Raw genomic sequence first — 56809 nt, forward strand, 5'->3', positions numbered from 1 at the left:
ATGCTTCAGGGCATGGATCATCACGGGGATGCCTCCTAGGCGACAAGGGAAGCACGCGGATCATGAGCGGAATGAGCGACGCAGGACATCCGCGCGTAGGCGCTACGCGCAGGCTTGCCCGGGGCACTCTGCTTGCCCTGTTATGCGGATTGGCAGCCTGCGCGAGCCCGCGCGGCACGCTGCTTCCGGTGGCGGAGACGGTTCCCGGCGCCACGAAGGTCGACATGCTCGTCGCCACCACCCGCATGCGGGCGGAGGATCCGCAGGAATATTTTTCCGGGAATCGCGGGCCTCGGCTCTCCTTCGCCGAATTCATCGTATCCATCCCGCCGGAAGCGAGCCGCAAGCCGGGCGAGGTGCAGTGGCCGCAGAGCACCCCCGGCAACCCGGCGACCGATTTCGTCACCTTGAAGGCGGATGTGATCGACCGCGATCAGGCGACCGCCTGGTTCCGCCGCACCGTGCGCAACGTGCCCAAGCGCCGGGTGCTGGTGTTCATCCACGGCTTCAACAACCGCTTCGACGATGCGGTCTTCCGCTTCGCGCAGATCGTGCACGATGCAGGCACGCCGGTGGTGCCGGTGCTGTTCACCTGGCCGTCGCGCGGCAGCATCCTGGCCTATGGCTACGACCGCGAGAGCAACACCTATTCGCGCAACGCGCTGGAAACGACCCTGCGCACCATCGCCCGCGATCCTGACGTCGGCGAGATCTCGATCCTGGCGCATTCCATGGGCAATCTGGTCACCTTGGAGGCCCTGCGCCAGATGGGGATCCGCGACGGCGGAGTCACACCCAAGATCAAGAACGTGCTGCTCGCCGCACCGGATGTGGACGTCGATCTCTTCCGCGAGGCGGTGCTCGACATGGGCAAGCAGCGTCCGAGCTTCACACTCTTCGTGTCGCAGGACGACCGGGCACTCGCCGTCTCCCGCCGCCTCTGGGGCGACGCGGTGCGTCTGGGTGCCATCGATCCCGAGCAGGAGCCCTACCGCACCGGTCTCGAGAAATCGGGCATCACGGTGCTGAACCTGTCCAAGCTCCGCACCGGCGATCCGCTCAACCACAGCAAGTTCGCGGAAAGCCCCGAGGTCGTGCGCATGATCGGCAAGGAACTGGCCGAAGGGCAGACCCTCACGGATTCACGCGTCGGCGTGGGCGACCGGATCATCCAGGTTACGGCCGGAGCCGCCGCCGCCGTCGGCACGGCGGCGGGGCTTGCCGTCTCCGCGCCGGTCGCCGTCATCGATCCCAAGACCCGGGAAAATCTCCAGGGTCACGTCGAGAACCTGGGCCAGGCCGTCGCCGGAACAGTCGATCAGTAAGGGGTCGCGCGCCTCATTCGGCGGGGGCGGCCGGGGCGACCCCCGTCACCTTGGCCGAGGGCTCCTCGCTAAGCCAATGATAGAGCATGCCACCCAGCATGCCGCCGATCATGGGCGCGGCCCAGAACAGCCAGAGCTGCGCCAGAGCCCAGCCGCCCACGAACAAGGCCGGTCCCGTGCTGCGGGCCGGGTTCACGGAGGTGTTGGTGACGGGGATTCCGACGAGGTGGATCAGCGTCAGCGCGAGGCCGATGGCGATGGGTGCGAAGCCGACCGGAGCCTTGCCGTGGGTTGCGCCCATGATGATGAACAGGAACATCATTGTCAGCACGACCTCGGTGACGAGTCCGGCAAACAGCGAGTATTTGCCCGGCGAGTGATCGCCGTAGCCGTTCGCGGCGAAGCCCTTGGCGAGATCGAAGCCGGGGGCGCCGCTGGCGATGGCGTAAAGCACGGCGGCAGCCACGATCGCGCCGATCACCTGCGCGATGATGTAGGGGCCGATATCCTTGCCCGGGAAGCGCCCGCCCGCCCAGAGGCCCACGGTGACGGCGGGATTGAGATGGCAGCCGGAGATATGCCCGATGGCGTAGGCCATCGTCAGAACCGTCAGCCCGAAGGCGAGCGACACGCCCAAAAGACCGATGCCGACCTCGGGGAAGGCTGCGGCGATAACGGCGCTGCCGCAGCCCGCGAAGGTCAGCCAGAACGTGCCGATCGCTTCGGCGGTACATTTGCGGATATCCATGACCTGGTCCTCCTGCGCATGGCAGCGGCCGAGCCGGAAAGGGATGCCTCTCTGGGACCGATCTCGTATCGGCTCCGGCCGACCCTGCGCTGAAGCCGCAGGTTGCGCTGAATCGCCGTACCGCACCATTGGGGGAACACCTGAACGCAAATGGTGGAAATCCTGAGCCGCGTCAGGTGTCCGTTTCGCGTTACGGTTCGACGAGCTTGTTGCGGATGGCGTAGCGGACGAGCGTCGCGGTGGAGTTGGCGTTGACCTTGCGCATCGCCGAGGAGCGGTGGCTCTCCACCGTCTTGAGATTGAGCCCCAAGATCTGCGCCGTCTCCTTGTTCGAATGCCCCTCGGCGATCAGCTGCACCACCCGCCGCTCGCGCGCGGTCAGCACCCCGTCGCCGGTATGGCCCTGGGCCAGATAGGCATTGAGCAGCGTCTCCGACACGCGGCCGGTGAAGAACGGCTTGTGCCGGGCAAGCGATTCCACCGCCGCGATCAGGAAGCGGCGCGCATCCGATTTCAGCAGATAGCCCCGCGCCCCCGCCTCGAGCAGCTCGCGCACCAGAGGCTCGCTCTCGTGCATGGTGAAGATCAGCACTTCCGTCTGCGGCTGCACGGCGCGGATCTCGCGCGTCGCGTCGACCCCGTTCATCGACGGCAGCTGGTAGTCGAGGATGGCCACGTCCGGCTTGGTCTCGGCGGCAAGCTGCACCGCCTGGCGCCCGTCCTCGGCCTCCGCCACCACCTCCCAGCCCGGCTGACCGCCCAGGATCGTGCTCAAGCCAGAGCGCACAACATCATGGTCGTCGGCAATCAGGATACGCATGAATGAAGCCCTCCTCCTGTATCACCGAAACACCCGAACTCATCACTTGGGACAGACCCGGAAGCCGACCTCAAGAAGCCTGCGCTGCAGGGTAGTCCTTCCCAACGATGCCATCCGCATCGCGCGGCGCGGCGGCTCGGACGACCGTGCCCCGCCGATTGCTACGGATCTTGAGATTGCCGCCGAACTGGCTCAGCCGAATGCGCATCCCCGGGATGCCGACGCCGAGCGTCGTCCTCACGCCGGAGCCGGCGCGCCTGCTCTTCATTCCCAGCCCGTCGTCACCGATGCTCAGGATGACCTCGCTCGGCGTGAGACGTAAGGATACGGTCACGTTCTTTGCTCCGGCATGGCGATGCACGTTGGCAAGCCCTTCCTGGACGATGCGGAACAATGCGCGCTGCAGCTCGGGCGCAAGAAGCTCGGTTCCCTCGGCGAGGCGGGTGGCGACGTCGAGCCCGGACCTGTCGGCGAAGCCTTCGGCGAAGGCGCAGATCGTGGCGGCCAAACCCTCCGTCTCCAGTCCCGGCGGGTGAAGCAGATAGGTGAAGATCCGCAGTTCCTTCAGCGCCTCCTCGAGCGAGCGATCGATCTCGTCGAGGATCCGCTGCCCGGCCGGCGGCAGCCCGAGGGCTCCGACCTGCATCAGGCTGAGGCCGACGGCGACCAGATGCTGCGCTGTCGAATCGTGCAGCTCCGCCGCAATGCGCCGCCGCTCCTCCTCCTGGAGCGTCAGCATGCGCTCGGACATCTCGCTCACCTCCGCCCTGGCGGTCATGATCTCGGTCACGTCCTCGCGCGCGACGACGATGCGCGCCTCGTCGGCGGCGGAGAAGCGGGAGGCGCGAAGCAGGAACCAGCGTCCCTCGTCCGAGGAGCGCGAGCGATAAAGCGCCTGGAACGACGACTGCCGGCCGCCGACAAGGGATTCCATGCCTCGGAAGATACGTTCCTCCGCAACGCCCCCTTGGCGCGCAGCCTCACAGGCGGCGAGATAGCTCATGCCGGGGCCGGGCGATTCACGCAATCCGTTGCTTTGTGCGAAGCGACGCCAGGCGCCGTTGATGGACAGGACGCTGCCGCTTTCGTCCAGGATCGCCACATGCGCCGACAGCGCATCCAGCGAGGCCTGCAGGAACTCCCGCTCCCTGACCACGGCGCGATGAGCTTCATAGCGATCCGTGACATCGCTGAAAAACACGCTCGCCCCCTCGGGCGAGGGGTAGACGCGGTAGTCGATGAAGCGGCCGGGATGATAGATCGACGCCAGCACGCCATGGAACTGACGCCTGTAATGCATGGCCTGCGCCAGCGCAGCATCGAAGGCGGGATCGTGGCCGACGATGTCGAAATAGGAATGGCCCACGACCTTGCGGCGCTCGTGCCCCCACCACCGCATGGCGGCCGCATTGACGTCGACGATGGTATAGGCGCGGTCGAGGGTGAAGTAGCAGTCGCTGACACTCTCAAGGATGGCGCTCATGCGGGTGTTGGCGGCGGCGAGTTCGCCCCTTGTGGCAACCGCATCGCGCCGCATCGTATCGAGCGGCCCTCCGTTGCGCACCAGCAGGGAGGCGGACGCGCCGCCGACCGCGAACAGCAAAGCCCCGGCCAGGGCGATCCGATAGACCGCCCGCTCGATCGGCTCGTTCAGCATGGCCGCCGGTGCAGCGGAAACCGCCGTGTAGCCCGAAGCCCGCGAGCGGGAATAGGCGACGAGAAGGCGGTTGGGACCTTGGCCGATTTCGAAATGTCCGCTGCGCTCCGGCCCGGCCAGGGCATCGCGCACTTCCCGCGTGTCGTGGAGGAGCAGCTCCCCCGGCTCGCCCGGTCCCGTCATCTCCTGCAGATTGCGGTCGAGGATGACCGTCCTCCAGCCGGACGATTTCTCGCCGTTCTCGGCCGCCTTGCTGAGGTGTTCGTCAGGCAGAACCAGCGAGAGGATGCGCGACATCTCCCCGAACTCGTCGTCGAGCCGCAGGCTGATCGAGACCGTCTGCCTTTGGACGAGGGGATTGTCGACCCGGTCCGACAGGCTCAGGCGTTCGCGGCGCACCACTTCGATCCGGTCCTTCACGGTGGCAGGCAGATCCACGACGCGCGGCAGCCGGGAGCCGAAGGGGCGCCTCGTGTTGAGCAGTTGGCCGTCGGCATCCCACAGGATGAACGAGGATCCGTCCGGATGGGGCGTCGCCTTCAGCTGGGCATCGAATGCCGCGAGATCGTTGGTCTGGAGATGAGGCGACCGGGACAGCCCTTTCAGAAGATTGCCGAGGCCCTGCATCTCACGGTCGAGAAGGTCGGCGGTGGTCACCGACACGGACAGGCCGCGATGGGCCAGCACATGCTGCTCGTGCAGGGCGTCCTTGACTAGAAGACCTGCGGCGACCAGGAAGGACAGGCCGACCGTGAGGGAGGCCGTCAGGGCCACGACACGGCTGACGTTCGACGGGAACGAGAAGCTGCCCGCGAGCTTGATCGAGTTCAGGTCATCCATGACACCCGCTTCGGCATGAGCGCCCCAACCCGATCCGCAGGATCGCTGCGACCCATACGGGACGATAATCCGCGTACGGGAGTGGATTCCCTTACGACACTAACACAGGTTAACCAGGAGACGAAGGGGGCTAAACCCCGTGTTGTGATCCTCGCCGGACCGGTCCGAGAACTCCGGCCGGCAATTCCTGCGGGCATAATGTTGTTACAGCTCGGAGGCGCGCAGAATACGCCTTTTGGGCAGCGGCGGTATCGTGACATGATCGGCGCGACACCCCGTCGGAAACACGCATCATGCCCGCCTCAGCGATTATCCCGGCTCATGCCAAGGCCGTCATCTTCGATGCCTACGGGACCCTGTTCGACGTTCATTCCGCCGTCGGTCGGCACCTCGCCGCCATCGGGCCGGACGCGACGCAGTTCTCAGAAACCTGGCGCGGAAAGCAGCTCGAATATTCGTGGGTCCTGTCGCTCGCCGGCCGCTACGAGCCGTTCTGGACCCTGACGGAGCGGGCGCTCGACTACGCCTTCGCACGGTTTCCGCAGATCGACCGCTCGTTCAGGCCGCTCCTGCTCGATGCCTATCGCAGCCTCGATGCCTATCCCGACGTTGCCTCGACATTGCACGTGCTCCAGGCCCGCGGCCTTCGCACCGGCATCCTGTCGAACGGAGATCCCGACATGCTCAACGCCGCGGTCAATTCGGCGGCGCTCGCCGACAAACTCGACGCGATCCTCTCCGTCGATGCCGTGCGGGTGTTCAAGACGAGCCCACGCACCTACGACCTCGTGCTGCGCTCGCTGGCCATCGCCCCGAACGAAGTCGCGTTCGTCTCCTCCAACCGCTGGGACATCGCCGGCGCGGCGGCATTCGGATTTACGGCGGTGTGGGTGAACCGGTCAGGGTTGCCCGATGAATACGCTGAGCTCGCGCCGAGTGCGGTGATCGCGTCGCTCAACGGATTGGTTTGAGATGCCGTCATGGCCGGGCTTGTCCCGGCCACCCACGCCTTCGAACGTTTGAACCTTCAAAAACGTGGATGCCCGGCACAAGGCCGGGCATGACGGGATGGAGCGCGATGAAGCGAGGCGTGATTTACCGCGCCAGAGCCGCCAGAATCCTCGCCCAGGAGCGCGTCCCCTTGTGGAAGCTCTTTAGGTCGTATTTCTCGTTCGGCGAGTGGATGCGGTCGTCGTCGAGGCCGAAGCCGACGAAGAGGGTGTCGAGGCCGAGCGTGCGCTTGAAGTCGCCGCCGACCGGGATCGAGCCGCCCATGCCGATGACGATCGGATCCTTCTTCCACTCGTCGTGCAGCGCGGATTTCGCCGCCGTGATCGCCGGGAAGTCGTGCGGCAGGGCAAGCGCGCGCGAGCCCTTGTGCCGGATGAACTCCACCGAGCAGTCCTCGGGGATGCGCGCGCGCACGAAGGCCTCGAAATTCTCGGAGATCTTCGCGGGATCCTGATCGCCGACGAGGCGGAAGGAGATCTTGCAGCGCGCTTCTGCCGCGATGACCGTCTTGGTGCCCTCGCCCGTATAGCCGCCGATGATGCCGTTCACGTCGCAGGTGGGGCGCGACTGGATCTGCTCGATCAGCATGCGGCCCTTCTCGCCGGCGGAATGTTTTAAGCCGACCTGGCCGAGGAATTCCTCCTCCGTGAGGTTGAGACCCTTCCACTGCTCCAGGACCTGCGTCGGCGTCTCGGGCACGCCCTCGTAGAAATCCTGGATCGTGATGCGACCGTTATCGTCGTGGATCGCCGCGATGATCTTCGACAGCACGTGGATCGGGTTGCGCGCCGCGCCGCCGAAGGAGCCGGAATGCAGGTCGCGGTCGGCGCAGCGCACGATCACTTCCTCATAGACCATGCCGCGTAAGGAAGAGGTGATGCCGGGCGTGTCCTGGTCCCACATGCCGGTATCGCAGACGAGGGCCACATCGGCCTTCAGCTCGTCCTTGTTGGCGGCGATGAACTCGGGAAGGAACTTCGACCCGTCCTCCTCCGCTCCCTCGACGAGGAAGGTGATGGTGATCGGCAGCGAGCCCGTCTCGGCCTTCCAGGCGCGGCAGGCCTCGACAAAGGTCATCACCTGGCCCTTGTCGTCGGCAGCGCCGCGGGCGCTGATGGCCTTGCGGCCGTCGGGCAGGGTGATGAGGCGCGGCTCGAAGGGAGGGCGCTCCCACAGGCTCAGCGGATCGACCGGCTGCACGTCGTAATGGCCGTAGAAGAGAATGTGGAGCTTGTCGTCGCCATTGGCGTGGCCGAGCACGACCGGATGCCCGCCCGTCTCGCGCAAGGAAGCCTCGATGCCGATGCTCTTCAGCTCGTCGACCAGCCATTGCCCGGCGTTGCGGCAATGGTCCTTATAAGCGGGATCGGTGGAGATGGAGGGGATTTTCAGCCACTGGAACAGCCGGTCGAGGGACGAATCGAGATCGGCATCGATCCGCTGCAGCACTTGGTCGAGATGGGACATGGGGGATTATCTGCCTTGTGGAAGGGTCGCCCCAAGACCTACCCTCATCTCCCGGGGGATCGCAAGTATGCGGTTTCGACGCGGGTTTACGGGGCCAGCGCCTTCGTCATGTAGACGCGCCGAAACCCCTTCTCCTCGCCGCGATGGGTTTCGACGAAGCCCAGCCGCTCGTAGAGGCCGATATTCTCGGTCATGGCCTCGTTCGTGTAGAGCCGGATGGCCTTGAACCCCCGTTCGCGGGCGATCTTCTCCGCATGGGCGATCAGCGCCCGACCGTACCCATGTCCCTGCCGATCCGGGTGGATGGCGACATTGTCGAGAAGCATGGCCCCGTCGTCGGGCAGAAGAACGAGGATTCCGGCGATCTCGTTCCCGGCGACGAGCACATGGACGCAGCGCTCAGCGATCAGAGCGGAATAGTCCTCGAGCATCGGTCCGGGCTTTTGCCCGATGCGCGGGATGTACCCTGAATAGGCAGCCTCCACGATGGCCTCGACCGCGCCGAGATCCTGAGGGCATGCGAGGCGGATGTCCTGCTTCATCGACATCGCTCATGATCCCGGCTGACGGTTACCGTCTCAGCAGACCGCCCAGCGTCCCGCGCACGATGGCGCGGCCGATGGAGCTGCCCTGCCGGCCGCCGATGGACTTGCCGATCTCGGCCGCGAGATTGCCCACCGTCTGGTTGACGATGGTACGGGTTACTTCGCGCGTCACGCGCTGAGTGGTCGTCATCGAGCCCTTGCGCGCTCCCGAGGTTCCGAAGAGCCCCCCGAGCATGTCGAGAATGCCGCCTCCCCCCTCCGCCGCCTTCGCCTCGGCCGCCGCCTGCTCGGCGCGCTTGGCGAGCATCTCATAGGCGGATTCCGGATCGATCGCCTGGTCGTATTTCCCCTTCAGCGGGCTTGCCGCGATGATCTGCTGGCGCTGTGACAATTCAATGGGGCCGACCTGCGCCATGGGCGGGGCGATGAGGGTGCGCTCCACCATGGACGGCGCGCCCTTGCCTTCCAGGGTCGACACGAGGGCTTCGCCGACGCCGAGTTCGGTGATCGCCTTCTCGGTGCTGAATGCGGGGTTCTGCCTAAAAGTCTGCGCCGCCACGCGCACGGCCTTCTGCTCGCGCGGGGTATAGGCGCGCAAGGCATGCTGCACCCGGTTGCCGAGCTGCGCCAATACGCTCTCCGGAATGTCGACCGGGTTCTGCGTGATGAAATAGACGCCGACGCCCTTCGAGCGGATGAGACGCACGACGCGCTCGACCGTCTCGATCAGAGCCTTCGGCGCATCGTTGAAGAGGAGATGCGCCTCGTCGAAGAAGAACACCATCTTGGGCTGATCGAGATCGCCGACCTCGGGGAGTTCCTCGAACAGCTCCGACATGAGCCAGAGGAGGAATGTCGCGTAAAGGCGCGGATTGCTCATCAGCCTGTCCGCCGCCAGGATGTTCACCACGCCGCGCCCGTCGCGGTCCGTGCGCATCAGGTCCTTGATGGCGAGCGCCGGCTCGCCGAGAAACTCGTCGCCCTGCTGGTTCTCCAGCACGAGAAGCTGGCGCTGGATCGTGCCGACGGTGGCCTTCGACACGTTGCCGTAAGTCGTCGTAAGCTGTCCCGCATTGTCGGAGATGAGCTGCAGCAGAGCGCGCAGATCCTTCAGATCGAGCAGCAGGAGGCCCTGCTCGTCGGCGATGCGGAAGGCGATGTTGAGCACGCCCTCCTGCGTGTCGTTGAGGTCGAGCAGGCGTGAGAGCAGCAGCGGCCCCATCTCGGAGATGGTGGCCCGCACCCGATGCCCCTGCTCGCCGAAGAGATCCCAGAACACGACGGGGAATTCGTCCGGCACGTATTCGATGCCGATCTCCTTCGCGCGCTTGATCAGGGGCTCCTTGCCGTTGCCGGGCGCCGCCATGCCGGAGAGATCGCCCTTGATGTCGGCGGCGAAAACGGGGACGCCCGCGCTGGAGAAACCTTCCGCCAGCACCTGCAGCGACACGGTCTTGCCGGTGCCGGTCGCGCCTGTCACGAGGCCGTGGCGGTTGGCGAGCCGCAGCTCCAGATATTCCGGCTTGGTGCTCTTGCCGATGAAGATCTTCCCGTCCTCAAGCATCGTGTCTCTCCAGAATCCTCTCAAGGATCTTAGATGCCTCGTGGCGAGTTTCCACTCTCGAGCTTCTTGATTTAACAGTTTAGCTATGAACTATCGCCTTTTCACCCGCCCCAGGAGAATCATATGGAAGAGCTCATCGCTCGCGTGACGCAGAAGACCGGCCTCGATCAGGCGACGGCGCGGAAGGCCATCGGCATCATTCTCGGCTATCTCCAGAAGGAGGGACCCCAGACCGAGGTCGACCAGCTCGTCGCGGCCCTGCCAGGCGCCCAGGAGGCGATCGACGAATCGAAGAACGGCGGCAGTGGCGGCGGCCTCATGGGCATGATGGGCTCCATGGGCGGCGGCGTGATGGCGCTCGGCGGCCAGCTCATGGGCATCGGCGTGTCGATGGGCCAGATGCAGCCCCTCGGAAAGGAACTCTTCGCCTATGGCCGCGAGAAGGCCGGCGAGGATACGATGGGCGCCATCATGGGCTCCATCCCAGGGCTTTCGCAGTTCGTCTAATCTCTCCGTCATGGCCGCGCTTGTCCCGGCCACCCACGCCTTTCAGGAGCCACAACGCTCGAAAGACGTGGGTCCCCGGACCAAGTCCGGGGATGACGCTAGAGGATGGAGATGACGACCGAGAGAGCTGTATCCGGACCTTCGGCCACCTATCCTTTTGTGCATTCCCACCGCCGCCCGGACCCGGTATCGTCCCGCAAAATTTCCGCTGCTGCCGGACGAGAGCTGTCATGGACGACCTCAACCTAGCCTCCGATTTCCCGCAAGCGACGCGCGAGCAATGGCTCGAGCGCGTCGAGGGCGTATTGAAGGGCGCGGATTTCGGGAAGAAGCTCGTCGCCCGCACCCATGACGGCATCGCGATCCAGCCGCTCTATCCGAAGGCGGAAGGATCGGCGCCGGTCGCGCGCAGGCAGGCGGGCCGCTGGCGCCTGTCGCAGCGGGTCGACCATCCCGATCCGGGGAAGGCGAACGAGCTCGCGCTGCTCGATCTCGAAGGCGGTGCCGATTCCCTGAATCTCGTCTTTGCGGGAGCGCCATCCGCGCGCGGTTTCGGTGTCGGCATCGACAGTGTCGACGATCTCGACCGGGCGCTCTCCGGCGTAATGCTCGACCTCATCGCCCTCAAGATCGAAACCGCGCCCTTCATGGGCCGGCTCGTCGCCGAAAAAGTCTCCGAGCTCGTCAAGCGCCGCGGGCTCGACCCGGCCGCGCTCACGATCGATTTCGGTCTCGATCCGCTCGGCGACATCGCGAGAACGGGGCAGATCGTTCTCCCGTGGACCGACCTGTCTCAGCGTGTCGCGACGACTGCCTCGACACTGAAAGACCAGGGCTTCAAGGCGCCGATGCTGCGCGTCGACGCGCGGGCCTGCCACGAGGCCGGAGCCAGCGAGGCGCAGGAACTCGCAGCCGCACTCGCGATCGGCGTCGCCTATCTGCGGGCTCTGGAGGCTCATGGCCATACGCTCGATGGCGCCCGCGACCTGCTCTCGTTTCTGCTGGTCGCCGATGCGGACGAGTTCCTCACAATCGCCAAGCTGCGCGCCATGCGCCGGCTCTGGGCGCGCATCGAGCAGGCCTGCGGCTTGGACTCAAAGCCGATCCGCCTGCATGCGGAAACCGCCTGGCGCATGACGACGCGGCGCGATCCGTGGGTGAACATGCTGCGCACCACCATCGCCGCCTTCTCCGCCGGCATCGGCGGCACGGACGGGATCACGGTGCTGCCGTTCACGGCGGCGCTCGGCCTGCCCGATGCCTTCGCCCGCCGCATCGCCCGGAACGCGCAACTGATCCTGCTCGATGAATCGAACCTCGCCCGCGTGGCCGATCCGGCCGCCGGCGCCGGCGGCTTCGAGGCGCTGACCGAGGCGTTGTGCGAGAAGGCCTGGGCGCTGTTCCAGGAGATCGAGCGTGAGGGCGGCATGCTGGAGAGCCTGCAGGCCGGCAAGCTCCAGGCCCGCATCGCCACTGTCCGGGCGCAGCGGGAGAAGGCGATCGCGACACGGCGGGAACCGATCACCGGCACGAGCGAGTTCCCGAATATCGGCGAGGCAGAGGTCACGGTCCTTTTCCCCTCCCCCTTGTGCGGAGGGGTCAGGGGTGGGGGTGTGAGCGCTGAACCTAAAAGGGATGGCGCCAGCACCCCCCTCTCCAACTCTCCCCCACAAGGGGGGAGAGAGCAGGACGGGAAGGCCACCATCGCCCCCCTGCCCTCCATCCGCACCGCCGAGCCGTTCGAGCGCCTGCGGGACCGCGCCGATGCGCATCTCGCGAAGACCGGGGAGCGGCCGAGGGTTTTCCTCGCCAATCTCGGCCCCATCGCTGCCTTCACGGCGCGCGCGACCTTCGCCAAGAATTTCTTCGAGGCGGCAGGAATAGACGCGATCACGAATGACGGGTTTTCGGACCAGGACAAGCTCCGTCAGGCCTATCTCGACAGCAAAGCGAAGCTGTCCTGCATCTGCTCGACAGATGAGATTTACGAGAAACACGCTGTGGAGACCGCAGAAACCTTGCGATCGGCCGGATCTCCCCTCATCCATCTCGCAGGGCGCCCAGGAAGGCATGAAGAGGCATGGAAAGGCGCCGGCGTCACCACTTTCATCTTCACCGGATGCGACACCCTCAAGCTTCTGAGTCAAGCTCTCGACGAGGCTTGCGCCTGAATTCTCCAGGCCTCACGCAAAGCTGAAAGGCGCGGCAGGAACCTGCCCGTGGGGCTCACGTTGGTGTTGCCCGACATGCAGGTTCCGGAGTGCTCGATGCGTATGATCCCCTCGTTTGGTGTGGCCCTGGCCGCGGCCTGCATTCTTGCCCCTCAGGTTCAGGCCCAGACCAACCGGTTCGACGGCAACTGGAGCGTGGAGGTGGTCACCGAGCAGGGCGCCTGCGACCGGGCCTATCGCTACGCCGTGATCGTCCAGAACGGCCGTGCCCGCTACGGCGGGCCGGAGAATTTCAACGTGAACGGCCAGGTCAGCCCGAACGGCTCCGTCTCGGCCAGCATCTCCCGCGGCCAGGACCGCGCCAACGTCTCGGGCCGTCTTTCGGGCCCGGCAGGGCGCGGCACCTGGTCGACCGCCGGAGGACGGGTCTGCTCGGGCTATTGGAATGCGGAGAGGCGGGGGTGATGATCCGCTGCCGTCACGGCCGCACTTGTTGCGGCGACCCACGCCTTCAGGAAGCACAACGCTCCCAAGACGTGGGTCCCCGGGCCAGGCCCGGGGATGATGTTATAGGGCGTTAGAGGGGATGACGTCGAGGGTTGTCACACGCCCCCTCCGACCATGCGCCGATAGCCTCCGCCTGCCCGATGCCCTAGAATGACGCCGTTGACATCGTTTCATCCGTCCAAGGCACCCGTTCCAAGGCCATGACCAGCATCCCGGACCTCTCAAAGATCGCCTTCGCCGACGCGCCCCTGGCAGCCTCGCCGGCGCCGAAGGCAGAGCCCTGGCTGACGCCGGAGGGGATTGCGGTGAAGGGAGCCTACGGGCCTGAGGACCGCACCGGACTCGATTTCCTCGACACGTTCCCGGGCGTCGCGCCGTATCTTCGCGGCCCCTACCCCACCATGTACGTCAACCAGCCCTGGACCGTGCGTCAGTATGCGGGCTTCTCCACGGCCGAGGATTCGAACGCCTTCTACCGCCGCAACCTCGCCGCCGGCCAGAAAGGCCTCTCGGTCGCCTTCGATCTCGCCACCCATCGCGGCTACGATTCCGACCATCCGCGCGTCTCGGGCGATGTGGGCATGGCGGGCGTCGCGATCGATTCCATCTACGACATGCGCACCCTGTTCGCCGGTATCCCGCTCGATAAGATGAGCGTGTCGATGACCATGAACGGCGCGGTGCTGCCCGTGCTCGCGCTCTACATCGTCGCGGCGGAGGAACAGGGCGTTCCCGCGAGCAAGCTTTCCGGCACGATCCAGAACGACATCCTCAAAGAATTCATGGTGCGCAACACCTATATCTATCCGCCGAAAGGGTCGATGCGCATCATCTCCGACATCTTCGCCTACACCTCCGCGAACATGCCGAAGTTCAACTCGATCTCGATCTCCGGCTACCACATGCAGGAGGCCGGCGCGACGCAGGACCTCGAGCTCGCCTACACGCTCGCCGACGGCGTCGAATACATCCGCGCCGGCATCGCTGCAGGGCTGACCATCGATCAATTCGCGCCGCGCCTGTCGTTCTTCTGGGCGGTGGGCATGAACTTCTTCATGGAAGTGGCCAAGATGCGCGCCGCGCGCCTGATCTGGGCCAAGCTCGTGAAGGGTTTTGACCCGCAGAGCGAAAAGTCGCTCCCCTTGCGCACGCATTCGCAGACCTCCGGCTGGTCGCTGACGGCACAGGACGTGTTCAACAACGTCACCCGCACCTGCGTCGAGGCGATGGCGGCAACACAAGGGCATACGCAATCGCTGCACACCAACGCCCTCGACGAGGCGCTGGCGCTGCCGACCGACTTCTCCGCCCGCATCGCGCGCAACACGCAGCTCTTCCTGCAGCAGGAAAGCGGCACCACGCGCATCATCGATCCGTGGGGTGGTTCGTATTATGTCGAGCGCCTCACCTACGAGCTGGCGCAGAAGGCGTGGGCGCATATCCGGGAGGTCGAGGAGCTCGGCGGCATGGCGAAGGCCATCGAGGCCGGCATCCCGAAGCTGAAGATCGAGGAAGCGGCCGCACGTACGCAGGCGCGCATCGATTCAGGCCACCAGAAGATCGTTGGCGTGAACTGCTTCAAGACGACGGACGAGGCATCGATCGACATCCTGAAAGTCGACAACGCCGCCGTGCGCGCGAGCCAGATCGACAAGCTGAAGCGCCTGAAAGCCGAGCGCAACCAGGCCGATGTGGATGCGGCTCTCGCGGCTTTGTCGCAGGCGGCGTCCACTGAGGGCAACCTGCTCGACCTCGCCGTGAAGGCGGCGCGCGCCAAGGCGACGGTGGGCGAGATTTCCGATGCGCTGGAAAAGGTCTGGGGCCGTCACCGGGCCGAGATCAAGGCGATCTCAGGGGTCTACAAGCGGGAGGTCGGCATGGCATCGCCAGCCGTGGAGAAAATCCGCCAGCTGGTGGAAGAGTTCGAGCACGACGACGGAAGGCGCCCGCGCATTCTGGTGGCCAAGATGGGCCAGGACGGGCACGACCGCGGCCAGAAGGTGATCGCCTCGGCCTTTGCTGATCTCGGCTTCGACGTGGATATCGGGCCCCTCTTCGCAACGCCCGGAGAAGCCGCGCGTCAGGCGATCGAGAACGACGTGCACATCATCGGCGTGTCCTCACTCGCCGCAGGCCATCTCACGCTGGTGCCGGAGCTGAGAGGCGAACTCGCAAAGTACGGCCGCGACGACATCATGATCGTGGTCGGCGGCGTGATCCCGCCGCAGGATTTCGACGCTCTTACCGAGGCTGGCGCCTCCGCGATCTTCCCGCCGGGAACGGTGATTGCGGATGCGGCGGTCGGACTCATCGAGGATCTCAACCGCAGGCTCGGATACGGGCCGAAGCAGGCGGCGGAGTAGCGTTCTACAGCGTATTATTTTCGATCATACAGATTATGTTTAAGTGTCATTCGCTGGAATAGATTTGGCTATGCTTTCGAACCACTCCCGCAGATCGGGCCGGCAAGTCCAAAACGACTTTGGCACATGAAGAACGGCTTGAAAGAGATCGCCTTCATATGAGTCACCGCTGATACCCGGATCACGTTTAAGCCACTCAAGCGCTATGGGTACAAGATACGGCAGCCCAATTTCCTGCCCTATGCCAAGTCTGACCTCCTCAACAGTCAGAGCCTTGAGAGGCTTTCGCCTCAGTGCATGCGTTGTTCTAACAACATAAGAATCAAAATCAGGCCTGAGCCAATATACGCCTTCCAGCTCTTCTAATGACTTGGAACGATCGAAGATGTCTGTTCGCGTCATTGCTGCTGCGCTCAGCTCACATAACAGTACTGCGGTGAGCAAACCTTTCTAATAAGAGAATAAAGGCACAGACAGAGTTCAATGTCACGCTCGTTGAGCCTCTTGAGCGAAAAATTGGAGTTGCTAAGACCGCTCGATCGCCCGCTTCACCACCTGCTGCACTTCCTTGTTCGACAGGAAGAGATCGTGGTTGATGATGCCGCCGCCGAATTCGGAGGCGTCGGCGACGCGCACGCCCAGCGATTCGAGCCGCTCGCGGTCCGCGGCGCCGGCGCGGATGATGCCGCCGGCGAGGCGGCTCGAGACGGCGAGCGCGCGGTCGTTGGTGGAGCTGATCACGGTGATCTTCTTCGCATCCGGCCCCAGACGCTCGAGTCCGCGGGCGAAAAGGTCGATGTCGATGTCGGGGGCTGCCAGCACCACCGCGCCGATGCGATCCATGGCGCTCTCGCCGCCTGAGGCGCGCAGCATCCGCAGCGTCTCGAGGGTCAGCATCGTGCCCATGCTGTGCGCCACGATGTGGATGCGCCCGCCGCTCGGCGTCTTGGCGATGGCGGTGAGCAGGTCCTCGAGGGAATCGCGCGACCACATGGCGCTTTCGCGGTCGGCCACGTAGCTGAAGGTCGAGGCGGCGGAGGGCCAGGTGAAGAGCCCCGTGACGCCCGCGAACTTGATGCCCTCGGAGAGATCGACGGTGGAGGTGGCCGCGGTCTCGAAGCTTTCCTTGTAGCCGTGGATGTAGAGCAGCAGGTTGTGGCCGAAGGCCGCCTGGGCAAACGCCTGCGCCGCGTTGCTGCGATCCACGTGGTCGACCTTGGCGATGCTCCAGTCGCTGCGCCCGATGAGGGAATCGGAGGGCGGCGTCAGGCGCGCCTCGGCGAAGATCATGTCGGGCGAGCGCTCGCTGCTGAACCAGGGCTTGCGCAAAGGATCGCCCACGGGCAGGCGCGTGGTCGCGACGAGGAGCTTCGGGTCCCGCGCGAGGCCGACCTGGGACGAGACCGGGCTGACGAGCGCCGATTCCTCCCCGAGGCAGCCGGAAAGGGCGAGACTGGCAAGGCAGACGAAGGCGAGACGCGGAATGGAGAAGAACATGGAGCCGGAGGGTGCGAGGAGACGGAAGGGCGGTAGCGCTGTGTTGCTCCCGATCATGGCGGGCGCAAGGCAGAGCCCTGTCGATCCCTACATGGCCTCCTGCCACGGTAAAGCAATGGTGAACACCCGCGCCCGCCTGTCGCCTTGATGGCCGGAGGCCGCGCACGTTACCTTGCCGTGATGCTCGCTTTTCTGTCCCGCATCTTTCTCGTCATCATCGGCCTGTTTCTCTTTCCGCTCGGCGCCCATGCGCTCTGGTGGGCGATGCGCGACGATATCGCGCCGAACCGGATCGCCGCCGACTGGTCGAGCGCCAAGCTCCTGCCAGCGGCCACGGAGGCGCCCCAGGCCATCGTCGCGGTCTATGCCGCGCGGGTCGGCCGCTGGCGCGGCATCTTCGCCCATCACACCTGGGTGGTGGTGAAGGAGGCCGGCGCCCCTCAATACACCCGCTACGACAAGGTCGGCTGGGGCAGCCCGGTGCGCACCAACGGCTGGGCGCCGGACGGGCGCTGGTTCGGCAATGCGCCGCATCCCGTCATCGTCATCGAGGGGCCTGAGGCCGAGCGGCTGATCCCTCAGGTCCGGAAGGCGGTCACGAGCTACCCCTACCAGACCTTCGGCGCCTACAACGCCTGGCCGGGCCCGAACTCGAACACCTTCGTCGCCCATGTGATGCGCTCCGTGCCCGAGCTCAGCGCGGCGCTGCCGCCGACGGCGCTCGGCAAGGACTGGCAGCCCTGGCGCGACATCGTCGGCCTGACCCCGAGCCGGACCGGCGTGCAGATTTCGCTCGGCGGCTATGCCGGCGTGGCGCTGGGCTGGGTCGAAGGGCTCGAGATCGACTTCATGGGTCTCGTCGCCGGAATCGACGTGCGCCGCCCGGCGATCAAGATCCCCGCCTGGGGACGAATCGGCATGGATCCGATCATGTGGTGATTTGCTGAATGATAGCGAAGTCTGCGCTGTTCGCGTTCGAAGAAAAGGCGCGGGTTCACCTCTCCTTGCGGGAGAGGTCGACGCGCGTCAGCGCGGCGGGTGAGTCACAGGTCTATCCGGAAAGCGCTCTCCCCCTCACCATCGCTGCGCTCGACCTCTCCCCACCGGGGAGAGGTAGGGCTGCGGCAGCAAGAACGGATCTCGGGAACACCCCAGATAGAAGGTGAAGCTGGATTCCTTCTTCCATAACGTGACTTGTCGGAAAGTTCATGTTGCCGAAAGGCTCGTATCGACGAATGAATCGCCCTCGTCGAAACATCACGGCGGGGACCGAGCGGTCATGAGCGAGGTTGAACGGGGACGGGATCTGAAGGGTAGCTGCGCCTGCGGGGCGGTTCGCTACCGGCTGACCCGAGCGCCGATGTTCGTGCATTGCTGCCACTGCCGTGATTGCCAGCGCCAGACGGGCAGCGCCTTCGTCGTGAATGCATTGATCGAGACAGCCTGCATCGAGCTCATCGAAGGCGAGCCTGTCGCCACGAACATGCCCACCGACAGTGGCCGTCCTCACGACGTCTACCGCTGTTCGTCCTGCCAGACGGCCCTGTGGAGCGATTATGGGCGACGTCCGGCGCTGCGGTTCGTGCGCGTGGGAACCTTGGACGAGCCGGAAGCGGTTCCGCCCGACGTTCATATCTTCACGCGATCCAAGCTACCCTGGTTTTCGCTGCCCGAGCGGACGCCAGCTTACGACGTCTATTACGACATGCAGAGCCTCTGGCCCTCGGCCAGCCTGGAGCGCCGCCGGGCCATCCTCGGTTCCGGGTGAGGCCAGATGGTCGAGAAACCAGATCCACTTTTCCCCGCGATGCGCTAAAGCTCTCCCATGACCGGGGGCTCAGCGAAGAAGGCAGTGACGGCGGAGATGGTCGCCCAAGGCGACCGCGCGGCGCTGGCGCGCGCCATCACGCTCATGGAATCGCGAAGGCCCGATCACCGCGAGGCGGCCCGTGCGCTGCTGCAGGAGCTGATGCCGCGCACCGGCCATGCGGTGCGCATCGGCATCACCGGCGTTCCGGGGGTGGGCAAGTCCACCGCCATCGACACGCTGGGCTCGATGCTGACCGGGAAGGGCCACAAGGTGGCGGTGCTGGCGGTCGACCCCTCCTCGACCCGCACCGGCGGCGCGATTCTCGGCGACAAGACCCGCATGGCGCGGCTGTCGACGGACCCGAACGCCTTCATCCGCCCCTCCCCCTCCTCCGGCACGCTCGGCGGTGTCGCCGCCAAGACCCGCGAGACAATGCTGCTCTGCGAGGCCGCCGGCTTCGACGTGATCTTGGTCGAGACCGTCGGCGTCGGGCAGTCGGAGACGGCGGTCGCGGATCTGACCGATTTCTTCCTCGTCCTCATGCTGCCGGGCGCCGGTGACGAGTTGCAGGGCATCAAGAAGGGGATTCTGGAGCTCGCCGACCTGATCGCCGTCAACAAGGCGGACGATGCGGGCGTGAAGGCCAAGGCGGCGGCGGCCGAATACAAGGCCGCCCTCCATATCCTGACGCCGGCCACCGCCGCCTGGACGCCGCCGGTGCTCACCGTGTCGGGCCTGACCGGCCAGGGCCTCGACGAGCTCTGGACCAAGGTTCTCGACCACCGAAAGCGCCTGGAGGCGACGGGCGAACTCGCCGCCAAGCGGCGCGCGCAGGATGCGAAATGGATGTGGGCCCTGGTGCACGAGCGCCTGCACGAGCGCCTCACCCACGATCCGGCCCTGCGCCAGCGCGTGCCCGCCATCGAAAAGGCGATCGCCGAGGGTGCCCTGTCGCCGAATGCCGGGGCAAGCGAGATCGTCAGGCTTTTGGGGATTTGAGGCGGGGCCGAGGAGGTTGAATCGTCAATCTCATAACGCGCTACTTACTCTCCTCCCCCCTTGGGGGGAGGGAGAAGGCGCCGCGCCTTTCAATGAATTCTGAGACAACCTCTCAGGATGAGGCTATGGAGTGCGAGCCCCTCCCGGACCGATCGGCGGAGTGCTCAGGCCCCCAAAATCTCCGATGTCACCCTCAGCTGTCCGACGTCGAAACCGTTCCGGTTCCTGAGCACCGGATTCGCCAGGGCTTCGACAGCCTTGCGCTCGTCATAGGCCAGAGTGAGGAAGCGCAGGACCAGCCCCGCCATCATCGCCTCGGCGGCGCGGGAATTGCCGTCTTCGGCTTTGAGGGCGACGCCGTAGCCGAGTTCGGGGAAAGAGGCGCAATAGACCCCCTCCGCCCCGACCTTCACGAAGGCGCGCTCGCCCAAAAGCTCCATGAGCCTGGTGTCGAAGAGGCCGGTGCCGGCCACCATGAAGGGGTGGCGCGCCACGGCTTTGCGGATCCGGGCTGCCGCCGCCTTGCCGTCGCCCGGCAGGCCGGCGCCGGTTCCGAAACGGGCGAATCCGAAGGCGAGCGAGGGCAGCGGGATCGCATAGGTCGGGATCGAGCAGCCGTCGATGCCGCTCTTCTCGATCGTGTGGCAGGCGCCGGTGATCTCCTCCATCGCCTCGCGCACGCTGCGCTGCACCGGGTGGTCGGCGCCGACATAGCCCTTGGGGTTCTGGCCCCGGCCACAGGCGAGGCAGATGAAGCCCGCATGCTTGCCGGAGCAGTTGTTGTGCAGGGCGTTGGGGCTAGCACCCTTCGCCGCGAGCGCCCGGCTGGCCGCCTCGCCCAGGGGCCAATGGGTGCCGCATTCGAGACAGCCGACGTCCTGGCCTGCCTTGGCGAGCATGGCCTTGGCCACCGCCGCATGCTCCGGCTCTCCGGCATGGGAGGCGCAGGCGAGCGCGATCTCCTCGTCGGTCAGGCCGTACTTGTCCGCGATGCCGCTCTCGACCAGGGGCATGGCCTGCAGCGCCTTGACGGCGGAGCGCGGAAAAACGCGCCTGTCCACGTCGCCGATCGACAGAACCGTGGCACCCTCGGCATCCACCACCGAGACGCTGCCCCGATGGCGCGACTCGACCAGGTTCCCGCGGGTGACCTCGACAAGAAAAGGATTGTTCATCAATGCCCCGTTTGAAAGCGGCGGTGTTTTGGCGGCACTTAACCCAGAAGTCAAAGGGGGTATTGTTTCAAAACCAAGAAAATCCTTGCTCTTTATCGCAGCTATGCGCGGCTTGCAGCCAAACCGAGACCACCCTAAACCGGAAACTTGAGCTAACTGGGAGTTCCCGATGCGTGTCGCGATGATCGGAGCAGGCTATGTCGGCCTCGTGTCCGGCGCCTGCTTTGCGGATTTCGGCCATGATGTCTGCTGCGTCGACAAGGATCCGGCCAAGATCGAAGCGCTCGACCGGGGCGAGATCCCGATCTTCGAGCCGGGCCTCTCCGAGCTCGTCGCCAAGAATACCCGCGAAGGGCGCCTGACCTTCTCCATCGATCTCCAGCAGGCGGTCCGGAACGCCGAGGCCGTCTTCATCGCCGTCGGCACCCCCTCCCGCCGCGGCGACGGACATGCCGACCTCTCCTATGTCTATCAGGCCGCCCGCGACATCGCCGCCGCCATGGACGGCTACACCGTGGTCGTGACCAAATCGACCGTGCCGGTCGGCACCGGCGACGAGGTCGAGCGCGTCATCCGCGAGGTCAGGCCGGATGCTGATTTCTGCGTGGTCTCGAACCCAGAGTTCCTCCGGGAAGGTGCCGCCATCGCCGATTTCAAGCGCCCCGACCGCATCGTCATCGGCAGCGAGGACCAGCGCGGCCTGAGCGTGATGACCGAGCTCTACCGCCCGCTCTATCTCAACCAATCCCCAGTGCTGGCCATGTCCCGGCGCACGGCGGAGCTGACGAAATACGCCGCCAACGCCTTTCTCGCCACCAAGATCACCTTCATCAACGAGATCGCGGATCTCTGCGAGCAGGTGGGCGCCAACGTGCAGGACGTGGCCCGCGGCATCGGCCTCGACAACCGCATCGGCTCGAAGTTCCTGCATGCCGGTCCGGGCTATGGCGGCTCGTGCTTCCCCAAGGACACGCTCGCTCTGATCAAGACCGCCCAGGATTACGAGGCGCCGATCCGCATCGTCGAGACCGTGGCGGCGGTGAACAGTCAGCGCAAGCGCGCCATGGGCCGCAAGGTGATCGCCGCCTGCGGCGGCTCCGTACGGGGCAAGACCGTCGCCGTGCTCGGCCTCACTTTCAAGCCGAACACCGACGACATGCGCGACGCTCCCTCCATTGACGTGATTACGGCGCTGCAGGATGCCGGGGCGCGGATCAAGGCCTACGATCCCGAAGGCATGGGGGCGGCAAAAGCCGTCCTGACGGATGTCGAGTACACCAAGGATCCGTACGACTGCGCCCGCGGCGCCGATGCCCTGGTGCTGGTGACCGAGTGGGATGCCTTCCGCGCCCTCGATCTCGCCCGCCTGAAGACCGCCCTCGCCGCCCCGGTGCTGGTCGACCTGCGCAACGTCTACCGGCCCGAGGAAATGCGCCGCCACGGCTTCACCTATGTGAGCATCGGGAGGGTGTAAGGGGCTCCCCATGTCATCCCCGGCGGCCCTAGGCCGGGAAGAGGATCCACTCACATGCGTTGAGCTGATGGATTCCCTTCCCCTCCGCTGCGCTCCGGCCGGGAATGACACTGCCCCTCATCCTACCCTCGACGTCATCCCCGGACTTGTTCCGGGGACCCACGTCTTCTGCAGCGCGGCGGCTCCCAAGGCGTGGGTGGCCGCAACAAGTGCGGCCATGACGTGAAGGGTGTCATCCCCGGCGGCCGCAGGCCGGGAATGACGTCACGGCGGAAACAGGAAGGTTCTCACTAGCGCAATCCCGTGCCATATCTCCCTGACAGTCGAATCCTCGGAGCGCCCCATGCAGACCTTCTTCGTCGAGATCAAGTGCAAGCTCGGCAAGACCTACGCCGTCGCGAATGCTCTCGCCGACCGGGAAATCGCCTCGGAGATCTACTCGACAGCCGGCAACTACGACATCCTCGCCAAATTCCACGTGGATGACGGAGTCGATATCGGCCACTTCATCGCAGAGAACGTCCAGATCATCCCCGAGATCGCCGACACGCACACGATCATCACGTTCAAGGCGTTCTGACGCCCGCCTCAGGTGACACAAAGCACAGCGCACCGGATGCTTCCGGAATAATCTCGAGACTCCTTCCTCGGAGTGAATCCCATGTCATCTCGGGCGGACTGGCGCAGGGTCTACGACTTCTGGTTCCCCATCGACCTCTCGCAGGCGGAAATCGGCGAACACTGGCGCATGCTGCTGTGGTGGATGCGCGGCGGCGCCAATGCGGAACTCGGGCAGTTTGCGCCGCTGGTCGACGAGGCCATGGCCGGACGGCTGGATCACTGGCTCGAGACGCCGCGCGGCCGGCTCTCCCTGATCCTCGTGCTCGACCAGTTCCCCCGCGGCCTGTTCGCTGGCAGCCCCGAAGCTTACGCCTCCGACGAGCAGACACTGAAGATCGCCGAGGAAGGCTTTCGGAACGGGCATTATGAAGCCCTGACAAGCCTTTATGAGAGATTCTTCTACTTCCTTCCCCTCGCCCATGCGGAGGGGCCGGATCATCTCGAGCGCCTGAAGAGAATCGTCGCGGTCTCCGAACAGGCGGTCGAGGAGGCCCCGGAGCATCTCAAGCCCGTCTGGCAGTTCTCGCTCAGCCAGGCGCAGGCCAATCTCGAGGTGATCTGCCGCTTCGGCCGCTTCCCGCACCGGAACGAGGTTCTCGGGCGCCGCTCCACCGCGGACGAGCTGGTTTATCTGGCGAAGGGCGATTTCGTGCACATGCGCTCGCTGCCGGCCTCCGCATCCTCGGCCATCAGCGCAGTCGGCTGAACGAGTACGCTCACTGCACGAGAGGCGTCGCCTCGGCGGTCGTCCGCTCCGGCTGACGGGCGATTTCGGCCAGATAGGGGCCGATGCCCTCGTAACGGTCGAGGCGGCGGACGATCTTCGAATCGATCCTGTCGTAGAGTTCGGCCACGCTGACGGCGCGGCGCTTACGGCCCTTGCCCTCCATGAAGAGCCCGGAATTGGCCTTGGCCGCCTTGGGGAAGAGCTTGGAGGCCTTCATGTTCGGGTCCTGATCGAGGACCTCGAGGAAGCGAACCGCACTGGATGCGCCAAGGAAATGGGCGAGATAGAGTTCCGCCTCGGCCAGTTCCCGCTCGCCCTCGGCCTGCAATGCACGCTCCACGTCCTTGATCAGCTCGCCGGCCATGAGAGCAGAGAAGAACGGATCCGTCCGCAGGCTCATGATCCATTCCCGCTTCTTCGAATCGACCTCGAGGTCGCCATTCACGTAGCCGATCGCTTCGGCGGCCGCACCGAATCCATAATCGGCGGCATGGCGGTAAACGGTCTCGATCCAGGTGCTGTCGATGAACTGGAAGAGGCCCTGGGCGGAGGATGTCGGCGCCTTGGCCTCCGGCGAGAGGCTCGATTCCACATCCGCCAGGGTCATCATGTAGACCGGGTCGACGCCAGTCACATGGGCCGCCTTGAGGATGGAGTGGACCAGCCATCGGGGCACCGTGCGCCCATTGAACGGAATGAGTTCGTCGGGGTCGCCTGCCACTTCGTCGGGGATGGCCTGGGGTGCGGGCTTTGCGGGGCGTGGCTTCACGAGGGAAAAGGCGCCGTCGAGGATATCCTTGAACAGGCCCGGCGTGGTCAGAAGCTTCGGCGTGAAATCGGCGGAGGCCATCACGACGGACCCGGTGACGTCCTCGCGCACCGGGGGCGCAGCGATGGGTCTTGCGAGCAGTGCACTCGGGAGAGTGGCCACGGCGGCGGGACCGGCGGTCAGTCCCTGAAGGCCCAGAAGGAGGCCTGCGGCCAAGGTGCATTGGAGAAAACCGCGGAGGCTTCCGAACCTGCGCGCATCCGCAACAGGCTGCGGAACCGCGCATAGCAGCGTTCTCGCGTTACTCATTGTCACTCATCCCGCATGGTCCGGTTAGACGCTCGGACCGTCCCTTGTGTCGTTCTGAGACAAGAGTTGACGGGTAGTTGTGACGACAATCGGTCAGCTTGGCCGTAAGAAGCAGGTTTTTGTTAACCTTAGCCGCAGTTTTCCCCGCAAAAGCTGCGAATTGTCTCAGCCGTCACGATGAGGATTGAGCGACGAGTTGCGCATTCGTCCGTTCGAGACGCTTGGCGAGCTCGCGCATGATCGCCAGGGACATCTGCGGGAACTGGGCCAGAAGCTCGAGAAAGACCCGTTTGTCGATTCGCAGCGCCGTGGTCGGTTCCGCGGCCATGATGGTGGCCGAGCGCGGCGTGTCGGACAGGATGCCCATCTCGCCCACGAGGGCGTTGCCGCCCAGCTCCGCCACCTGGATGTCCCCGCCCGGCGTGTTGAGGAGGACGCTGGCCCGCCCATCGAGGATCACGTAGGCCGCATCGGACGGATCTCCCTGCGAGAAGAAGCGCTGGCCGCCGGCGAACTGCACCCGCTCGCTCGTGAAGGCGAGCAGCTTCAGACGGGCCGGATCCACATCCCGAAACATCGGCACCTGCCGCAAGGACTGAACCTCTGCCTCAAGGGTCATACCACCTCTCCTGTTATTCGTTGCGGTGCGTCCGGCTCCGGTCGGGAGGACCGGGGGGCCGGAGCGACCGTCTTTTCTGTAACGATCTTTCCGTCGCGGAAGCGCAACTGAACATCGAACGCGCCCGCCTGTCGATCATTCGGCAAGACCATGAACAGGCTTTGTTGGTCGAAAAGCCCCAGCAGCAGCTCGACCAGTTGCTGGCTGCGGGCCTCGTCGAAGGGTGCGAGTGCCCCATCGATCACGAAGATGTCGGGACGCTTGACTAGGCACCGGACCAGGCTGACGCTCGCCCGCTCCTGCGGCGACAGCAACCTGCCGGCGGTGCCGACCTGATAATCCAGGCCGATCCGCTCGATATCCTCTTCCAGGTTGAGCTCGCGGACGACCGCGGCGACGGCCTCTGCAACCCGGAGGCGCGCATTGGCGACCTGATAGCTGATGCGCCCGAACAGGAGATTGTCCCGCAGCGGAGCCGCCGCGCAGTAATGCTCCGGATCGTAGAATTCGACCCCTTCGGAGGCAGAATTTTCGAGGACTTCGCGGACAAGGCCTCTCGCCTCCACGATCCGGCCCATCATTCGCTCGTCGAGCAGACCGAGACGGTGCCTGGCTTCGATATAGGCGAGCGGCAGGGCCAGGAGCCGTGTCCTGTCATCGCCCTTCAGATTGCCCTCCCCCCGGCCGCGACGGCGCAGGATGGCCTCGAAATCCTTCAGCTCCTCGGCTCCGATGAAGGAGAACTGCTCGAACAGCGAATGCCCCGGGGGCAGGCCTTCGAAGATTTCGGTCATGGTTTCTGCGATCTGCACGCCCATATGCACCAGATCGTCGGTCAGCCCAGCCCGGTCGATGGCGCTGCGGAACTTGCCGTTTTCCGCGAGATTACGCCCCTTGAACTCGTCGGAGATCGGCACGCCGAAAAGAAGATTCTCCGCAACCGAGGCCTGCCGGTTGTAGCGTCCGGGGTCGAACGGCTCGACCAGATCGGCCATGCCGTTTGCCTGGAAGGTCTCGCGCAGGCGATGTCTGGCATCCACCACACGCTCGGCGAGAGTGTTGTCCCGGTCTGGATCGATCCTGCCGGCAAGGCCGAACAGATAGATGGTATCGCCCATGCCGATCCGGTCCAGGAGTTCGATCAGGATGCGATCGAGATCGCCCTCGTCCTTCGCGCCCACGCTCTCGTAGTCGACCCACCGGTCGGCGATGCTCTCGACGGGATTGCCGGTTCTGAGCGCCTCCGCGATGCGCTTGTCCATATCCCGCTTGTCCTCCTCGGTCCTGCTCAACGGCCTGGAGCGGAGGCCATAGATCAGGTTATCGCGGATGCTGCCGGGGAAGAGGGTCGGATCGACGCCCGCATAGGCCATCCTGCGCCCGACGACGGACCGGGGCAATTGCGCCAGATCGCGCTCGCCGATCCGGACCCGGCCGCTGAATTCCTGACTGCGCCGCGCGACGATGCGCGCGAGGAGGCTTGCCGCGGCACCGCCATTCGACACCAGCGCGACGCTCGCAGGCAGGTCGACCGCGAAGGAGCCGTCCTCGATGATCATGTCCCCATGGGGACCGGCGACGCGGATATCCTCGCCGACCAGCGGTCCGACGAGCGGCTCGTCCTGGGCCGCCACCTCGCCGGATTCGAGCATGAGCGGACCGAGCCGCTCGTCTGCGAAATGCTGGGTGACCTGATCGTATTTCACCTGAACGTCGAGACGCTGCTGATCCCAGTCGATCAGCTCCTTCAAAGGCGGCGGCAATTCGCGATAGGCGGCGATGACCGCGACGAGCTGGCCGATGTCGAGCGTACCGCGCAGGGCGAAGTAGCCGCCGATGGAATAGAAGAAGAACGGGGTCAGCTGCGCCAGGAAATTGTTGAGGGATTTGACGAAGAACTTCCGGTTATAAATCTTGAGCCGGACTGTGAAGAGATCGAACAGGCGTTGGCCGATCTCGGCGCGTTCCCAGTTATAGGAATTGTGAACGTGCACGACCTCGATGCCGTCGAGGACTTCGGCGATGCGGCCTGCGAGCTCGCGGGATGCCAGCTGGCGCTGCTTTCCAAGCTTCAGAAGCTCGCGCCGCAGCCGGGGAATGATCGTGAACTGGATGGCGATCACGCCAAGTGCGATCAGGCCGAGCAACACGTTCTGGATCATGATGAAGACCAGCGCCGTGATGGCCTGCATGCCCAGGAAAATCGGCGTGATGAATGCATCCCCGATGAAGCCGCCGATGGGTTCGACTTCGTCCTTGATGATCGTTGCCGTCTCGGACGATTTGACCGTCCGCAGGGCCTCCGGCGTGAAGCGCAGCACCATTGTGAACAGGTCGAAGCGCATGCGCCGCAGCATGCGCTCGCCCAGAATTCCCTTGGCGACGTTGATCCAGTACTTGAACCCCCCGTTGATGATGACGAAGAACAGGAACAGGGTCGAGAGGCCGAAAAGCAGGCCGAGGCGGCCGACCTGGAAGCCCTCGAAGATCTCCAGATGGCTGCCTCCGAGCCATGCCGGAAGGTCATAGCTGAGATGGAGGAAGGGCGCCGTGGGGTTGCCGTCACGGTAGGCGTCGCCCTGGATGGCCTGGTTCACGATCTGGCGAGGCAGATCGAGGGACATGAAGTAAAACGGCAGAGAACCCAGCACTACCGCGAGAACAATCAGCTGGTCGCGCTTCGAATGGTTCCAAATATATCGGAAGAGGCTCTTTTCCATTGCCCAACGGTTACCACTTCTATACCCCTGGATGAACCTCTTTCCGATCTTGGGCACCGCCTTTTTGATCGGTGGGGACCGTAGAAGGTAGAGAAGGGCGACGCGCCGTCAATCGACCGCCCGTCCGATCAATGGGGCAGCCGCATGGCAGACCTGGTGTTGGACTTCGATGGGGATGCAGGTCCCTCCCCGGTGCAGCCCGGGTCTTCAGGTGGCACGAGGGTCCTCATCTACAGTCATGACACCTTCGGCCTCGGACATCTGCGCCGGTCGCGAGCCCTTGCCAATGCCATCGTCCAGGGCCGCCCCGATACCTCCGTCGTCATCATTTCCGGCTCTCCGGTCATCGGCAATTTCGAGTTCGACAGCGGCGTCGACTACATCCGCATTCCCGGCGTCACCAAGCTGCCGGACGGGGACTACCGCAGCCTCAACCTCAATGTGAGCCTCGACGAGGCGGTGGGCCTGCGCCAGGCCCTCATTCTCCAGGCGGCCCAGGCTTTCAAGCCGGATGTGTTCATCGTCGACAAGGAGCCGACGGGCTTCCGCGGCGAGGTCGTGCCGGCCCTGGATTATCTGCAGGCCGCCGGATGTCGCCTGGTGCTCGGCATCCGCGACGTGATGGACGAGCCGGCCCTTCTGGTGCCGGAATGGGAGCGCAAGGGCGCGAAGGAAGCCCTTATCCGCTATTACGACGAGATCTGGGTCTACGGGCTCAAGGATGTCTATCAGCCGCTCAAAGCGCTGAACCTTCCAGCCCATGTGAGAAAGCGGATCACCTATACCGGCTACCTGCGCCGGGACGTGCCGCCGACCCCGTCTCTCACCAAATATCCCAAGATCACCAAGCAGCCCTTCATCCTGGTGACCACCGGCGGCGGCGGCGACGGGGACGATCTGATCGACTGGGTGATCTCGGCCTACGAGGCCGATGCGGAACTCGAACGGCCGGCCCTCATCCTGTTCGGGCCGTTCATCGACCGGGACAAGCGCCGTTCCTTCGTGGAACGGATCGCCAAACAGCCCAAACTCGACGTGATGTCCTTCGACAACAAGATCGAATGGCTCATGAAGAAGGCGGACGCCATCGTCGCCATGGGCGGATACAATACCTTCTGCGAGGCCCTTTCCTTCGACAAGCGCACGCTCATCGTGCCGCGCACCCGGCCGCGGCTCGAGCAATATATCCGCGCCGTCGAGGGCGAGCGTCTGGGACTCGTGAGCATGCTGAGCGACTACAAGGAGCAGCGCTCGCCCGAGCGAATGGCTGCCGCCCTAAGTTCGCTGTCGTCGCAGCCGCGCCCATCGGAAGTGACGATCCCCGGCCTCCTCGACGGACTCGACCGGGTGCAGGAGCGCCTGAAAATCCTGGCGGAAACGAAGACCATGTCCTCGCCTTCGTATCATCAGGCGGCCGAGTAGCGTCACACATGCCCGCTCCGATGACAAACAGGCGCATCGCCGTCGTCGTGAAAGGCTATCCGCGCCTTTCCGAAACCTTCATAGCCCAGGAAATCCTGGCTCTCGAGCAGCGCGACATCGACATCGAGATCTGGTCCCTGCGGCATCCGACGGAACGCGCCCTGCACCCGATGCACAAGGCGATCAAGGCGCGCGTCACGTACCTGCCGGAGCACCTCTACGAGGAGCCGCTGCGCGTGCTTCGCGGCGCTCTCTGGAGCTTGCGGCAGAAGGGTTTCGGACAGACGATCAAGGCTTTCTGGCGCGACCTGAAACGCGACTTCACCGCCAACCGCGTGCGTCGTCTCGGCCAGGCCTTCGCCATGGCCCGCGAGTTGCCGCCGGACGTGCAGCATCTGCACGTGCATTATCTGCATACGCCCGCCTCCGTCGTGCGCTATGCAGCCCTCCTCACGGGCCGGACCTGGACCTTCTCGGCCCACGCGAAGGACATCTGGACGACGCCCGATTGGGAGAAGCGCGAGAAGATGGCCGAAGCGCTCTGGGGCGTCACCTGCACCGCGCAGGGCGCCGAGCATCTCCAGTCGCTTTCCCCGCCTGAGCACGTGTCGCTCGTCTATCACGGGCTCGATCTCTCCCGCTTTCCGGCGCCGCCCGAAAACCGCCCGGCACGGGACGGCTCCGACCCGCTCGACCCCCTGCGCATCGTTTCCATCGGACGCGCTGTGGCGAAGAAGGGTTTCGGCGATCTGATTCAGGCTCTCGCGGCACTGCCTCAGGATCTTCACTGGCGCTTCGTCCATGTGGGCGGCGGCGAGTTGCTCAACAGCCTCAAGAAGCAGGTGCAGGATGCCGGCATTGCAAACCGGGTCGTGTTCCTCGGCTCCAAGCCGCAGCCGGAGATCATAGCGCTTCTGCGGGAGGCGGATCTCTTCGTGCTGCCTTCGAAGGAAGCGAAATCGGGCGATCGGGACGGTCTGCCGAATGTGATCATGGAAGCGGCGAGCCAGGGTCTCGCCATCGCGGCGACGGATTTCGCAGGCATTCCCGAGTTCATCCGCAGCGGCTTGGAGGGCGAACTCGTGCCGCCGGGCGATTGGGAAGCCTTGTCGAACGTCATCAATCTTCTCGCCCGCGACCCTGGTCGCCGACAGGCACTCGGTGCCGCCGCCTATGCGCGCCTTCGCCAGGACTTTTCCATGGAAGGCAGCATCGACGGGCTCGAAGCGCGCTTCCGGTCCCTAACGGGTGTCCCCAAGCGAGAACCGGAGCCGGTGTGACGATCGCGAGGCCGGTTGCGTTCTATGCTCCGCTGAAGAGCCCGAACCATCCCCTCCCTTCGGGCGACCGCACGATGGCGCGGCTTTTGATGAAGGCGCTCGAACGGGCCGGCTACGCACCGACCCTTGCCAGCGAGATCCGGACGCTCGACAAAGCCGGCGACCGTCAGTGCCAGGACGACATCAGGCAGCAATCGCTCGAGGAGGCCGCGCGTCTGATCGAGCATTACAGATCCCTTCCTCAAGAGCGGAAGCCCTGCCTCTGGTTCACCTATCACGTCTATTACAAGGCGCCGGACTGGATCGGCCCGCGCGTCGCGGAAGCGCTCGGCATTCCCTATGTCGTCGCGGAGGGATCGCGTGCCGCCAAGCGTGCGCAGGGCCGTTGGGCGCTTGGCCACGAGGGTTCCGAGGCGGCCCTCGACTGCGCCGATGCGATCTTCGTAATGACCGCGCATGACCGGCAGGCCTTGGAAACCGCGAGACCTTCGCGCCAGGTGCTCGTCGAACTGCTGCCCTTTCTCGATCTGAAAGACTGGCCTGCCACGGGCACCCGGCGCCCGAGCGATGCCGAACCGCGACTTCTCACCGTGGCGATGATGCGGGAGGGCGACAAGCTGGCTTCCTATCGCATTCTTGCGGCGGCCCTCGAGAGGCTACTGCACCTGCCCTGGCAGCTGGATGTGGTGGGCGATGGCGAGGCTCGGAAGGAGATCGTCCAACTGTTCAGTCCGCTGGCGCAACGCGTACGGTTCCACGGTGCCGTCAACAGCAGGCCCGATCTGAGAGCTTTGTACGAGACAGCCGATCTCTTCGTCTGGCCGGCGGTCAACGAGGCGTACGGCATGGTGCTGCTGGAGGCCCAGGCGCTCGGCTGTCCGGTGGTTGCCGGCGCTTTCGGCGGCGTTGCCAGCGTCGTGAAGCAGGGTGAGACCGGATTGCTGACGAAACCCGGCGACATTGCCGCTTTTTCCGATACGGTCGGCGGCCTCCTGCAGGACCGTCACCGGCTTCGCACCCTTGGAGACAATGCATACCGCTTCATAACCCGGGAACGCGATCTCGATCACGCCGCTTTGCGCTTGCGCAATGCGCTCGAACCGATCACGGCTAGAACGGGAGCATGAGCTTGCGCGTTCTGATCGCCGTCACGCATCTTCTGGGAGCCGGGCATCTCACCCGGGCCGCGACCCTCGCCCGCGCCTTCGCGAGGGAGGGACACGAGACCGTGCTCGTCTCGGGCGGAAGCCCTGTCCACGTGGGCGATCCGGGCGCGGCGTCCTTCGTTCAGCTGCCGTCCGTGCGGACCCTCGGCACGAATTTCACGACATTGCTCGACGATGACTCGAAGCCGGTGGACGAAACCTATCTCGCGAAGCGAAGGGCCATCCTGCTCGATACGCTGAATTCTCTCCGGCCCGACATCCTCATCACCGAGCTCTTCCCGTTCGGCCGCCGGGTTCTGGCGAAGGAGTTCATGGCACTGCTCGATGCCGCGCGCGCCATGAGCCCGCGCCCGCGCATTCTCTGCTCGCTCCGCGATATCCTCGTCGCATCTTCGAAGCCGGAGCGGATCGCGCAGGCGCATGAACGCGTGCTCGGCTACTACGATGCCGTCCTCGTCCATGGCGATCCGGACCTCGTTCCGATCGAGGATTCATGGCCGCTGGACGAACGGATCAGGCCGCTCGTCCGCTATACCGGCTACGTCGACGAGAGTGAGGCTCCCATTCCCGAGCGCGCTCGACTGGGCATCGTGGTGTCGGGCGGATCGAGCGCGGCGAGCCTTCCGCTTTATCGAGCGGCCATCGCAGCGGCTCATGGGATTGCCGACCGGCCCTGGCGTGTTCTCGTCGGGAAAGGCGTATCTGAAGCGGAGTTTCAATCACTCCGGGAAAATGCGCCGGCCCATGTCGCCATCGAATGGGCGCGTCCGGATTTCCGCACCCTCCTCGCGTGCGCGGAACTGTCCATCAGCCAGGCCGGCTACAACACGGTCGTGGATCTGCTCCGCTGCAACGTGCAGCCGATCCTCGTCCCTTTCGAAGCCGGCCAGGAGACCGAGCAGCGGCTGCGCGCAGAGCACCTGCAGAAGCTCGGACTGGCGCGGATCGTGCCAGAGGCGGAGCTCTCGCCGGAGACCCTGGCCGGGGCGATCCGAAATGCTCTGGCGAGCAGGCTTTCTGCTCCCTTGTCGATCTCCCTCGACGGAGCGCGGCGCAGCGTCGAGATCGCGGAGAATCTTGTCGGTTTCGCACCGCACCATCGCCTGGAGATCGATTGGTCGCCCCTGGACCGAGCCTTGAAGCACGCCGCGGATCGCGGCTGCCCGATCCGCTTCTGGTGGCGGGACGACGACGCGGTTGCAGATACGCCTCAGCTCGACCGGCTCCTCGCCCTCGCTCGCCGCTACGAGGCCGGGCTCGGGTTGGCCGTTATTCCGGCGGGCCTTGAGGATTCCCTCGCATCCCGTCTGGCGGCGGAAGAAAAAGCCTTTGCCCTCGTGCATGGCCTCGACCATGCCAATCACGCATCCGTGAGCGAGAAGAAGGCGGAATTCGGGGGCCATAGGCCTCTTGCCACGATGGCGGCGGACATCGAGCGGGCTCTCCACCTGACACGCGAGCGGCTGGGGCAAAAGCTCCTGCCGGTCTTCGTGCCGCCCTGGAACCGGATCTCCCCGGACTTGCTCCCCCGTCTTGCGCAGCTGGGCTTTACAGGATTGTCGACCTTCGCCGAACGGGAATCCGCCTTCCCCGCAGCCGGGCTGCTCCAGATCAACACCCATGTGGATCCCGTCGACTGGCATGGCACGAGAAGCCTGGCCGATCCGGCCGAGATCGTCGCCCGTCTCGCGGCAGCCGTCGAACGCCGGGTCGCAGGAGAGGCGGACGGGGGCGAGCCGATCGGCTTCCTCACCCATCATCTGATCCACGACGATGTCATCTGGTCGTTATGCGAAAGGCTTATCGCCCGCCTCGCCGCGAGGGGAATACGCTTCCTGCGACCCGACATATGTTTCGGCTTGGAAACAAGATCACAATTGAGATCTAATGGGATCTGATGCGTTATGCTCATAGTCCCTGGAGGAGCATATGGAAGCGCCACTCCTGTCGGTTCGCCAGCTGACAGTTGATTTCAACACCGATGCCGGAAACTTCCGAGCGGTCGACGGACTGACATTTGATATTCCCAAAGGGAAGACGGTGGCGCTCGTCGGCGAATCCGGCTCCGGCAAATCGGTGACGGCGCAGGCCATCCTCCAGATCCTGTCGAAAAAGGCCCGAATCGAGAGCGGATCGATCCTCTTCAACGACCCGTCGAGCGGCAAGACCGTCGACATCGCTTCGCTGCCGCCTGAGAGCGATGCCATGCATGCCCTGCGGGGCGGGCGCATCGCCATGATCTTCCAGGAGCCGATGACCTCGCTCTCGCCGCTCCACACCATCGGCGACCAGATTTCCGAAGCGCTGATGATCCACGCCGACGTGGATCAGGCCAAGGCAAACCAGCGAACCATGGAAGTGCTCGCCCGCGTCGGCTTTCCCGATCCCAAGCGGGCCCTCACAACCTATCCGTTCGAACTCTCAGGCGGCTTGCGCCAGCGTGCGATGATCGCCATGGCGCTCATCACGCGCCCTGCACTGCTGATCGCGGACGAGCCCACCACCGCGCTCGACGTGACCACGCAGGCCCAGATCCTGGACCTGATCAAGGAACTCCAGATCGAGACGGGCATGTCGGTGCTGCTCATCACCCACGATCTCGGCGTGGTCGCCAATGTGGCCGACGAGGTGGTGGTGATGTATCGCGGCAGGATCATGGAGGCCGGCTCCCGCGAGAACATCTTCCGCAATCCTCAGCATCCCTATCTTCAGGCTCTCATGCGTGCCGTTCCCCGCTTCGCCATGGCGGAGAACGAGCGCCTGACACCGATCCGCGAGGTGACGAGCGCAACGCTCGCCACGGCCAACGCCCCCGAGCGCATCCAGCCGAAAGGCCCCATCCTGAGGGCCGAGCACCTTACGAAGTGCTTCACCCTCCGGTCGGGCTGGTTTTCCGGCAAGATGCGGGAGATCCGCGCGGTCAGCGAGGTCGATCTCAGCCTGCCCGTCGGCAAGACGCTGGGCCTCGTCGGAGAATCGGGCTGCGGCAAGACCACCGTCTCCAAGATGATCATGCGGGCGCTCAATCCCAATTCCGGCCGCGTGCTGTTCGACGACGGCACCGGACCGAAGGATGTGCACAAGCTGGAGGGCGATGCCCTCACCGCCTATCGACGGTCGGTACAGTTCATCTTCCAGGATCCTTTCTCGTCCCTCAACCCGCGCATGACGGTCTACGAGCTTCTGACCGAACCCCTGCGCATCCATAACATCGGCACGTCCGATGAACGCTATGAGCGTGTGAAGCAGCTTCTCGACATGGTCGGCCTCGACCAGCGCTCGCTCCGCCGCTATCCGCACTCGTTCTCCGGCGGCCAGCGCCAGCGTCTCGGCATCGCCCGGGCTCTCGCCCTCGAGCCGCGCGTGCTCCTGTGCGACGAGCCGGTCTCCGCCCTCGACGTCTCGGTTCAGGCGCAGGTGCTCAACCTGCTCAAGGACCTGCAGGCGGCGCTCGGCCTGTCCTATCTCTTCGTGTCGCACAACCTCGCGGTCGTGGACTACATCGCCGACACCATCGCGGTCATGTGCCGAGGCTATATCGTCGAGGAGGCGCCGAAATCCTCCCTCTTCCGCAATCCGGTTCACCCCTACACGCAGGCGCTTCTCGCCGCCGTGCCGGATCCGGACATTGACCGCCCGCTCGATTTCGCGAAACTGCGGGCGGGCCGCTTCTCCCATCCGTCGGAATGGCCCGAGCCGTTCCGCATCAAGCCTGGCGAGTTCGGTGTCATGAAGGAAATCGAGCCAGGTCATAAGGTACGTCTGGGGCACCTGACAGCCCGGGAGGCCGCATGATGCCGCTCAACACCCGTAAAGCCATACTTCTGGCCGCTGCCATCGGCCTGCTCTCGCTGCCGGCCGGGGCGCAGGATTTCAAGGAACCGCCCTTCTTCGCCAACCTGCTGAAGGACAAGAAGCTGCCGCCTCTCGCGGAGCGGATTCCGAAATCTCCCATCGTGGTCGATGCGGCAGGCCAGTATGGCGGCGACATGATCACCCTGGTGCCGCGGCCGCGGGATATCCGCTACATATCCACCTTCGCCTATACCAGGCTGGTCGGCTACGACCGCGACCTGAAGCTACAGCCCGATATCCTGGAAAAGCTCGAGAACGAGGACGACCGGGTCTTCACCTTCACCTTGCGTGCGGGCCACCGCTGGTCGGACGGTTCCCCCTTCACCGCGGAAGACTTCCGGTATTACTGGGAGGATGTGGCGCAGAATGCCGACCTGTCGCCGGCCGGCCCGCCCGAGTTCATGATGGTGGACGGAAAGCCCCCGCGCTTCGAGGTCCTCGACGAGCGGACGGTGCGCTACAGCTGGGACAAGCCCAACCCGCGCTTCCTGCCGCAGCTTGCGGGCCCCATCGACCCGGGCATCTACCGAGCCGCTGCCTATCTCAAGCAGTTCCACGCCAAATATGCGGACAAGGCTGCCCTCGAGGAAAAGGCAAAGCAGCAGAAATTGAAATCTTGGGCGGCCCTGCATAACCGCATGGACGACATGAAGGAGCAGACCAACCCTGCCCTTCCCACCCTGATGGCGTGGCGCATCATGAACGCGGCGCCTGCCAACCGCTTCGTGTTCGAGCGCAATCCCTATTACCATCGCATCGACAGCCACGGACAGCAGCTTCCCTATGTCGACCGCATGCTCATGGACGTATCGGCGAGCGGGCTCTTCGCCGCAAAGGCCAATGCGGGCGAAGTCGATCTCCTGTTCCGCGGCCTCTCCATGAGCGACATTCCCGTCCTGAAGGAGGGCGAGAAGGCGAAGGGCTACCGCACTCTTCTCTGGCCCTATGCACGCGGCACCGAACTGGCGCTCTATCCCAACCTCAACGCGGTCGATCCGGTCTGGCGGCAGCTCAACCGCGACATCCGCTTCCGCCGTGCCCTGTCGCTCGGCATCGACCGCAAGACCTTGAACAACGCCCTGCTCTTCGGGCTCGGCACCGAGGGCAACAACACCATCGTCTCTGAAAGCCCGCTCTTCTCGCCCGAGCTGCGTACCACCAACGCCGGATACGACCCGGCGGAAGCCTCGCGCCTGCTGGACGAGATTGGTCTGACGCAGCGCAACGGCGCCGGCATCCGCCTGCTTCCCGATGGGCGCGAATTAGAGATCATCGTCGAGACGGATGGGGAGAGCAGCCTCGTCGTCGACGGCCTCACCCTCATCGGCGAGTTCTGGCGCGAGATCGGCGTCAGGCTCTTCGTGAAGCCGCAGGATCGCACAGTCCTGCGCAACCGCTCCTATGCCGGCCTGACTGTCATGGTGGCAGCACCCGGTCTCGATAACGCGATCCCGACCGCCATCATGCCGCCGACGGAACTCGCCCCTATGCGCCAGGACAATTATGCCTGGCCGAAATGGGGCCAGTACGTGGAGACCAAGGGCAAGAACGGCGAAGCCGTCGATATCCCCGAAGCCAAGCGGCTACTCGATCTCTATGCGACTTGGATGAACACCGGGAACCGCACCGTGCAGAAGGATGTCTGGCACGAGATGCTGCGCAACCATGCCGAGAACCAATGGTCCATCGGCACCATTTCCGGCGCATTGCAGCCCATCGTCATGCGCAACGGATTGCAGGGCCTTCCCGCCAAGGCGCTCTACAGCTGGGAGCCGACGGCGATGATCGGCATCTACCGCCTCGATGAGGTCTTTTGGAACAAAGCCGCCGGCAAAGAGGCCCGTCGATGATCCGTTTCCTGTTGCGTCGCTTCGTCACCATGGCGGTGACCCTGCTGATCATCTCGGCGCTTGTCTTCTTCATCATCAAGCTGCCGCCGGGGGACTTCCTGTCCAATCAGATCGCCGAGCTGAGGGCGCAGGGCGAATCCGCCTCCATCGCGAAGGCCGAGTTCCTGATCAAGCAATACGGCCTCGACAGGCCGGCCTGGGAACAATACCTGGTCTGGCTCGGCGTGATGCCGGGCCCGAACGGCTTCTCGGGCCTGCTGCAGGGCGACTGGGGCTGGTCCTTCGAATATGACAAGCCCGTCGTGGAGGTGGTCGGCGATGCCCTGTGGCTGACGCTCCTGGTCAATCTCGCGGTGGTGATCTTCATCCATGTGGTGTCGATCCCCATCGCGATCTATTCGGCGACGCGGCAATACTCCGTCGGCGACTACCTTGCCACGTTCATCGGCTATATCGGCCTTGCGACCCCGAGCTTCCTGCTCGCGCTGATCCTGCTCTATTACATGAACCGCTGGTTCGGCATCTCCATCGGCGGGCTCTACGATGCGGAATATGCGGGCGAGCCGTGGGACTGGCCCAAGATCCAGTCCCTGCTCTCGCATCTGGTCGTTCCGACCGTCGTGATCGGGCTCGGCGGCACGGCCGCCATGATCCGGCGCATGCGCGCCAACCTGCTCGACGAACTCGGCAAGCAATATTACGTGACCGCGAAAGCGAAGGGGCTCGGGCCGACCAAGGCCCTCGTGAAATATCCTTTCCGCATGTCGCTCAACCCCTTCATCGCCGATATCGGCAACCTGCTGCCGCATCTCGTCTCCGGATCGGTCCTGGTATCGCTGGTGCTGAGCCTGCCGACGGTCGGGCCCATTCTCCTGAGCGCCCTGAAGAGCCAGGACCAGTTCCTCGCCGGATTCATCTTGATGTTCGTCGCCGTGCTCACCGTGGTCGGCATGCTGATTTCGGACCTACTTCTGGCCTGGCTCGATCCGCGCATCCGGATGGGAGGCGGACGATGAACAACGCCGTCACCTCCGAGCGTCATTACGTCGATCAGGCGCCCTTCGATCCCGGCAAGACCGAGCCAGTCGGCGCCGAAAACGAGAACTTCTACCGCGCCTCGTCATGGCAGCTGATGTGGTGGAAATTCCGTCGCCACAAGGTGGCCGTCGCGGCGGCCTTCGTGCTGCTTGCCTTCTATGCCCTCGTGCCCTTCGTCGAGGTTATTGCGCCTTACAATCAGACCAAGCGGCACGGCGACTTTCTCTACGCGCCACCACAGGCCGTCCATCTCTTCCACGAAGGCCGCTTCATCGGCCCTTACGTCTATCCCTACACCTACAGTTTCGACCTGGAGAGCTTCCGGCGCGTCTATACGGTCGACAAGTCGAATCCGCAGCCGATCCGTTTCTTCTGCCGAGGCGATTCTTACGATTTCTGGGGCATCTGGAAGGCGGACGTCCATGTCTTCTGCCCGCCGGAAGACGGCACCATGTTCCTGCTCGGCACCGACAGGCTCGGGCGCGATCTGCTCTCGCGTATCATCTACGGGGCACGGATCTCGCTCACCATCGGCATCGTCGGCATCGCGGTCTCTTTCGCCCTCGGCCTCTTCTTCGGCGGGCTTGCCGGCTATCTCGGCGGCTGGGTCGATCACGTGATCCAGCGCATGATCGAGATCCTGCGCTCGCTGCCGGAACTTCCCCTGTGGCTCGCCCTCTCGGCCGCCCTGCCGGCGAACTGGAGCCCGATTCTCATCTTCTTCGGCATCACGATCATTCTCGGCCTGCTCGACTGGCCGGGCCTCGCCCGTGCCGTTCGCTCGAAACTGCTCTCGCTGCGCGAGGAGGATTTCGTCAAGGCTGCGGAACTCATGGGCGCATCCAAGAAACGCATCATCGCGCGCCACCTGATCCCGAACTTCATGAGCCACCTGATCGCCTCAGCGACCCTGTCGATCCCGTCCATGATCCTTGGCGAAACCGCCCTCTCCTTCTTGGGCCTGGGCCTGCGCCCGCCGGTCACGAGTTGGGGGGTTCTGCTCAACGAGGCTCAGAACCTCGCCGCGGTGCAGCTCCATCCCTGGCTGCTGTTCCCGATGGTGCCGGTGGTGATCGTGGTGCTCGCCTTCAACTTCATGGGCGACGGATTGCGCGACGCGGCGGACCCGTATCACTAGAGCATTTTTCGGCGAAGTGGCTCCGGTTCGCCGTCAAAAAATGCGGCAAAGCAAAGAGGAGAGATGATTCCACGCCAGTGGAAGCAGCTCTAGCTTATCCTGCGGCAAGACGGCTCCGCCTTGCCGCCTCCAGCGACGCCCTATCTAACCGGTCGAACATCGATTGGATCCGACTTGCGGAGATGGAGCATGACAACGCTGCTTGCAAAGAAAGACGCCATCGCGACCGTCGCGGTCAAGGATCTGGCGAAAGCCAGAGCTTTCTACGAGAACATTCTCGGCCTGGAGCCCGTCGACGGCGAGGAGGAAAGCGTGCGGACCTATCGCACCGGATCCTCGTCCCTCCTCGTCTATGAGTCGGCTTATGCAGGCACCAACCAGGCGACCTCTGTCACATGGCCTCTCGGCGACGATCTCGATGCGGTCATCCGCGACCTGAAGGCGAAAGGCGTCACCTTCGAGCGTTACGACATGCCGGGCGCAAAGCATGACGGCGACGTCCACGATTTCGGCAAGGTGCGTGTCGCGTGGTTCAAAGATCCGGACGGCAATATCTTCAATCTCGGGAATTTCTAGACCGGGCGGCTGCGGAGCCGTTTTCATCAACGGCGGAACATGCGACACAGCCATATCACGCAGCCCGAACAGAGGTATCCCGTGGCCCAGCACCAGCTTGATGCATCCCCCGAGACAATCCATTGGGGCTATTTCGACGCGAAGCTGCCACCGATCCTCACCATCGATCCCGGCGATACCGTCACGATCTCGACCGTGTCCGGCGGACCCGAGGCGATGCCTGGGGCGCCCTTCGTCATCCCGCCGGCCCTGCCTGCCATTCATGCGGCCCACAAACCGAAGCTGCCGGGCCATATCTGCACCGGACCAGTCGCGGTGCGCGGCGCCAGGGCCGGACAGGTTCTGGAAGTGCGCATCAAGGACATCGAGCTGCACTACGACTGGGGCTTCACCTTTTCCGCGCCGCTGAAAGGCGCCCTGCCCGACGACTTCGACGACATCCATTTCATGAACATCCCGCTCGACCGCGAGCGGATGACGGGCAGGCTGCCCTGGGGTTTGGAATTGCCGCTGAAGCCTTTCTTCGGCGTCATGGCCGTCGCGCCGCCTGTGGCCTGGGGTGCACTCAGCACGCTTCCGCCGCGCCGCAACGGCGGCAATCTCGACAACAAGGAGCTGGTGGCCGGCACGACGCTCTACTTGCCGATCCACGTGGATGGAGCGCTGTTCTCCGTCGGCGACGGGCACGGCGTGCAGGGTGACGGCGAGGTCTGCGTCACCGCCATCGAGACCGGGCTGATCGGCACCTTCGAGCTGCACCTACGCGAGGACATGCAGCTCACCTGGCCCATGGCCGAGACGCCGACGCACGTGATGACCATGGCCTTCGATCCGGATCTCGACGATTGCGTCGTCATCGCCCTGCGCAGCATGATCGACCTGATTTCAAACCGCACCGGCATCACCAAGGCCGAGGCCTATGCCCTGTGCAGCCTCGCGGCGGACTTGCGCATCACGCAGGTAGTCAACGGCAACAAGGGCGTCCACGTGATGCTCGACAAGAGCCTGCTGCAGAAGGACCGGCGCTAATCCGCGTCCGGCGGCGGCTCGTCTCCGAAGATGGAGCGGCCGCCGTATGAGTGGGACTTCTCGCGCTCCCGACGGATATGCTCGCCCACGTCGTGACCCGTGGCATGACGCTCGAGAGCGCGGGCCTGATCGTCGAGCCTCTTCAGGGCGAACAGCTCCTCCTGCTGACCGAGCTTCGCTTTCTGTACGGCTGATTTCAGGACGCGGATGGTTTCGTCATAGACGCGCACCGGCACCGGATAGGGATGCCGGTCCTTGCCCCCATGCGCGAAGGAGAAGCGGGCCGGATCGCTGAAGCGGCAGGGCGTGCCGTGCACCACTTCCGCCACCATCGCGAGGGCTTCCACCGTGCGCGCTCCCACGCCCGGCGTCATGAGAAGGTCGGGAAAATCCTCAGGGCCGCGATCGGCCGCCGCCGCAAGCGTTCCATGAAGCCTGCGGAGGACCACGTCCTTGCCGCGCACGTCGTGATGCTCCGGCATCACCAGATGCGGCAGCAGCGGCTGTGGATTCGTAACCGGCGGGGTTTCTGTCGCGCGCTCCTCCAGCGCCAGGAACTTCCGCGCGATGCCATCGGGACCGAGCGTGCCGAGGATCTCGATCTGTGCCCGCCGCGACGCCTCCGCCCGCCGGTCGGTGAGATTGACGATCGTGCCCTGCCCCTTCCCGTCGATGGCCGTATGCGGCTCGTCGACGAAGCTCTTGAGATCCTCCGACAGCCAGTGATAGCGGCGCGCCTGCCGGGATGCGTCGTTCATGCCCTGCTGCACCACTGTCCATTTGCCGTCGTCGGTGACGATGAAGCCGTGGAGATAGAGATCGAACCCATCCTGGATCGCGGCGCTGTCGACCTTCGCCACCAGCCGGCTTGCATCCGCAAGCGCCGCGCCGTCGAAGCCGATGCGCTCGCCGATGGCGATCAATTCGTGTGGTGTCTGTCGCGAGTGCTTTCCGCGCCCGCCGCAGACATGGATCCCGAGTTCGGCCGACAGGGGCGTCAGCCCGCGCTTGAGCGCTCCGAGAACGCTCGTGGTGATGCCGGAGGAATGCCAGTCCATTCCCATCACGGCTCCGAAAGACTGGAACCAGAAGGGATGCGCGAGACGGCGCAGCAGCTCGTCCCGGCCGTAATGATGCACGACCGCCTCGCTGATTACGCCGCCGAGCCGCGTCATGCGGTCGGCCAGCCATTTCGGCACGCGGCCGGAATGCAGCGGCAGGTCGGCGCTTCCGGCGCGCTTCGCCATCGGGTGGATCCTCTCGGAATTGAGTTCTGAAGCAGATGCTATGCCACGGGTTGCCCAGGCAAGCCACGGCACAAGGTAGGCTCAACCCCACCTCTCCCCGGTGGGGAGAGGTCGAGCGCAGCGAGGGTGAGGGGGAGAGCGCTCTCCGGATAAGGCGTAACCCCTCACCCGCCGCGCTGACGCGCGTCGACTCTCCCTCAAGGAGAGGTCGACGCGCCATTCGCTGATAGGCGATCGCTCACATCCTCACTCTAGCCCCCCAAGAGGAAGAGGGAAACACGCACCTGGCTCCGAACTGAAAAAGGCGCCTCGCGGCGCCTTTTCGATTGTTTGCCTTAGCGGCGGCGGGGGCTCTTTTCGAGCCAGGCCACCTGGGCCCCATCACCCCGGCGTCCTTCCGAACGGTTGGAGGCGGGCTTCCCTTGCGCAGGACGCTGACCTTGAGCGGGACGCTGCTGGCCTTGAGCGGGCCGCTGCTGGTTACCAGCAGGCTGGCCGCCCTGCGGCTGAGCGTTGCCGCCGGGCTTTCCGCCGCGGCCGCGACGGCGCTTCGGGCCCCGCTCGGCGTTCGGATCGGTGCTGCGCGACTGGCCGTGGCCCTGATGCCCGCGGGCATGGGGAGCCGGACGGCCGCGCTGCGGCTCGCGACGCTCGGAGGTCTCGGAAGCAGCCGGAGCGGCGGGAAGACCTTCCGGCAGAGGCTGGACAGGCACCTTGAGGCGGGTCAGCTTCTCGATGTCCTTCAGAAACGCCTTTTCCTCGTCGTTGCAGAACGAGATCGCAAGGCCGGTCGCACCCGCACGGGCCGTACGGCCGATGCGGTGGACGTAGGACTCCGGCACGTTCGGCAGGTCGTAATTGATGACGTGGGACACGCCATCCACGTCGATGCCGCGCGCGGCGATGTCGGTCGCGACCAGCACCCTGCACGAGCCGTCACGGAAGCCCGCAAGCGCACGCTCACGCTGCGGCTGCGACTTGTTGCCGTGGATCGCGGCACCCGCGATGCCGGCCTTGTCGAGGCCGCGCACGACCTTATCCGCGCCGTGCTTGGTGCGGGTGAAGACGAGGACGCGGTCGATGGACGGATCGCGCAGGAGCGTCTCGAGCAGGACCTGCTTGCGGTTGGTCTGCACGAAGATCACGCTCTGCTCCACGCGCTCGGCCGTGGTCGCCACGGGCGTGACGGCCACGTGGGCAGGATTGCGCAGGAAGGACTCGGCCAGGCTCGAGATCGTCTTCGGCATGGTGGCCGAGAAGAACAGGCTCTGACGGTCTTTCGGCAGCAGGGTCACGATGCGCTTCAACGCATGGATGAAGCCGAGGTCGAGCATCTGGTCGGCCTCGTCGAGGACGAGGATCTCGATATCGCGGAGGCTGAGCGCCCGGCGGTCGACGAGATCGATAAGGCGGCCGGGCGTGGCGACGAGCACGTCGACGCCAGCGGCCAGAGCCTTCTCCTGGCGGGAGATGGTGACGCCGCCGAACACCACCTCGGTGGTGAGGCGCAGATTGCGGCCATAGACGCGGAAGCTGTCGGCGATCTGGCCGGAGAGCTCACGGGTCGGGCTCAGCACGAGGACGCGGGGGCTCTTGGGCCGGCGCGGCTTCGGGTTCGCGTTCAGGCGATGCAGGATCGGCAGCGCGAAAGCGGCCGTCTTGCCGGTGCCGGTCTGGGCGATGCCGCAGACGTCGCGACCTTCCATGGCATAGGGAATGGTCTGGGCCTGGATCGGCGTGGGCTTCTCATAGCCCTCAGCAGACAAGGCCTTCAGGATCGGCTGGGCCAATCCAAAATCAGTGAAGAGTGTCAAGGTATTATCGTCTTTCGAACGGATGCGGTGAGCCGCAAAGCATGTTCGGCTTTTGGTCAAGCTGGGCGCTTCAGGGCTCTGAGGCGAGAGCCCGCGTGATGGGGCCGTCGTATGATTGAGCGATTGAAGAAGGGGACCGGGGTCCTCGCCGTTTCGCGATTATCCGTCACGCAGTCCCGCTCAAGCTGCTCGATGACCGAGCGCCGTCGCCTGCTGTGCATATGGAGGCTAAAAGCCTATCCGTCAACTGCGGAGGCTGACATAAAACCGTCATGTCCCCTTCCGGCTCCAAGGCCTGGCGCATCGTCTCGGCCCTCTCCATCACCCATCTGGTCTCCTATGGGACGCTGTTTTACGCCTTCGCGCTTCTCATCGAGCCGATGGAGCGGGATCTCGGATGGTCGAAGACGGCACTGACCGCCGTGTTCTCTCTCGCCCTCGTCTCCTCAGCCTTCTCCGCAGTTCCGATCGGGCAGCTGATCGACCGGGGCCATGGACGGGCCGTCATGACTGGCGGCTCGGTGCTGGCCGCCCTTCTCCTCGCCCTCTGGGCCTTCACGGACAATTATCCGGTTTTCGTGCTGATCTGGATCGGCCTGGGAGCGGCCATGAGCGCTGTCTTCTATGATGCGGGTTTTGCGGTCCTCGCCCTCAATCTTGGCCTTTCGGCCCGGCGTGGCATCACCGTCGTCACCCTTGTCGCCGGCTTCGCCAGCACCGTGTTCATCCCACTCCTTCATGTGCTCATCGAACAGTACGGCTGGCGGGGAACGCTTCTCGTGATGGCAGCTCTCAACATCGCCATCTGCGCCGTCCTGCACGCGATCGGCATTCCCCCCGCCCCGGTGCGGCCGCGGCATCGGAGCGGCGGCACCTCCGTCGAGCCCTTCACCTCAAACCCGCGCTGGATCTTGGCCAAGCCGGCCTTCTGGCTCTTCGTCGCCACCAACGTGCTTCTCGGGATGATCTCGACGGGGATCCCCGTCCATCTGATCCCGATTCTGCTGGAGCGTGGCTTCAGCCTGGAAGCGGCGGTCGCCGCCTATGCGGTTATCGGCCCGGCCCAGGTCTTGGCGCGCTTCGTGACCGGGTTCGGCGAGCGGGCGATGAGCCTGCGAGGCATCGGGATCTTGACCATGGCGCTCAGCGTCCTCGCCTTCTTGGTCCTGCCCTTGATCCCGGCAGGATCCTGGTTGATTCTAAGCTTTGCCGCGTTTTACGGCGCATCCAACGGCATGATCACCATCGTGCGGGCCCTGCTGCCCCCGGAACTGTTCGGCCGCGACAATTATGGGGCAATCCAGGGCATGATCGCGATGCCGGTCAGGCTCGCCATGGCCGGCGCCCCCTTCGCCTTCGGCGCTCTCTGGGCATGGCGGGGCAGCTACGATGCCGTCCTGTTCTCCTGCCTCGCCATGGCGGTGTGTGCCTTCGTGGCTTTCATGCTAAATCTTGCCCTGGCGAAAGAGCTCTGATGCTACCGGATGCGCGGTGACGTCGGATCGATCCCAAAAGGCCATTTCACTTTTGAGGCCGATGCTTTAGACGGCTAAGGAAATCATATTCTGGGTATCCGGGTTATCCCGTTGGAAGGAAAGACGCGTTCCGTGACGACAGTGACCGATCTTCTGATTGTGGGCGGCGGCATCAACGGCGCGGGCATCGCGCGCGATGCGGTAGGCCGTGGCCTCTCGGTGGTGCTCTGCGAGCAGGGCGACCTTGCCGGCTACACCTCCTCTGCCTCCACCAAGCTGATCCATGGCGGCCTGCGCTATCTGGAATATTACGAGTTCCGCCTGGTGCGCGAGGCCCTGTTCGAGCGCGAGCGCCTGCTGAACTCCGCGCCTCACATCATCTGGCCCCTGCGCTTCATCCTTCCCTACGAGAAGGGCATCCGCCCGGCCTGGCTGGTGCGCCTCGGCCTGTTCCTCTACGACCATCTCGCCCCGCGCAAGAAACTGCCCGGCACGGAGACCATCAAGCTCACCCGGCATCCCGCCGGCCAGGCCCTGAAGCCCGGTTTCGACACCGCCTTCGTCTATTCCGACTGCTGGGTCGAAGACAGCCGCATGGTGGCGCTCAACGCCATCGACGCCTTCGAGAAGGGCGCCGACATCCGCGTGCGCACCAAGCTCGTCTCCGCCCGCCGGGACGGCGATGTGTGGGTGGCAAGTCTTCAGAACGCGGAGACGGGCGAAACCCAGGACGTCCGTGCGCGGGTCATCGTCAATGCCGGCGGCCCTTTCGTGGCCGACGTGCTCAACGCCAAGCTCGGACTCAACACCAAGAAGAGCGTGCGCCTCGTGAAGGGCAGCCACATCGTGGTGCCGAAGCTCTTCGACACCAAGGAAGCCTTCATTCTCCAGAATACGGACAAGCGGATCGTCTTCGCGATCCCCTACCAGGAGAAGTTCACCCTCATCGGCACCACCGACATCCCGGTCGAGGCCGTGCCTGACAAGAAGGTCACGATCAGCCAGGACGAGATCCAGTATCTCTGCAACATCGTGAATCACTTCTTCAAGAAGTCCGTGACGCCGGCGGATGTGGTCTGGACTTATTCCGGCGTGCGCCCGCTCTTCGACGACGGCTCCTCGAACGCATCCGCCGTGACCCGCGACTACGTGTTCGACATGGATGCGCCGCAGGGCCAGGCACCCGTGCTGTCGATCTTCGGCGGGAAGATCACCACCTTCCGCAAGCTTGCCGAGCACGCGCTCGACGAGCTGAAGACATACTTCCCCAACATGAAGCCGGCATGGACGGAAAACGCCAAGATGCCGGGCGGCGACATGCCGGATGCGGATTTCGACCGCTTCTTCGGCACCGTGCGCCAGCGCTGGCCGTTCCTGCCCGAACAGGTCGCCCATCGCCTCGCCCGTGCCTATGGCACGCGGATCGAAGAGCTTCTGGGTTCCGCCAAGTCCTTCGCCGATCTCGGCGAGGATTTCGGCGCGGGCCTGACGGCGGCGGAGGTAGATTACCTTGTGCGGCGCGAATGGGCGCGCAGCGCCGAGGACATTCTCTGGCGCCGCTCCAAGCTCGGGCTGCATGTGTCGGTTGACGCTGCGTCCAAGATCGACGCCTATTTGGCCAAGAAAAAAGTGGCCTCCGTCGCCGCTCAATAATTTCGGGGAAGACCATGGCACACTATGTCGGCGCCATCGACCAGGGCACGACCAGCTCTCGCTTCATCGTGTTCGACAAGACGGGAAGCATCGTCTCGTCCGGCCAGAAGGAACACGAGCAGATCTATCCCCAGCCCGGGTATGTCGAGCACGACCCGCTGGAGATCTGGCGCAATACCCAGGAAGTGATCCGGGAAGCCCTCGCAAAGAAAGGGCTGTCGCCCCGCGACCTTGCCGCCATCGGCATTACCAACCAGCGCGAGACGACGCTGATCTGGGACAAGCGCACCGGCAAGCCCCTGCACAATGCCCTCGTCTGGCAGGACACCCGGGTCGACGCGGCGGTCGAGGAATTCGCCCAGGATGGCGGCTCCGACCGCCTGCGGGCGAAGACCGGCCTACCGCTGGCGAGCTATTTTTCCGGACTGAAACTGCGCTGGCTGCTCGACAATGTGCCCGGCGCCCGCGAGAAGGCGGCCTCCGGCGACGTGCTGTTCGGCAATATCGATACCTGGCTGGTCTGGAACCTGACCGGCGGCGTCGATGGCGGCTGCCACATCACCGATGTGACCAATGCCAGCCGCACGCAGCTCATGAATCTGCAGACCCTCGCATGGGACGAGGAGATCCTGCGGCTCTTCGATATTCCGCGCGCCTGCCTGCCGGAGATCAGGTCATCGAGCGAGGTCTATGGCGAGGCGACGGACGAGTTGGCCGGCGTTCCGATCGCCGGCATTCTCGGCGACCAGCAGGCGGCTCTGGTGGGTCAGGCCTGCTTCCAGCAGGGCGAAGCCAAGAACACCTACGGCACCGGCTGCTTCATGCTCATGAACACCGGCGAGACCCCCTATTCTTCGAAATGCGGCCTTCTTACCACGGTCAGCTACCGCTTCGGACAGGAGAAGGCGGTCTATGCCCTGGAAGGCTCCATCGCCATCGCCGGCGCGCTGGTGCAATGGTTGCGCGACAATCTCGGCCTGATCGAGAAGAGCAGCGACATCGAGGTTCTCGCCCGTGGCGTCGAGGACAATGGCGGCGTGACCATCGTGCCCGCTTTTTCGGGCCTCTATGCGCCGCATTGGAATTCCCATGCCCGCGGCCTCGTCGGCGGTCTGACCCGCTATGCCAACAAGGGCCATATCGCCCGCGCGGCGCTGGAGGCCACCGCCTTCCAGACCCGTGAGGTGCTGGATGCCATGACCAAGGATACCGGCATCGCCGTCAAGGAACTGCGCACGGATGGCGGCATGGTGGTCAATGAACTTCTGATGCAGTTCCAGGCCGATATCCTCGACGTGCCGGTGGTGCGTCCGAAGGTGATCGAAACGACCGCATTGGGGGCCGCCTACGCCGCCGGTTTGGCGACCGGGTTCTGGAGCGGGCCAGACGAGCTCATTCGCAATTGGGCCGTCGACAAGCGCTGGAAACCTGCGATGGAAGCCTCCCGCCGCGACCGCCTGAATGCGGAATGGAACAAGGCCGTCAGCCGATCCCTCGACTGGGCCGACTGATACCGGCGATGTGACGGCGGCAGCGATGATGCGGGCCGCCGTCTTGGCCGCCTCATGCAGCAGACAGAGCGGTGCGGATTTTCTCGGCGAATTCCATCAGCAGTTCAGGCTTTTCCATCTGACCCGTATGGGGCTTCAGCGGCACGCCGTCGAAGCGGGGAAGCACGTGAAAGTGGATGTGGAACACCACCTGGCCACCGGCGCTTTCGTTGAACTGCTGGATCGTCAGCCCATCGGCGGAGAGCGCGCTCTTGGCGGCCTTGCCCACCACCTGCACGGCTTTCATCAGTTCTGCCAGAACCTCGGGGTCGACATCGAGGAGATTGCGGGCCTTTGACTTCGGGATGACCAGCACATGGCCATCGCCGCGCGGCATGACATCCATGAAGGCCAGGACGCGATCGGTCTCATAGACCTTATGACACGGCAGCTCGCCGCGGAGGATCTTCGCGAACACATTGTTGTCGTCGTAGGTCATCCCGTCCCCTGCTCCCGTATCTGCGGTCGTCTCGCAAGCCTTGTATACCGATCCGCGCCGACAATCACCCATCCGGATGCGATGCTTTCATTACGGCAGAACCATCGCCGACAGCTTTGAGAGATCGATGGCTCACCGTATGCGTCGCGTTGTTCGCAAATAAATCCGGCCGCTCGACATTGTCGCATCAAGTATCTCGATGCCTGAATTTTATTCCCACGAACACAGTATTGCCACGTTTATTCCCAATCGAGCCTGGCTTTAAGCGTAACAATTCACTTGGGCTGAATATTTTCGGAAAAATTTTTGCAAAGGTTCCCTGCTCCCAACCGGAACCATCGAATCCCCTTGCGGTTGATGAAACACGAACACCATTGATAAGGAGGCACAAATGACGCCAGGTGGTTCGACCTCGAAGCGTGGCTTCGCGTCGATGGATTCCGACCGGCAGCGCGAAATTGCGAGCAAGGGCGGGAAAAGCGTTCCTGCCGAGAAGCGGTCCTTCTCACAGGATCGTGAACTTGCCTCGGAAGCCGGCCGCAAGGGCGGCCAGGCCTCGGGCAGCACCCGCGGCAATCAGGAATAATTGCTGCTGAGCAAAGTTAAGGGGTCGAACGGCCCCTTAACTTTGTGGATCACCATCTCCCGAAACCGTCAGGCCTGAATTTGGACCTTCCGCGGTTCCGTCAGGGAGAGCGCCGTTGCGGCCAGCATGACCGCCATCCCAACGGCCTCAGGAATGCCGAAAGGCTCTCCGGCATAGACCACGCCGACACCGACCGCGATGATCGGGCTTACGAACGAATAAAGACCAGCCCGAAACGCGCCCCAATCCCGCACCAGCGACAGGTAGATCGAGAACGCGATGAGCGAACCTCCCAGAACGAGGACGCTCAGACCGAGGACCACTCTGCCATCGGTCAGAGCCCTTAAATGGGCCGGATCATATCCCTCGATGGCAAGCGAGATCGGAACGAGGGCAATCCCTCCGATCAGGCTCTGCCAGAATGCCAGCACCAGCGGCGACATGGTCAGCGTGAGAGGCCGGCTGATCACCGACCCCCAGGCATAGGAGGCCGTCGCAACCACGACGGCAGCGAGCCCCAGGGCCGCCATGGTACTGTTCTGCGAAACGCCGGTGCGCCCGGAAAACAAAAGCACCAATCCGAGGATGCCGAGCCCTATCGCACCGGTCCGGCGCATGGTGATCCGCTCCTGTCCGTGGAGCGCTCCTGCCAACACCAAAAAGATCGGCAGGAGGGCCAAATTCACGATGGCGGACAATCCGGTCGGAGCCCTCGCCACCCCCCAGAACAGAAAGCTGTAGCAACCGGTGGTGATCAGCAAGGATGCGCCAATAATCCGGCTCAACGGATCGGCGCGAAAGCGCAGTCCTTGCGCCCGCCCCAACAGATAGAAACAGATGGCGGCAAGCAGAAAGCGCACAGAGGCGAGAAAAATCGGCGGGGTGGCTTCTGACGCCACCTTCATCGGCAGCCATGTCAGGCCCCAGATCAGCGCCATCAGGGCAAACGCCGCGATGCGGCTCACTCCAAGCACCTGCAGACAGGCATGCGATCCTCGAGGGAGCTGATTTCAGACGAATGTCATGGTGGCAGCAGGAACAGGGGTTGACCAGCCGCCGGCGCGACATTTGCACAGATGGGAAATGTCAAATCCTGAAATTGAACTCCGCCTTGGTCAAAGCGGGCTCAATCAGAACCTCCTCGGGCATTCCGCGATTCATGATCGCTCTGAAATCCGACAGGATCGGTTGCTGGAAAACGATGGTGCCGAGGTCGATCTGACGAACGAGGTCTCCTGCAAGCGGCCCCATCGCATCGAGCGACACCACGTCCAGTTCGGCCGCGGCCTCCAGGGCGACGTCCGACACGGGATTGCGGGAAGATCCGATCAGCGCCAGCAGGCAATACTCGTCCAAGCTGCTGTGCCTGGATCCGAGTGGGCGATGGGAAAAAGCCCGGTCTCGCTGACGGGTCAGGGAGAAGGCGAGAAGAAGCATATCCGAGACGATCGCTCTTGCCGTCTCCGGTGTCGTGTATTGCGACAGCGCCTGTTCGGGCGCGTCAAGAAGGGCGAGGTCGTAATGGTCGTCGAGGCTGTTGAGGGACCTGAAGACGTCGATGACCGGAACCATGCTCGGATGCAGCAATACGGCTACACGCTCACTTAGGAGCGGCTTGGGGAACGCTTCACGCATGAACGGGCAGCCTCGGAATTTTTCTGACTTAAACGGGCAGCCCAGGCCCTGTCGGGACGACATGGGGCAAGGCCGGAACGAGGAGATGGCGCCGCACCATCAGCGGGCATGTGACTTCGTCGTCATGGCAGACGGGAATGATACCGCTCAGCATAGAGGCGACGGACGGCCGATCCCTTGCGGGCGAGCTCGATGCGAGCCGGGAGAACTCGTCCGGCAGTTCTTCATGACACAGTAAGGCATCCAGTTCGTTTGTGGCTGTCATGGTTCCCTCCGCATGGCTCTTGCAACAGCAACGTATGCGTCACCCCGTGGTTCCTTCTGCGGCAAGAAGTCCGGAAGCGCCTGACCCGAATCCGCCCGGGATGGACGACGAAAAAAGGCGCCTGGGGAAACCCCAGGCGCCACATCGATAGGAACCGATGCTCCCGTTATTGCGGGGTGGCGGGTCGCGTCGTTCCGGTCGTGCCGGTGGTCGTGTTGTTGGCGTCCCCGTCCTCATCGAACGCCGGAGCCGCCTGAAGCTCGGCCTTCGTCATGCGGAGCATGACGCGCTCGGGCTTGTTGTGGTCGTTAGCAGCCGTATTCGTCGTCGCCATACCTGTCGACGGTGCCGTGCCGGTCGCGGTCGTGTTGCCGGTCGCGGTCGTGTTGCCGGTCGCCGTCGAGCCCGTCGTCGCAACGTTGCGGTTGGCGCTGTCGGCAGCCTGAGCCTGTTGGGCGCTCAGGAACTCGAGCGATCCGAACGGAACGGCCACATCCTTCTCACCGATCCCGAGGAAACCGCCGACGCCGACCACGGCCGCCTTGGCCTGGCCGTCACGGCCCAGAATCACGTCGTTGATGTCGCCGATCGATTCGTTGTTGGCGCTGACCACCTTCGTGCCGATCAGATCGGACGCCATGATCTGGTTCGTATCAAGCTTGGTCATGAACTGACCGGAGGCCGCGCTGCTCTGACTCATCGTGGACGTGCCGGGCGTCATCGCAGGCGCCCCTGTCGTGGTTGAGGTCGCCCCGGAAGCAGCGGGGCGATCCGTCGGGCTCGACGGGGTGGCGGCGGTCTGAGCGAAGGCGGGCGCAGCAGCAAAAGCCGTCACGACGAGGCAGGCTGCCATATGCTTCTTCAGCATTGCTTATTCTCCCGAAAAATACACTAAATCGCGTTACGCGCGAACATGCGCTGTGTTGCTAACGCGGGCGACCAATAACCGTTCCGATTATCAGCACGATCAAGCCATATTTTTCGTCAGTATATTTTATATATAAAACTGAATACTTATTAATATTCATAGACAGCAAAGGTATGATTGCCGACCATCATCTGACGAGCGGCAATCATCCATGCCGAGAGTAGCAACATTTATTGAGGACGATTGGTTCCGCGACCGAAGAAAATCGCCGGACGGTGCCATGTCCGCTCCATGATGGCGAGCGGGACAGGCACCACCTTCGTGATATCGCGGGATTGTCCGGGAAGGTCGCCTTTTACGACAGCGACTGGTCGAGGGAGGCGAGGCAGAGGCTCGGCATCCTGTTGGCGCTGGCTTTGACGAGCGGACTCACATCGCCCATGCAGCCCACCGGATTGCGCGTCTTCTGCTTCTGCGGTTGCGGCGTCTCGTTACCCTCGCGGCGGTTGACCGGATGCTGAGAGGATGGCCCCCGCATCTCCTCCTTGAGCGTCAGGACCGGCAGATCGGTATTTCGTGCGTAGCTGGTGACGCCCGCGCGAGGATCCGACTTGTAGAGAACCTGGCCATCGCGGTCGCGTAGGATGACGGTCGCATCGGTTACCCCGACCACTTCGACGATCGAGACGGACGTGGGACTTCCGACCGATACAGGCCCGGCGACCCGGTCCCCTTTCGTCGGGGCGGCCATGGCGAGTCGTGACCCTTCGGATTGGGCCAGGGGCGACACGCTAAAGACATCAGGGGCGAAACTTCCGGCAACGAAGAACACCCCGGCAAGACCCACCAAAGCCACAGGGGTACGGAACATCCCTCTCTCCCGCTATCTCACCTCAGCAATACGGAAAAATAACGCGACCCTATGTTTGATGTTCCTATACCTTCCGTAGGAGTGGCGAATAAAAAGGGGGATTGAAACTTGGAACATTTGTTTTCGATGAGGCGTTCTTAAAGCACCGGCCTCCTGGTCCTCCCCGCATTCCCCTTGTGCATTGGCCGGCACCTTAGACGGGCTTATGAGCCCGTCTTTTTTTGTGCCCAATACATCGCGAAAAAGAAAAGCCCGGCCTTGAGGCCGGGCGATTACTTGAAGCTATCGTTCGCTGAAGGCTCAGGCCGTCGCGGCGCGGGCCTCGCGGCGCCGGGCGCTCTGCTGGAAGAACAGCGCCTGGCTGATGACAGCCGATACATTCGCCGGCTGGAAGGGCTTCGCGATCAGGAAGGCCGGCTCCGGACGCTCGCCGGTCAGGAAGCGCTCGGGATAGGCCGTGATGAAGATCACCGGCACCTCGAAGGCTTTCAGCAGATCGTTGACCGCATCGAGACCCGAGCTGCCGTCCGCCAGCTGGATATCGGCGAGGATCAGCCCGGGCTGCTTCGCGGATGCGAGCTTGACGGCTTCCGTCCTCGTGCGGGCGACGCCGGTGACGTTGTGGCCGAGGCCTTCGACAAGCGCCTCGAGATCCATCGCGATCAGAGGCTCGTCCTCGATGATGAGGATGTCGGTGGCCATGTCGGCCGCAAGCTCGCGGCCGGCCTCGTCGACGAGGTCGCGGACCGTCCGCGTGTCGACGTCGAGGATCTGGCCGACTTCCTCTTCCCCGAAGCCTTCGAGGCAGGACAGGAGGAACGCCTGGCGGGGCAGCGGCGTGATCTGACCTAGGCGGACTTCCGCCGGGAGATCGCGCTGGATCTGCTCGCTGCGGCCATTGACCGACAGGGAGTTCCAGATTCGTGTGAAGACCTTGAAGAGCTCGACCTTTACGTTACCGGAAGGGCTGATGGTCTCCGGCTCGCTCACAAGCGTCTCGAGGGTGGCGGCCACATAGGCGTCACCAGCCATCTGACTGCCTGTCAGGGCTCGGGCGTAACGGCGAAGATATGGTAAATGCTGGACGACAAGCTGGGCTGTCGACATTCGCTTCCCCTTAAACTGTGCTTTTGGCTCGTTGTACCGACGGTCCATTCAACGCGGCAAAGCTGCAAAAGTTCCATGGATGGAACCGAGCGCTGCAGCCAGCGTTATTGCTCGAAAACCAATATATGGATACTGCCAAGGTTGGCCATTCTTTTCCAGGACAGGATGGCAAGGGGACACAGATGACGGTCGACAAGGGGAACAAGCTGGCTCGTGTCGTTCTCGAGAACTCGCGCGGGAGCACGCCTGCTACCGATCCGAAACTCGACACAGGCAGCCAGAAGCGCATCGGCGACCAGCTTCGCGCGATGTACGACGAACTCATGCAGCAGCCTGTGCCGGATCGTTTCAGGGATCTCCTCGACCAGCTCGACAAGAAGAACGGAGCAAAGGAAGGGTCTCAATGACCCCAGAGCCCGAGCCGGAGCTTCGTGAGGCACTTCTCGCGGCGGTTCCGAGCCTTCGCGCCTTCGCCATATCGCTTTCCGGCCAGGTCGACCGGGCCGACGATCTCGTTCAGGACACCCTTTTGAGAGCTCTCGCCAATCTGCATCGGTTCGAGCCGGGCACGAACCTGAATGCCTGGCTCTTCACCATCCTGCGCAATCTCTTCCATTCCGAATACCGGAAACGCCGCCGCGAGGTCGAAGACCCGGACGGGTCCTATGCCGGTCGCCTCAAGGTCCAGCCGGAACAGAGCTCGCATCTGGATTTCGAGGATTTCCGCAGCGCGCTCGCCAAGCTCCCGGCCGATCAGCGGGAAGCCCTGCTCCTTGTCGGCGCTTCCGGATTTTCCTACGAGGAGGCGGCTCATATCTGCGGCTGTGCGGTCGGCACCATCAAGAGCCGCGTCAACCGCGCCCGATTCCGCCTCGCCTCTCTCCTGAACGTGGAAGATATCGACGATCTCGGCCCCGACAGCATGACCCGGGCCGCGCTGCAGGGCTGAGCATCGAAAACGACCTGCCCTTTCGTCATCACCGCAACGAAAAACGCCGCCCTTGCGGGGGCGGCGCTTTTTGACAGGATGCCTGAGCGGCATCACATGGGGCTTCGTCCGCGCAGCAGGCCGATGACGGCGGAAATGGCGAACAGGACGATCGCAACAAAGAAGATCAGCTTCGCGATCTCAACGGCCGTGCCGGCAATGCCGCCAAAGCCGAAAAGAGCTGCGACGAGAGCGATAATCAGAAAAGTGACAGCCCAACCGAGCATGGTGTTACCTCGCTAACTTACAATCGACGATAAGTCGACGATGCAGCAACAACGCCAAGCGCGACTGTAAGGTTCCGCCTGATCGCGCAGTGTTCATCTCCCATTCAATAGTAATCCCGCAGGCTTTTCGTCGCATGGAACCTGCCTCTTGGCCGTACGTTTTCAAGAACACCTGGGAGAGATGACCGATGACTCGTTCAGTGGCTCTTCGTGCCTTCTGTATTTTTGCCTTTTTTACCGCGCTCACGGCGATTACCGGATTGGTTTCGCACGTTGAAATTGCCGAAGTGCTTTTCCTGATCGCCGGCTCTCTTTCCGCCGTCATGCTTTTCTTCGCCGCGGCAACGGCACCTTCGCAAAATCTCGTCCCCGTGCGCGTTCGTCGTCGGCGCTGATCGCTCTGCATCGGTCGACATAGGCGGCTCGAAGGAGCCGCCTTTTTCATGTCAGGCCTCCGTCGCCTCGCCGCCGTTCGGATGAAGCAC

The 56809-nt window shown here is 64.1% G+C and carries 53 protein-coding genes (1 of these 53 running past the window's edge); 30 read left to right on the forward strand and 23 right to left on the reverse strand.

Annotation, left to right across the window (positions count from 1 at the left end):
* Nucleotides 1-71: 71 nt before the first annotated feature.
* Nucleotides 72-1325 carry an alpha/beta hydrolase gene (locus JKL46_RS05220; protein WP_201830474.1) on the forward strand — a complete coding sequence of 418 codons (1254 nt, stop codon included), beginning with the start codon at nt 72-74 and terminating at the stop codon, nt 1323-1325.
* A 13-nt stretch (nt 1326-1338) separates the two neighbouring features.
* Here JKL46_RS05220 and aqpZ read toward each other — a convergent pair whose 3' ends face one another.
* From aqpZ to JKL46_RS05235, 3 genes are all read right to left on the reverse strand, one after another.
* On the reverse strand, nt 1339-2073 hold the full coding sequence (gene aqpZ / locus JKL46_RS05225; protein WP_201830476.1) for an aquaporin Z: 735 nt from the start codon (nt 2071-2073) through the stop codon (nt 1339-1341).
* Nucleotides 2074-2263: 190 nt separating this feature from the next.
* Nucleotides 2264-2893 (reverse strand): response regulator transcription factor, encoded by a 630-nt coding sequence (locus JKL46_RS05230; protein ID WP_201830478.1) that lies wholly within the window; start codon nt 2891-2893, stop codon nt 2264-2266.
* 70 nt (nt 2894-2963) lie between these two features.
* Nucleotides 2964-5390: a PAS domain-containing sensor histidine kinase gene (locus JKL46_RS05235; protein ID WP_201830482.1), complete on the reverse strand. Its 2427-nt coding sequence runs from the start codon at nt 5388-5390 to the stop codon at nt 2964-2966.
* Nucleotides 5391-5683: 293 nt separating this feature from the next.
* Here JKL46_RS05235 and JKL46_RS05240 point away from each other — a divergent pair, with 293 nt between their 5' ends.
* A complete protein-coding gene (locus JKL46_RS05240) occupies nt 5684-6361 on the forward strand; it encodes a haloacid dehalogenase type II (protein WP_201830485.1) in 678 nt (225 codons plus the stop codon).
* Nucleotides 6362-6485: 124 nt separating this feature from the next.
* Here JKL46_RS05240 and JKL46_RS05245 read toward each other — a convergent pair whose 3' ends face one another.
* The 3 genes from JKL46_RS05245 to JKL46_RS05255 all read right to left on the reverse strand — a co-directional run bounded on the left by JKL46_RS05245 (nt 6486) and on the right by JKL46_RS05255 (nt 9977).
* Nucleotides 6486-7868, reverse strand: coding sequence for a M20/M25/M40 family metallo-hydrolase (locus JKL46_RS05245; RefSeq protein WP_201830487.1), 1383 nt, complete (start codon nt 7866-7868; stop codon nt 6486-6488).
* An 86-nt stretch (nt 7869-7954) separates the two neighbouring features.
* Nucleotides 7955-8416, reverse strand: coding sequence for a GNAT family N-acetyltransferase (locus JKL46_RS05250; protein ID WP_246529159.1), 462 nt, complete (start codon nt 8414-8416; stop codon nt 7955-7957).
* Nucleotides 8417-8438: 22 nt separating this feature from the next.
* Nucleotides 8439-9977 carry a helicase HerA-like domain-containing protein gene (locus tag JKL46_RS05255; protein ID WP_201830491.1) on the reverse strand — a complete coding sequence of 513 codons (1539 nt, stop codon included), beginning with the start codon at nt 9975-9977 and terminating at the stop codon, nt 8439-8441.
* Nucleotides 9978-10100: 123 nt separating this feature from the next.
* Here JKL46_RS05255 and JKL46_RS05260 point away from each other — a divergent pair, with 123 nt between their 5' ends.
* The 4 genes from JKL46_RS05260 to scpA all read left to right on the forward strand — a co-directional run bounded on the left by JKL46_RS05260 (nt 10101) and on the right by scpA (nt 15525).
* Entirely contained in the window at nt 10101-10484 is a 384-nt protein-coding gene (locus JKL46_RS05260) for a DUF2267 domain-containing protein (protein ID WP_201830493.1), read from the forward strand.
* A 230-nt stretch (nt 10485-10714) separates the two neighbouring features.
* Complete coding sequence (locus JKL46_RS05265) at nt 10715-12655, forward strand: methylmalonyl-CoA mutase subunit beta (protein ID WP_201830496.1); 1941 nt, start codon at nt 10715-10717, stop codon at nt 12653-12655.
* 96 nt (nt 12656-12751) lie between these two features.
* A complete protein-coding gene (locus JKL46_RS05270) occupies nt 12752-13120 on the forward strand; it encodes a hypothetical protein (RefSeq protein ID WP_201830498.1) in 369 nt (122 codons plus the stop codon).
* A gap of 242 nt (nt 13121-13362) precedes the next feature.
* Nucleotides 13363-15525 (forward strand): methylmalonyl-CoA mutase, encoded by a 2163-nt coding sequence (gene scpA, locus JKL46_RS05275; RefSeq protein WP_201830508.1) that lies wholly within the window; start codon nt 13363-13365, stop codon nt 15523-15525.
* 39 nt (nt 15526-15564) lie between these two features.
* Here the strand turns inward: scpA and JKL46_RS05280 are convergent, their stop codons facing one another.
* Nucleotides 15565-15927, reverse strand: a complete 363-nt coding sequence (locus tag JKL46_RS05280; protein WP_201830510.1) for a contact-dependent growth inhibition system immunity protein — start codon at nt 15925-15927, stop codon at nt 15565-15567.
* 123 nt (nt 15928-16050) lie between these two features.
* A complete protein-coding gene (locus tag JKL46_RS05285) occupies nt 16051-17022 on the reverse strand; it encodes an alpha/beta hydrolase (RefSeq protein ID WP_201830641.1) in 972 nt (323 codons plus the stop codon).
* A 180-nt stretch (nt 17023-17202) separates the two neighbouring features.
* Here JKL46_RS05285 and JKL46_RS05290 point away from each other — a divergent pair, with 180 nt between their 5' ends.
* The 3 genes from JKL46_RS05290 (at nt 17203) to meaB (ending at nt 19831) form a co-directional block, all read left to right on the forward strand.
* Complete coding sequence (locus JKL46_RS05290; RefSeq protein WP_201830644.1) at nt 17203-17961, forward strand: DUF3750 domain-containing protein; 759 nt, start codon at nt 17203-17205, stop codon at nt 17959-17961.
* Nucleotides 17962-18301: 340 nt separating this feature from the next.
* Nucleotides 18302-18790 (forward strand): GFA family protein, encoded by a 489-nt coding sequence (locus JKL46_RS05295; protein ID WP_201830511.1) that lies wholly within the window; start codon nt 18302-18304, stop codon nt 18788-18790.
* Nucleotides 18791-18847: 57 nt separating this feature from the next.
* Nucleotides 18848-19831, forward strand: coding sequence for a methylmalonyl Co-A mutase-associated GTPase MeaB (gene meaB / locus JKL46_RS05300; RefSeq protein WP_201830512.1), 984 nt, complete (start codon nt 18848-18850; stop codon nt 19829-19831).
* Nucleotides 19832-19995: 164 nt separating this feature from the next.
* Here the strand turns inward: meaB and JKL46_RS05305 are convergent, their stop codons facing one another.
* Nucleotides 19996-21006 carry an asparaginase gene (locus tag JKL46_RS05305; RefSeq protein ID WP_201830513.1) on the reverse strand — a complete coding sequence of 337 codons (1011 nt, stop codon included), beginning with the start codon at nt 21004-21006 and terminating at the stop codon, nt 19996-19998.
* On the opposite strand from JKL46_RS05305, the gene JKL46_RS05310 reads away from it, so the two are divergent.
* From JKL46_RS05310 to JKL46_RS05325, 4 genes are all read left to right on the forward strand, one after another.
* Nucleotides 20999-21157 (forward strand): hypothetical protein, encoded by a 159-nt coding sequence (locus JKL46_RS05310; RefSeq protein WP_201830514.1) that lies wholly within the window; start codon nt 20999-21001, stop codon nt 21155-21157. The genes JKL46_RS05305 and JKL46_RS05310 overlap by 8 nt on opposite strands.
* Before the next feature lie 18 nt (nt 21158-21175).
* Nucleotides 21176-22480: a UDP-glucose dehydrogenase family protein gene (locus JKL46_RS05315; protein ID WP_201830515.1), complete on the forward strand. Its 1305-nt coding sequence runs from the start codon at nt 21176-21178 to the stop codon at nt 22478-22480.
* Between the two features lie 343 nt (nt 22481-22823).
* Nucleotides 22824-23060, forward strand: a complete 237-nt coding sequence (locus tag JKL46_RS05320) for an Lrp/AsnC ligand binding domain-containing protein (RefSeq protein ID WP_114947155.1) — start codon at nt 22824-22826, stop codon at nt 23058-23060.
* Between the two features lie 81 nt (nt 23061-23141).
* Entirely contained in the window at nt 23142-23807 is a 666-nt protein-coding gene (locus JKL46_RS05325) for a DUF924 family protein (protein ID WP_201830516.1), read from the forward strand.
* A 10-nt stretch (nt 23808-23817) separates the two neighbouring features.
* Here the strand turns inward: JKL46_RS05325 and JKL46_RS05330 are convergent, their stop codons facing one another.
* From JKL46_RS05330 to JKL46_RS05340, 3 genes are all read right to left on the reverse strand, one after another.
* The gene (locus tag JKL46_RS05330) at nt 23818-24906 is read right to left on the reverse strand and encodes a transglycosylase SLT domain-containing protein (RefSeq protein ID WP_201830519.1); all 1089 of its coding nucleotides are present in this window, start codon (nt 24904-24906) and stop codon (nt 23818-23820) included.
* Nucleotides 24907-25078: 172 nt separating this feature from the next.
* A complete protein-coding gene (locus JKL46_RS05335; RefSeq protein WP_201830520.1) occupies nt 25079-25525 on the reverse strand; it encodes a Crp/Fnr family transcriptional regulator in 447 nt (148 codons plus the stop codon).
* Entirely contained in the window at nt 25522-28149 is a 2628-nt protein-coding gene (locus JKL46_RS05340; RefSeq protein ID WP_246529161.1) for an ABC transporter ATP-binding protein/permease, read from the reverse strand. The genes JKL46_RS05335 and JKL46_RS05340 overlap by 4 nt, the downstream gene beginning before the upstream one ends.
* A 240-nt stretch (nt 28150-28389) precedes the next feature.
* On the opposite strand from JKL46_RS05340, the gene JKL46_RS05345 reads away from it, so the two are divergent.
* From JKL46_RS05345 to JKL46_RS05390, 10 genes are all read left to right on the forward strand, one after another.
* Nucleotides 28390-29667 (forward strand): glycosyltransferase family protein, encoded by a 1278-nt coding sequence (locus tag JKL46_RS05345; RefSeq protein ID WP_201830524.1) that lies wholly within the window; start codon nt 28390-28392, stop codon nt 29665-29667.
* A 20-nt stretch (nt 29668-29687) separates the two neighbouring features.
* Nucleotides 29688-30947 (forward strand): glycosyltransferase family 4 protein, encoded by a 1260-nt coding sequence (locus JKL46_RS05350; protein ID WP_201830526.1) that lies wholly within the window; start codon nt 29688-29690, stop codon nt 30945-30947.
* A complete protein-coding gene (locus JKL46_RS05355; protein ID WP_343074018.1) occupies nt 30944-32074 on the forward strand; it encodes a glycosyltransferase family 4 protein in 1131 nt (376 codons plus the stop codon). The genes JKL46_RS05350 and JKL46_RS05355 overlap by 4 nt, the downstream gene beginning before the upstream one ends.
* Nucleotides 32071-34011: a glycosyltransferase gene (locus JKL46_RS05360; RefSeq protein WP_201830529.1), complete on the forward strand. Its 1941-nt coding sequence runs from the start codon at nt 32071-32073 to the stop codon at nt 34009-34011. The genes JKL46_RS05355 and JKL46_RS05360 overlap by 4 nt, the downstream gene beginning before the upstream one ends.
* 31 nt (nt 34012-34042) lie before the next feature.
* Nucleotides 34043-35908, forward strand: coding sequence for an ABC transporter ATP-binding protein (locus JKL46_RS05365; protein WP_201830538.1), 1866 nt, complete (start codon nt 34043-34045; stop codon nt 35906-35908).
* A complete protein-coding gene (locus JKL46_RS05370; protein ID WP_201830540.1) occupies nt 35905-37818 on the forward strand; it encodes an ABC transporter substrate-binding protein in 1914 nt (637 codons plus the stop codon). The genes JKL46_RS05365 and JKL46_RS05370 overlap by 4 nt, the downstream gene beginning before the upstream one ends.
* Nucleotides 37815-38834, forward strand: a complete 1020-nt coding sequence (locus tag JKL46_RS05375) for an ABC transporter permease (protein ID WP_201830542.1) — start codon at nt 37815-37817, stop codon at nt 38832-38834. The genes JKL46_RS05370 and JKL46_RS05375 overlap by 4 nt, the downstream gene beginning before the upstream one ends.
* The gene (locus JKL46_RS05380; RefSeq protein WP_201830544.1) at nt 38831-39994 is read left to right on the forward strand and encodes an ABC transporter permease; all 1164 of its coding nucleotides are present in this window, start codon (nt 38831-38833) and stop codon (nt 39992-39994) included. The genes JKL46_RS05375 and JKL46_RS05380 overlap by 4 nt, the downstream gene beginning before the upstream one ends.
* 189 nt (nt 39995-40183) lie before the next feature.
* Nucleotides 40184-40570: a VOC family protein gene (locus tag JKL46_RS05385; RefSeq protein WP_343074019.1), complete on the forward strand. Its 387-nt coding sequence runs from the start codon at nt 40184-40186 to the stop codon at nt 40568-40570.
* A gap of 81 nt (nt 40571-40651) precedes the next feature.
* Nucleotides 40652-41599, forward strand: coding sequence for an acetamidase/formamidase family protein (locus JKL46_RS05390; protein ID WP_201830546.1), 948 nt, complete (start codon nt 40652-40654; stop codon nt 41597-41599).
* On the opposite strand, the gene JKL46_RS05395 is transcribed toward JKL46_RS05390, so the two are convergent.
* Entirely contained in the window at nt 41596-42846 is a 1251-nt protein-coding gene (locus JKL46_RS05395; RefSeq protein ID WP_201830548.1) for a DUF763 domain-containing protein, read from the reverse strand. The two genes, JKL46_RS05390 and JKL46_RS05395, sit on opposite strands and share 4 nt — an antisense overlap.
* Nucleotides 42847-43181: 335 nt before the next feature.
* A complete protein-coding gene (locus JKL46_RS05400; protein WP_201830550.1) occupies nt 43182-44660 on the reverse strand; it encodes a DEAD/DEAH box helicase in 1479 nt (492 codons plus the stop codon).
* A gap of 272 nt (nt 44661-44932) precedes the next feature.
* Between JKL46_RS05400 and JKL46_RS05405 the strand changes: the two genes are divergently transcribed.
* The 3 genes from JKL46_RS05405 to glpK all read left to right on the forward strand — a co-directional run bounded on the left by JKL46_RS05405 (nt 44933) and on the right by glpK (nt 49299).
* Nucleotides 44933-46135, forward strand: a complete 1203-nt coding sequence (locus JKL46_RS05405; protein ID WP_201830552.1) for an MFS transporter — start codon at nt 44933-44935, stop codon at nt 46133-46135.
* A 132-nt stretch (nt 46136-46267) separates the two neighbouring features.
* Nucleotides 46268-47788: a glycerol-3-phosphate dehydrogenase gene (locus tag JKL46_RS05410; RefSeq protein WP_201830554.1), complete on the forward strand. Its 1521-nt coding sequence runs from the start codon at nt 46268-46270 to the stop codon at nt 47786-47788.
* A gap of 14 nt (nt 47789-47802) precedes the next feature.
* On the forward strand, nt 47803-49299 hold the full coding sequence (gene glpK / locus JKL46_RS05415; protein ID WP_201830556.1) for a glycerol kinase GlpK: 1497 nt from the start codon (nt 47803-47805) through the stop codon (nt 49297-49299).
* Between the two features lie 52 nt (nt 49300-49351).
* On the opposite strand, the gene JKL46_RS05420 is transcribed toward glpK, so the two are convergent.
* Nucleotides 49352-49777: an HIT family protein gene (locus JKL46_RS05420; RefSeq protein WP_201830558.1), complete on the reverse strand. Its 426-nt coding sequence runs from the start codon at nt 49775-49777 to the stop codon at nt 49352-49354.
* Between the two features lie 391 nt (nt 49778-50168).
* Between JKL46_RS05420 and JKL46_RS05425 the strand changes: the two genes are divergently transcribed.
* Nucleotides 50169-50363: a con-10 family general stress protein gene (locus JKL46_RS05425; RefSeq protein ID WP_201830560.1), complete on the forward strand. Its 195-nt coding sequence runs from the start codon at nt 50169-50171 to the stop codon at nt 50361-50363.
* A 68-nt stretch (nt 50364-50431) separates the two neighbouring features.
* Here the strand turns inward: JKL46_RS05425 and JKL46_RS05430 are convergent, their stop codons facing one another.
* The 6 genes from JKL46_RS05430 to JKL46_RS05455 form a co-directional block, all read right to left on the reverse strand.
* Nucleotides 50432-51328 carry a DMT family transporter gene (locus JKL46_RS05430; RefSeq protein ID WP_343074020.1) on the reverse strand — a complete coding sequence of 299 codons (897 nt, stop codon included), beginning with the start codon at nt 51326-51328 and terminating at the stop codon, nt 50432-50434.
* Between the two features lie 121 nt (nt 51329-51449).
* A complete protein-coding gene (locus tag JKL46_RS05435) occupies nt 51450-51998 on the reverse strand; it encodes a hypothetical protein (RefSeq protein WP_201830562.1) in 549 nt (182 codons plus the stop codon).
* 28 nt (nt 51999-52026) lie between these two features.
* Nucleotides 52027-52263, reverse strand: a complete 237-nt coding sequence (locus JKL46_RS05440) for a hypothetical protein (RefSeq protein ID WP_201830563.1) — start codon at nt 52261-52263, stop codon at nt 52027-52029.
* 166 nt (nt 52264-52429) lie between these two features.
* Complete coding sequence (locus tag JKL46_RS05445; RefSeq protein WP_201830565.1) at nt 52430-53131, reverse strand: PRC-barrel domain-containing protein; 702 nt, start codon at nt 53129-53131, stop codon at nt 52430-52432.
* Between the two features lie 355 nt (nt 53132-53486).
* Nucleotides 53487-54002 (reverse strand): hypothetical protein, encoded by a 516-nt coding sequence (locus JKL46_RS05450; RefSeq protein ID WP_201830567.1) that lies wholly within the window; start codon nt 54000-54002, stop codon nt 53487-53489.
* A gap of 300 nt (nt 54003-54302) precedes the next feature.
* Nucleotides 54303-55109: a response regulator gene (locus tag JKL46_RS05455; protein ID WP_201830569.1), complete on the reverse strand. Its 807-nt coding sequence runs from the start codon at nt 55107-55109 to the stop codon at nt 54303-54305.
* A 182-nt stretch (nt 55110-55291) separates the two neighbouring features.
* Between JKL46_RS05455 and JKL46_RS05460 the strand changes: the two genes are divergently transcribed.
* Nucleotides 55292-55516 (forward strand): NepR family anti-sigma factor, encoded by a 225-nt coding sequence (locus JKL46_RS05460; protein ID WP_201830570.1) that lies wholly within the window; start codon nt 55292-55294, stop codon nt 55514-55516.
* Entirely contained in the window at nt 55513-56058 is a 546-nt protein-coding gene (locus tag JKL46_RS05465; protein WP_201830571.1) for a sigma-70 family RNA polymerase sigma factor, read from the forward strand. The genes JKL46_RS05460 and JKL46_RS05465 overlap by 4 nt, the downstream gene beginning before the upstream one ends.
* Before the next feature lie 92 nt (nt 56059-56150).
* Here the strand turns inward: JKL46_RS05465 and JKL46_RS05470 are convergent, their stop codons facing one another.
* Nucleotides 56151-56324 (reverse strand): DUF1328 domain-containing protein, encoded by a 174-nt coding sequence (locus tag JKL46_RS05470; protein WP_009494036.1) that lies wholly within the window; start codon nt 56322-56324, stop codon nt 56151-56153.
* A 188-nt stretch (nt 56325-56512) separates the two neighbouring features.
* On the opposite strand from JKL46_RS05470, the gene JKL46_RS05475 reads away from it, so the two are divergent.
* Complete coding sequence (locus JKL46_RS05475) at nt 56513-56719, forward strand: hypothetical protein (RefSeq protein WP_201830572.1); 207 nt, start codon at nt 56513-56515, stop codon at nt 56717-56719.
* A 51-nt stretch (nt 56720-56770) separates the two neighbouring features.
* On the opposite strand, the gene JKL46_RS05480 is transcribed toward JKL46_RS05475, so the two are convergent.
* Nucleotides 56771-56809, reverse strand: the 3' end of a protein-coding gene (locus JKL46_RS05480) for an SDR family oxidoreductase (protein ID WP_201830573.1). The gene runs 822 nt beyond the window's last position; 39 of the gene's 861 nt are visible here — the last part of the coding sequence; its start codon lies beyond the right edge, outside the window; its stop codon occupies nt 56771-56773.

This window comes from Microvirga zambiensis WSM3693 (assembly GCF_016735695.1).
GTDB lineage: Bacteria > Pseudomonadota > Alphaproteobacteria > Rhizobiales > Beijerinckiaceae > Microvirga > Microvirga zambiensis.

Coding starts and splice junctions, on each gene's coding strand:
- JKL46_RS05405 (WP_201830552.1), top strand. CDS start 44,933: ATGTCCCCTTCCGGCTCCAAGGCCTGGCGCATCGTCTCGGCCCTCTCC.
- JKL46_RS05380 (WP_201830544.1), top strand. CDS start 38,831: ATGAACAACGCCGTCACCTCCGAGCGTCATTACGTCGATCAGGCGCCC.
- JKL46_RS05385 (WP_343074019.1), top strand. CDS start 40,184: ATGACAACGCTGCTTGCAAAGAAAGACGCCATCGCGACCGTCGCGGTC.
- JKL46_RS05445 (WP_201830565.1), bottom strand. CDS start 53,131: ATGCTGAAGAAGCATATGGCAGCCTGCCTCGTCGTGACGGCTTTTGCT.
- JKL46_RS05325 (WP_201830516.1), top strand. CDS start 23,142: ATGTCATCTCGGGCGGACTGGCGCAGGGTCTACGACTTCTGGTTCCCC.
- JKL46_RS05360 (WP_201830529.1), top strand. CDS start 32,071: ATGAGCTTGCGCGTTCTGATCGCCGTCACGCATCTTCTGGGAGCCGGG.
- JKL46_RS05470 (WP_009494036.1), bottom strand. CDS start 56,324: ATGCTCGGTTGGGCTGTCACTTTTCTGATTATCGCTCTCGTCGCAGCT.
- JKL46_RS05450 (WP_201830567.1), bottom strand. CDS start 54,002: ATGTTCCGTACCCCTGTGGCTTTGGTGGGTCTTGCCGGGGTGTTCTTC.
- JKL46_RS05395 (WP_201830548.1), bottom strand. CDS start 42,846: ATGGCGAAGCGCGCCGGAAGCGCCGACCTGCCGCTGCATTCCGGCCGC.
- meaB (WP_201830512.1), top strand. CDS start 18,848: ATGACCGGGGGCTCAGCGAAGAAGGCAGTGACGGCGGAGATGGTCGCC.
- JKL46_RS05340 (WP_246529161.1), bottom strand. CDS start 28,149: ATGTCCCTCGATCTGCCTCGCCAGATCGTGAACCAGGCCATCCAGGGC.
- JKL46_RS05245 (WP_201830487.1), bottom strand. CDS start 7,868: ATGTCCCATCTCGACCAAGTGCTGCAGCGGATCGATGCCGATCTCGAT.
- JKL46_RS05235 (WP_201830482.1), bottom strand. CDS start 5,390: ATGGATGACCTGAACTCGATCAAGCTCGCGGGCAGCTTCTCGTTCCCG.
- glpK (WP_201830556.1), top strand. CDS start 47,803: ATGGCACACTATGTCGGCGCCATCGACCAGGGCACGACCAGCTCTCGC.
- JKL46_RS05260 (WP_201830493.1), top strand. CDS start 10,101: ATGGAAGAGCTCATCGCTCGCGTGACGCAGAAGACCGGCCTCGATCAG.
- JKL46_RS05435 (WP_201830562.1), bottom strand. CDS start 51,998: ATGCGTGAAGCGTTCCCCAAGCCGCTCCTAAGTGAGCGTGTAGCCGTA.
- JKL46_RS05455 (WP_201830569.1), bottom strand. CDS start 55,109: ATGTCGACAGCCCAGCTTGTCGTCCAGCATTTACCATATCTTCGCCGT.
- scpA (WP_201830508.1), top strand. CDS start 13,363: ATGACCAGCATCCCGGACCTCTCAAAGATCGCCTTCGCCGACGCGCCC.
- JKL46_RS05365 (WP_201830538.1), top strand. CDS start 34,043: ATGGAAGCGCCACTCCTGTCGGTTCGCCAGCTGACAGTTGATTTCAAC.
- JKL46_RS05475 (WP_201830572.1), top strand. CDS start 56,513: ATGACTCGTTCAGTGGCTCTTCGTGCCTTCTGTATTTTTGCCTTTTTT.
- JKL46_RS05270 (WP_201830498.1), top strand. CDS start 12,752: ATGCGTATGATCCCCTCGTTTGGTGTGGCCCTGGCCGCGGCCTGCATT.
- JKL46_RS05265 (WP_201830496.1), top strand. CDS start 10,715: ATGGACGACCTCAACCTAGCCTCCGATTTCCCGCAAGCGACGCGCGAG.
- JKL46_RS05460 (WP_201830570.1), top strand. CDS start 55,292: ATGACGGTCGACAAGGGGAACAAGCTGGCTCGTGTCGTTCTCGAGAAC.
- JKL46_RS05250 (WP_246529159.1), bottom strand. CDS start 8,416: ATGTCGATGAAGCAGGACATCCGCCTCGCATGCCCTCAGGATCTCGGC.
- JKL46_RS05315 (WP_201830515.1), top strand. CDS start 21,176: ATGCGTGTCGCGATGATCGGAGCAGGCTATGTCGGCCTCGTGTCCGGC.
- JKL46_RS05240 (WP_201830485.1), top strand. CDS start 5,684: ATGCCCGCCTCAGCGATTATCCCGGCTCATGCCAAGGCCGTCATCTTC.
- JKL46_RS05320 (WP_114947155.1), top strand. CDS start 22,824: ATGCAGACCTTCTTCGTCGAGATCAAGTGCAAGCTCGGCAAGACCTAC.
- JKL46_RS05220 (WP_201830474.1), top strand. CDS start 72: ATGAGCGACGCAGGACATCCGCGCGTAGGCGCTACGCGCAGGCTTGCC.
- JKL46_RS05425 (WP_201830560.1), top strand. CDS start 50,169: ATGACGCCAGGTGGTTCGACCTCGAAGCGTGGCTTCGCGTCGATGGAT.
- JKL46_RS05375 (WP_201830542.1), top strand. CDS start 37,815: ATGATCCGTTTCCTGTTGCGTCGCTTCGTCACCATGGCGGTGACCCTG.
- JKL46_RS05255 (WP_201830491.1), bottom strand. CDS start 9,977: ATGCTTGAGGACGGGAAGATCTTCATCGGCAAGAGCACCAAGCCGGAA.
- JKL46_RS05285 (WP_201830641.1), bottom strand. CDS start 17,022: ATGTTCTTCTCCATTCCGCGTCTCGCCTTCGTCTGCCTTGCCAGTCTC.
- JKL46_RS05335 (WP_201830520.1), bottom strand. CDS start 25,525: ATGACCCTTGAGGCAGAGGTTCAGTCCTTGCGGCAGGTGCCGATGTTT.
- JKL46_RS05345 (WP_201830524.1), top strand. CDS start 28,390: ATGGCAGACCTGGTGTTGGACTTCGATGGGGATGCAGGTCCCTCCCCG.
- JKL46_RS05420 (WP_201830558.1), bottom strand. CDS start 49,777: ATGACCTACGACGACAACAATGTGTTCGCGAAGATCCTCCGCGGCGAG.
- JKL46_RS05440 (WP_201830563.1), bottom strand. CDS start 52,263: ATGACAGCCACAAACGAACTGGATGCCTTACTGTGTCATGAAGAACTG.
- aqpZ (WP_201830476.1), bottom strand. CDS start 2,073: ATGGATATCCGCAAATGTACCGCCGAAGCGATCGGCACGTTCTGGCTG.
- JKL46_RS05280 (WP_201830510.1), bottom strand. CDS start 15,927: ATGACGCGAACAGACATCTTCGATCGTTCCAAGTCATTAGAAGAGCTG.
- JKL46_RS05305 (WP_201830513.1), bottom strand. CDS start 21,006: ATGAACAATCCTTTTCTTGTCGAGGTCACCCGCGGGAACCTGGTCGAG.
- JKL46_RS05330 (WP_201830519.1), bottom strand. CDS start 24,906: ATGAGTAACGCGAGAACGCTGCTATGCGCGGTTCCGCAGCCTGTTGCG.
- JKL46_RS05295 (WP_201830511.1), top strand. CDS start 18,302: ATGAGCGAGGTTGAACGGGGACGGGATCTGAAGGGTAGCTGCGCCTGC.
- JKL46_RS05350 (WP_201830526.1), top strand. CDS start 29,688: ATGACAAACAGGCGCATCGCCGTCGTCGTGAAAGGCTATCCGCGCCTT.
- JKL46_RS05370 (WP_201830540.1), top strand. CDS start 35,905: ATGATGCCGCTCAACACCCGTAAAGCCATACTTCTGGCCGCTGCCATC.
- JKL46_RS05290 (WP_201830644.1), top strand. CDS start 17,203: ATGCTCGCTTTTCTGTCCCGCATCTTTCTCGTCATCATCGGCCTGTTT.
- JKL46_RS05465 (WP_201830571.1), top strand. CDS start 55,513: ATGACCCCAGAGCCCGAGCCGGAGCTTCGTGAGGCACTTCTCGCGGCG.
- JKL46_RS05230 (WP_201830478.1), bottom strand. CDS start 2,893: ATGCGTATCCTGATTGCCGACGACCATGATGTTGTGCGCTCTGGCTTG.